A 55,766-nucleotide genomic window follows, 5' to 3' on the forward strand; every position below is an offset into this window, starting at 1 on the left:
GACGAGTTGCGCCACCTTATCGACCTGTTCCCCCGGGAGGTACCGTGCCCGTTCATCCGCGTCGTCCAAGGCATCGCTGAGCGCCTTCACCTGCTCCTCGAAGGCCGGGAGCCCCTGGTTTCTGTCCCCATCGAAGCCCATCAGCTGATAGACCCGCTCCGGATCCTCGACAGCGGCGTCCAGCACGGCTCTCGCCGCTATGTCGCGCTTCGACGCGGGCACGCCGTCGAGGTTCGCGAACAGATATTGGGTCGCCAGCGGCAACCCGGAGATGTAGTCGTCGGTCTGCGGCAGCTGCGCATAAGCCTCCGCCACCTCCGCCGGCGTGAGGCCCGGCTGCAGCAGCTTCGTGAGCGCGGGCGAGGCGGACGTGACCGCCACCGAGTCGAGGCTGAGGTCCGGAAGCGAACCGCCCCCCGCCTCCTCGAACGCCGCCGCGATTCCGTCGAGCCACGTCGAGTCCGCCGCGTTCTCGGTCATCAGCACGTCAAGACTCGATATCGCCGTCGACGAGTCGATCGGCACCCACGAACACGCTGATGTGAAGCCGGCCCAAGCGTTCTTCATCTGGATCACGTGCTGCGCCGAGCTCAGGTCCGACGCTCGGCCCGCGGCAGCGAAAGTCCGAAGGAGATCGGGATCGGCCGACGACGTCCCGCCCGAGGAACCGCCACTCGTCCGGTTGCGCACTCGAGCACTGAACGACGCCGCGATCGGCTTCGGTTTGACCGCCGCATCGCTGGGGCGAGGGTCCGTCAGGGAGGTGGCGAAAGCCGACGCCCCCTGCAGGAGGTCCCCCGAAGCGCGCTGCTCTTCACGCGCGGCCTCCCGCGTGGCCCAGCTGGCGACGTCGCGCAAGCGCTGGCGCTCCCTCTCGGCCTCCTGCTTGGCCGTCCCCACGGCACCGCTCAGATCCGACATCACACCGGCGAGTTTCTGCGTGTCTTCGGATCGCACGGTGCTGGCCTCAGTGAACAGCGTCGCGTAGGCGCCCGCGAAGTCGAGCACCACCGACTCGACCTGCACCCTGTTGGCCATCGCCTGCGTGCGCAGGTCGCTCGACGCCCCGTCCGCCGCAGCGATCAACGCATCGGCCGCGCCATCGTCGAACTCGATCGTCGTCATGCCCACCACACCCCCGTGTGAACCCACTTGTCTGTGCCCCTGAAGGTACACCCCGTCCGCCCGCGTCCCCCGCGCCTCCTGCGACACCCCGTTTTCGGCGCCACACCCCCATCTATCGGGGTGCAGCGCCGAAAACGGGGTGCAGTGCGAGCCGAGGAGGCGCGGCGCGGCTCAGCGGGCGGCGAGCGCCTCGACCGGGGTCACCGAGGTCGCCCGGCGAGCCGGCACGAGCGCCGCCACCCCGGCCAGCACCGCTGCCGTCAGCGCCAGCCCGACGAGCAGCGGCACGGGCAGCGTCGGCGCGATGAGCATCCCCTGGTTGGCGGCCCCGAGCAGCGACTGCGCCCCGGCCCAGCCGTAGACGGTGCCGAGCACGACCCCGACGACGATCGCCGTGACGGCCATCTGCGCCGCCTCGAGCAGGATCATCCCGCGGATCTGGCCCACCGTCGACCCGACGGCGCGCAGCAGCCCCAGCTCGCGCCGCCGCTGCAGCACGCTGAGCGACATGTCGTTCACCATGCCGACCGCGGCGATCACGGCCGAGAAGCCGACGAGGCCCGCCATGACGAGCAGCGTCGTCGTGAACATGGTGTCGAGCTCGGCCGCGTAGGCAGGGTCCTGCTCGATGCTGCCGATGAAGCTGCGGAGCGTCTCGAGCGCCACCGACATCGTCGTCACCAGGGTCACGCCGATCACGATGCCGATCGTCGCCCGGGTGCTGCGCTCGGGCTGACGCACGGCGTTCTCGGCGGCCAGGCGCGCCACCTGACCCGAGCCGAACAGGCGGCCGACCGCGGCGAGCCCGGCGGGCATCACCGTGTGGGCGCCGACGACGACACCCGAGAAGGAGAGGACCCCGCCGGCGAAGGCGACGAGCACGCCGGCCTCGTTCGCGAGCCCCATGAGCACCCCGGCGAGCAGCAGCACGCCGCCCCCGACGACGAGCAGCGCCGCCAGCACCGTGCGGAGCACCCGGCGGGGGCGCGAGCCGACCGGCTCCTCCTGCACGACGCCCGTGGCCTGCAGCGGAGTGACCTGCAGCACGCGACGCGAGCCGATCCAGGCGGCGGCGACCGTGGTCGCGACGACGGCGACGGCCGGCACGAGCCCGCCGATCGAGACGTACGAGTAGTCGAGGTCGGGCAGGGTGCCGCGGGCCACCAGCACGCCGACGGCGACGACGACCAGCAGGGTGCCGACGACGACGCCGATCAGCGCACCGGCGACGCCGACGACGAGCCCCTCGCGGGCGACGACCCGACGCTGGTCTCGGGCCGACGAGCCGAGCAGGCGCATCAGGGCGATCGTCGGCGTGCGACCGGCGACCACCGTGGTGAAGGTGTTGGCCGTCACGATCGCGCCGACGTAGAGGGCCAGCCCGACGAAGACCGACGCGACGAGGTCGAGCATCGTCGACACGGTGCCGCTGGCCGCGACCGCCGGGTCGGACGCGATCAGCTGCTCGAAGACGTGCGACACCGAGAGCAGCGCGACGCCGAACGTGGTGCCGAGCGCGGCGACGAGCACGCTGGGGCGGTGCTCGAGCAGCTGGTCGCGGAGGGCGGAGCGGGCTCCGGTACGGGCTCCGGTGGGCGCAGAGCCGCGGGCACCGGCGCGGTCGACCGTCGCGGCGCTCACGCGGCACGCTCCAGCTCGAGCATGACCTGCGAGATCTCGGCCGGCGTGCTGGCGCCGACCTCGTGCACGATGCGTCCGTCGGCGAGGAACACCACGCGGTCGGCGTAGCTCGCCGCGACGGGGTCGTGGGTGACCATGGCGATGCTCTGGCCGTGGTCGCGCGAGGCGGTGCGCAGCACCTCGAGCACGTCGCGGCCGGCCTTCGAGTCGAGGTTGCCCGTGGGCTCGTCGGCGAAGATCAGGTCGGGCCGGGTGGCGAGCGCGCGGGCGATCGCGACGCGCTGCTGCTGTCCGCCCGAGAGCTGGTGCGGTCGGTGCGTCAGACGCGAGTCGAGGCCGAGGGTGCCGACGAGCCAGTCGATCCAGGCGCGCTCCTCGACGGAGGCGCGGCGGCCGTCGAGCCGGAACGGCAGCTCGATGTTGGCCGACACGTCGAGCGTGGGCACGAGGTTGAACGCCTGGAAGACGAAGCCGATCCGGCGGCGGCGCAGCAGCGTCAGCTGGGTGTCGTCGAGGCGCGTGATGTCGGTGTCGCCGAGCATCACCCGGCCCGAGGTCGCCTGGTCGAGCCCGGCGGTGATGTGCATGAGCGTCGACTTGCCCGATCCGCTCGGGCCCATCACGGCGGTGAACTGCCCGGCGCGGAGGTCGAGCGACACGTCTCGCACAGCGTCGACGCGGCCGTCGCCGAGGCCGAACGACTTCGTGACGTTCTCGACGCGGGCGACGGGCGCCGCGCCTCCTCGGCTCGTGGGGGTGGCGGGGTGGGCTGCGGGGTGGGTCATGAGGGGGGTCCTGTCGGAGAGAGGGGTCGAGGAGGCGCGGGTCGGCACCGGCGCGGAGGCGCGGGTCGGCGGCGCGGAGGCGCGGGTCAGCGACGCAGCGTGCTGCCGCCGTCGTCGCCGGGCACGGCCTCGGCGGTGGTCCAGCTGGCCCAGCGGTCGTCGACGGAGGCGGTCACGCGACCGTCGCCGCACGACACGAGACCGGTCGTCGGGAGGGGCTGCGGCAGCGTCTCGGTCGGCATGGCCGGTCCGCCGAGATCGCCGTCGACGGGCTCGCAGGCGTCGAGGTCGACACCCTCCGCCGAGGTGAACGACAGCTCGTAACCGGGCTGCTCGGTGTCGAGGCGCACGTCGATGTCGCGGGCGTCGGCGGGCACCCAGTCGGGCATGAACCAGGCGACGTCGTCGGAGGTGCGCGAGCTCGGAGCGTCGGCGTAGGCGTCGTAGTGGCGCTGCTGCACCTGCTCGCTGCCGAGGGCCTCCTCGGCGGCGCTGACCATCGACGAGCAGCCGGTCAGGGCGGCGATGCCGGCGACCCCGAGGGCGGCGAGCGCCCCGGCGCGCAGACGGCGGCGGGTGGTGGTGGGCGTGGTGGTGGCGGCGTGATCTTCCATGCCTACGATCCTCGCGACGCGTGCCGCGCGGCCCTATGACGCCCGCACCCAGACCCGCGCGGGGGTTATCCCCCTGGCTGCTCGCGGCGCGGCCGCCGCCGCTGTACCGAAGAACCGCGTTCGCGAAGATGAACTGCGATACATCGCGGTTCATCTTCGCGAACGCGGTTCATGGCGCGGCGAGGAGCAGCAGGAGGTCAGGCCAGGGGCGCGACCTCGACCCCGACGAGGCGGGGGTCGGTCAGGGCGACCGGGTGCACGTCGCCGGTGAGCAGGAGGCGCGCCTCCGTCTCGCGGGCGTCGCACGACGGGCCCACCCACAGCTCGACGTCGCCGGGCTCGACGACCCGTCGGCCGTGCCGGTCGGTGAACGCCAGACGGGTGGTGGGCACGTCGAACTCGACCCGCGCCTCCTGATTCGGTTCGAGCGTCACCCGGGCGTATCCGAGCAGCTGCGCGACCGGCCTCGTGACCGAGCCGATCACGTCGCGGGCGTAGAGCTGCACGAGGTCGGTGCCGCGCCGGTCGCCCGTGTTGGCGACGCGCACCGAGGCGGTGAACGAGCCTCCGGCGGCCACTTCCACGGCCGAGCCGGCCGAACCCGACGAACCGGCCGAGCCGGCCGAACCCGCCGAGCCGGCCGAGCCGACCACCAGGTCGGTCCGCTCCCACGTCGTGTACGACAGCCCGTGGCCGAACGGCAGCACCGGGGTGCTGTCGGCGCTCGTCACCTCGGAGGGGCCGCCGAGCACGGGGTGCAGGTACGAGAACGGCTGGGCTCCGGCCGAACGGGGCAGCGACACGGGCAGGTGACCCGAGGGCTCCACGCTCCCGGTGAGGACGCCCGCGACGGCGGCGCCGCCCTCCTCCCCCGGGAAGAACGCCTGCACGACGGCCGCCGGCGCCCCCGCGCCTCCGACCGCCCACCCGATCGCATAGGGCCGCCCCGACAGCACGACCATCACCACGGGCGTGCCGGTGGCGACGACCGCCTCCACCAGGTCACGCTGCACCCCCGGCAGCTCGAGGCTCTCGACGTCGTTGCCCTCGCCGACGGTGCCGCGACCGAACAGGCCGGCGCGGTCGCCGACCACCACGATCGCCACCTCGGCGTCGCGGGCGGCGGCCACGGCCTCGTCGATGCGCGACCGGTCGTCGCCCTCGACGTCGCAGCCCGCCACGACCGTGACGTCGGCGCCCGGCAGCTCGAGCCGCAGCGCGTCGGCTACGGTCGGCAGCTCGATGCCGAGCGGCACACCGGGGTGGTGCGCCAGCACGTGGTTGACGAACGAGTAGCAGCCCATCAGGGCCTCGGCGCTGTCGCCGTTCGGCCCGAGCACCGCGACCGAGGCCGGGCCAGCCCCAGCACCAGCACACGCACCCGCACCAGCACCCGCACCCACCAGCGGCAGCACCCCGTCGTTCGTCAGCACCACGACCGACTCGTCCGCCAGTCGCCGTGCGACGACGCGGTGCTCGCCCGAGTCGAGGTCGAACGCGGTGGGCGGCGGCGTCTCGAAGGTCTCGTCGAGCAGGCCGAGCTCCTCCTTCTGCGCGAGCACGCGCAGCACGGCACGATCGACCAGCGCCTCGTCGACCAGCCCGGCGCGCACCCGCTCGGCCAGCGGCTCGAGGTACGCGTCGCCGGTCGGCAGCTCGACGTCGATGCCGGCCTCGAGGGCCAGCGCGGCGGCCTCGCCCCGGTCGGCGGCGACCGCGTGCATCACCTGGAGGAACGCCACCGAGAAGTAGTCCGACACGACGACGCCGTCGAACCCCCACCGGCGGCGCAGCAGATCGGTCAGATACGACGGGGTCCCGGCGACGGGCACCCCGTCGATCTCCGCGTACGAGTTCATCACCGAGCGGACCCCGCCGTCGAGCACGGCCATCTCGAACGGCGGCAGCAGGACGTCCTCGACGAACCTCGGCCCGATCTGCGCCGGTGCGTGGTTGCGCCCCGCCGCCGACGCCGAGTACCCGACGAAGTGCTTCAGCGTCGCATGCACCCCCGCGTTCTGCAGTCCCCTCACATACGCGGTGCCGATGGTGCCCACCACGTACGGGTCCTCGGCGATGCACTCGTCCACCCGCCCCCAGCGCGGGTCGCGGATCACGTCGAGCACGGGTGCGAGCCCCTGGTGCACGCCGAGCTCGCGCATCGACCCGCCGATCAGCTCGGCCATCCGCTCGACCAGCTCGGGGTCGAACGAGGCGCCCCAGGCGAGCGGCGTCGGGAAGGTCGCGGCCTGCCAGGCGGCGAGCCCGGTCAGGCACTCCTCGTGCACGAGGGCCGGGATGCCGAGACGGGTCTCGTCGCGCAGGCGACGCTGTTCGCGCCACAACCAGGAGGCGCGCTCGACGGGGTCGACCGGTCGCGTCCCGTAGACCCGCGTCAGGTGCCCGAGCCCGTGCCGGGTGGCCGCCTCGTAGTCGCCCGAGGTGGCCATCTCGCCCTGCATCGGCGCCACGTTCTCGGCCCCCTGGTCGACCCACCAGCCGACCAGCTGCGCGAGCTTCTCGTCGAGGGTCATGTCGGCGAGCAGAGCGGAGACCCGGCCGGAGGCACGGGGTTCGCCCCGCAGGAGGGTCGCCTCGGCCGTATCGGTCGCGATGGACTGCGGTCGCTGGGCGGTGTCGGTCATGTCGGCTCGCGCCTCCTGGTCTGAGGGGTTCTGCACCGTCTCGGTGACGGTGTCGGCGGCGGTCATCCCTTGACCGCCCCGGTGAGTCCGCCGACGATGCGGCGCTCGAAGAGGCTGAAGAAGATCAGCGCGGGCAGCATCGACAGCGCCGTGAAGGCGAGCACCCGGGCGGTGTCGACCGAGTACTGCGACGAGAACGCCTGCACGCCGAGCGGCAGGGTGAACGTCGACGGGTCGTTGAGGATGAACAGCGGCAGCAGATACGAGTTCCACGCTCCGATGAACGCCAGGATGCCCACGGTGATCACGCCGGGCAGCGACAGGCGCACGACCATGCGGAAGAAGAAGCCGAGGCGGCTGCAGCCGTCGATGAACGCGGCCTCCTCGATCTCGTCGGGGATCGCGCGGAGGAACGGCACGAGGATGATGATCGTCGTCGGCAGGGCGAAAGCGATCTGCGGCAGGATGACGCCGGCCAGCGAGTTCGTCAGCCCCAGGTCGCGGATGACGAGGTACAGCGGCGTGATCGCGACGGTCATCGGGAACATCAGCCCGGCGGCGAACATCGCGTAGAGCACACCGCGACCGGCGAAGCGGTAGCGGGCGAGCACGTAGCTCGCGGCGAGACCGAGCGCGACGGTGCCGATGGTGGTCGCCCCGGCCGAGATCAGCGAGTTGCCGACCTGCCGCCAGAACGTGCCCTCGGTCAGCACGTCGAGGTAGTTGCCGATCTGCCACGGGCTCGGGAACCCCGACGGGTCGGTCGTGATCTGCGCGTTCGTGCGGAACCCGCCGAGCACGATGAACGCGACGGGCGCGAGCATCGCCACGATGACGACCAGGGCGACCACGTACGCGACGCCGCGTCCGGGATCGGCGATCCCGCGCCTCCTGCGCTTCGGCGGTCGGTCGTCGGTGGAGGCGGACCCGCGGCCCCGAGGAGGCGCGGTGAGGGTCGAGGCGGTCATCGTTCTTCTCCTGCGGTGGTGGCGGAGGTCGTCACGGCGCCGGCCGTGTCGCGACGCAGCACGTAGCGCTGGTAGACGAGGGCGACGACGAGCGAGATGAGGAACAGCACGACCGCGACGGCGTTGCCGTAGCCGTAGCTGCCCGAGGTGCGGCCGTTCGCGACCATGTAGGTGGCCATCGTCGAGGTGCCGGCGGTGGCCGCGATGTACTGACCCCAGATGATGTAGACGAGGTCGAACAGCTGCAGCGAGCCGATGATCGACAGGAACGCCCAGATGCGCAGCGTCGGTCCGAGCAGCGGCAGCGTGATGCGGCGCTGGATCTGCCACCAGCTCGCGCCGTCGATGGCCGCGGCCTCGCTGAGCTCCTCGGGGACGCCCTGCAGACCGGCGAGGAACAGGATGACGGCGAAGCCGACGTACTTCCAGGTGATGATGACGAGCAGGGTCCAGATGGCGATGCTCGGGTCGGCGAGCCAGTCCTGCGCGAGCGAGCCGAGGCCGATCTTCGTCAGCATGTCGTTGACGGCGCCGCTGCCCTGGAGCATGAGGCTCCAGCCGGTGCCGACGACGACCTCGCTGATGACGTAGGGCACGAAGATCAGCACGCGGATCAGCGACTGACCGCGCAGCTTCCGGTTCAGCAGCAGCGCCAGACCGATCGCGACCGGGCCCTGCAGCACGAGCGAGAGCACCACGATGGTCGCGTTGTGGCGGAGGGCGTCGAGGAACGCGACGTCCTGGAAGATCGTCAGGTAGTTGCGGAACCCGACGAAGTCGGTCGGCGCCCCGAAGCCCGACCAGCTGAAGAAGCCGTAGTAGGCGGCCATGACGATCGGGAACACCACGAACGCCAGGAACACCACGAGGGCGGGTCCGACGAGCAGGGCGATCTCGAGACCCCGGGCGCCACGCCCCTTCCGGGACACGGCCCGGGAGGCCGCCGGGGGCGATGCGAGCGCATCGCCCCCGGCGGTGGCGTGAGCCCGCGAGGGTGCGGCGGGCCGCACGGAGGGTTCGCGGAGACTCACGATGCGACCCCTACGCCTTCTTGGCGGCGGCGTCGACGGCCTCGACGAACTGCTCGGGCGTGCCGTCGCCCGAGAGCAGGTCGACCACGGCGACGTTCATCGCGTTGCCGACGTTCAGGCCGTAGACGGTGTCGAGCCACTGCGACACGAACGGGGCGTCGTTGTAGGCGGCCAGGACGTCCTGCAGGTAGGGCTCGGTGACCGACTCCTGAGCGACCGTGTTGACCGGAGGCGCGTTGAAGGCCTTGTAGTAGGCCGTCTGCACGTCGGGGGTCGCCAGGTAGTTGAGGAAGTCGACGCACGAGTCGGGAGCATCGGTCGAGCACGAGTACCCGTCGACGCCGCCCATGATGGCGCCGGTCTCGCCGTCGCCGCCCTCGACCTCGGGGAACGGGAACCAGCCCAGGTCGGGCAGCGGCTTCTCGTCGGGGGTCAACGAGGCGATGACGCCGGGGTTCCAGGCGCCCATCAGCTCCATGCCGGCCTGCTTGTTGGCGATGAGGCCGGCCGAGCTGCCGGCGCCCTGCTGGGCGGCCGTGGTGAGGAAGCCCTCGTTGAACGGCTCGGTGTCACGGAAGTCGGCGAGATCCTGGGCGGCGTCGACCCAGCACTGGTCGCTGAAGTCGCGGTCGGTCGCGGCCTGCTCGAGCACGTCGCTGCTGCAGGCGCGCAGGGCGAAGAAGAAGTACCAGTGCGCGGCGGGCCAGGCGTCCTTGCCGCCGAGCGCGACGGGCTGCACGTCGGCGTCCTTCAGCTTCGAGACCGCGTCGTCGAGCTCGTCGATCGTGGTCGGCGCCGCGTCGATGCCGGCCTCGGAGAAGAGATCCTGGCTGTACCAGAAGCCCCCGGGCAGCACGGCGACGGGCATCGAGTAGACCTTGCCGTCGACCGAGCCGGCGCCGAAGGTGCCCTCGCTGATGTCGGCCCGGGCGTCGTCCGAGATGCTGTCGCTGATGTCCTTCACCTGGCCGGCCTCGACCATCGCCGAGAGCTTGCCGCCGCCGCGCTGGAGGAACACGTCGGGCGCGTCGCCCGAGTTCAGGGCGGTCTGCAGCTTGCTGTCGAAGTCCTCGTTCTGCACGGTCTGGACATCGATCGTCACGTCGGGGTTGGCCTCCTCGAAGTCGGCCGCGGCCTTCACCCAGAAGTCCTGCCCGGGGCCGGTGGTCGAGTTCTGCCAGAGGGTGAGCGAGCCGTCGTCGTCTCCCCCGCCTCCTCCGGTGCTGCAGCCGGTCAGCAGTCCCGCTCCGATCAGCAGGGCCGCAGACCCGGCCAGGAGCCGTCGAGATGTGGTCATGGTTCCACCTTTTCCTCTTCGTTGAGCGGCCGTGGTCGGCCGAGCGCGCCGTGCTCCGATGCGCGGCGTCGCCTCAGTGTCGAAAACGGCTGCGCAGGTGTCAAACGTTTTCGAAAACCATTTCGACGTGACTAGGATTCGGCTCGTGATGACGAGTCGGGTGACCATCCACGACGTGGCGAAGGCCGCCGGCGTCTCGACGGCGACCGTGTCGAAGGCCGTCAACGGGCGGTACGGGGTCTCGCCCCAGGCGATCGAGCGCGTCATGGCCGCGGTCGACGAGCTCGGCTACGAGTCGAGCCTCGTCGCGAGCAGCATGCGCGCCCGGCGCACCGGGGTGATCGGCGTGCTCGTCGCCGACTTCGAGCCGTTCAGCTCGGAGGTGCTCAAGGGCGTCGGCGCGGCCGTCCGCTCGCGCGGCTCGGAGTACGACCTGCTCGCCTACAGCGGCGCCCACCACGGCGAGAACAGCGGGTGGGAGCGCCGGTCGCTCAGCCGGTTGAGCGGCACGCTGATCGACGGGGCCATCCTCGTGACGCCGTCGGTGCTGACCACGACCGTGAGCATCCCGGTCGTGGCCGTCGACCCGCACACCGGTCGCACCGACCTGCCCTCCGTCGAGGCCGACAGCCGAGGCGGGGCCCTGCTCGCCGTCGAGCACCTGCTGGCGCTCGGACACAGCCGCATCGGGTTCCTGTCGGGGCGCCCCGACCTGCGCTCGGCGTCGCTGCGCGAGGCCGGCTACGTGCAGGCGCTGCGGGCGGCGGGCATCACTCGCGACCCCTGCCTGACCCGGCACGGCGACTTCGAGCTGACGACGGCGCGGCAGGCCGCCCGCTCGCTGCTGACCCAGGCCGACCGGCCGACCGCCGTGTTCGCGACGAACGACCTGTCGGCGATCGCGCTGCTGCGCACGGCGCTCGAGCTCGGACTGCGCGTGCCCGACGACCTCAGCATCGTCGGCTTCGACGACATCCCCGAGGCGTCGCGCGAGTCCCCGCCGCTGACCACCGTGCAGCAGCCGATGCAGCGGCTCGGGAGCGCCGCGGCGGGCATGCTCTTCACGATGCTCGAGGGTGGTGCGCCGACGACGCCCGAGGTGCAGCTGCCGACGCGCCTGGTCGTGCGCGGCACGACCGCCCCGCCGGCCGCTGCGCGCGGCGCCTGACGCCGCACCGGCCACGCGCCGCACCGGCCACGCGCAGCGCCTCCCGCGCGCAGCGCCTGCTGCCGGCGAACCATGAACCGCGTTCGCGAAGATGAACCGCGTTCTATCGCGGTTCATCTTCGCGAACGCGGTTCATCGCTGGGCGGGACGTCGGCGGGAGGCGCGGGCGAGAGGCGGGAGGCGCGCCAGGCGGGAGGCCGGCGCGGGCCGGGGGCACGCGGGCAGGAGGCACCGGCAGGAGGCGCGGTGCCGGCCTCGCGGGCCGCACCGGCTACGATCCACGAAGGGCACCCGGGTGCCCGGACGACGTCGTCCTCTCCTTCGAGCGACGCGTGAGGCGTGACGAGGCGAGGTGCAGGCCGTGGCGGCGACGAGAGACGATGTGGCGCGGCTCGCCGGGGTGTCGGCCAGCACCGTCTCGTACGCGATCAGCGGCCGCCGCACGATCTCGGCCAGCACGCGCCAGCGGGTCGAGCAGGCCATGGCCGACCTCAGCTACACGCCAAACGCGTTCGCCCGCGGGCTCGCCGGGTCGCGCGGCGGGATCCTCGCGCTGCACTACCCGTACAGCCGTCGGGGCGTGACGTCGTCGGAGTTCGAGTACGTCGCCGCGGCCACCGATCGGGCGCGCGAACGCGGCTACCACCTCCTCCTCTGGTCGCATCCGATCAACGACGTCGACGGGCTCGGCAGCCTCGTCAGCGAGGGGCTCGTCGACGGGGTCATCCTGATGGAGCTGACGGCGAGCGACGCGCGGGTCGCGGTGCTGACCGACTCGGGCGTGCCGTTCAGCAACATCGGCCGACCCGACGACGCCGACGGGCTGTGGTTCGTCGACGCCGACTACGAGTCGCTCGGGCGGATGGCCGTCGACCATCTGGCCGATCTCGGGCACGAGCGGGTGTTCTTCCTCAGTCAGATCATCGCGTCGCCCGAGCGGGGCTCGGGTCCGCTCGACCGCGCGACCAGCGCCCTGCAGCGACCCGCCGCCGAGCGCGGGCTGCGACTCGAGACGCATCTCGCCGAGAACTCCGTGCCCGGCGGTCGCGCGGCGTTCGAGGTGTTCGACGGGCTGCCGAGTCGACCGACGGCCGTGCTCGCGTTCAACGAGACGGCCCTCGCCGGCTTCGTGCAGTCGGCCGCCGCGGCCGGGCGGTCGATCCCCCGCGACATCAGCGTCGTCGCCCTCAGCATCGGCGACCTCGCGGCGGAGATGACGTCGCCCCCGCTGACGACGGTCAGCCCGCCCGGCATCCGGATCGCGGCGGCCGCCGTCGACGACCTCGTCGACCGCATCGAGGGGCGTCGGCACGATGCGCCACACGTGTTGATCGCGCCCCGCCTGACGGTGCGAGGCAGCTCCGCACCCGTTACGAGCCCGTGACCTGAGCGACCCTCGATGCGGTTGCGCGCCTCCTGAGGCTGTGTGAAGATCGTCGTCGACGCGCGTCGACGACGACGTGTCGCGGAGACCGGCTGACAGCACGACCGGTCGCCTGTCTTGCACTCAATGAGGAGAAACCAATGCGAGCATCCCTGCACCGTCGGATCACAGGCCCTCTGGCCATCCTGGCGGCATCCAGCTTCCTGATGGTCGGCTGCTCCGGCACCGCCGACCCCAACGACCCGAACGCGGGCGGCGGCGGTGGCGCCGAGGTCGGCACGGCCGACGGCGTCGTCAACATCTACGGCACCATCAACGGCGACGAGGCGACCCTGCTCGAAGAGAGCTGGGCCGACTGGGAGGCCGAGAACGACATCGAGATCAAGTACACGGGCGACAAGGAGTTCGAGAAGCAGATCGGCATCAAGGTCCAGGGCGGCGACACCCCCGACCTCGCGATCTTCCCGCAGCCCGGTCTGCTCGCCGACACCGTCTCGTCCGGCAAGGTGCAGGAGCTCCCTGAAGAGGCTCTCGCCAACGTCAAGGACGGCTGGTCCGAAGACTGGCAGAAGTACGGTCAGGTCGACGGCACCCAGTACGGCGCCCCCCTGATGGCCAGCGTCAAGGGCTACGTCTGGTACTCGCCCGCCAAGTTCGAGGAGTGGGGCGTCGAGGTCCCCAAGACCTACGACGAGCTCGTCGAGGTCTCGAAGACCATCCAGGAGAAGAGCGGCGAGGCGCCCTGGTGCGCCGGCTTCAACTCGGGTGAGGCGTCCGGCTGGCCGGGCACCGACTGGATCGAGGACCTCGTGCTGCGCGAGGCCGGCCCCGACGCCTACGACTCGTGGGTCTCGGGCGACACCGAGTTCACCGACCCCGACATCAAGGCCGCGTTCGACTCGGTCGGCACCATCCTGCAAGACCCGTCGATGGTCAACGCCGGCTACGGCGACGTCAAGTCGATCAACTCGACCGCGTTCGGCGACGTCGCGACCAACGTCGCGAACGGCAGCTGCGCGCTGACCCACCAGGCCTCGTTCTTCGAGGGCTTCCTGACCGCGGCGAACAACGCCGACGGCCAGCCCGCCACGGTCGCTGAAGACGGCGACGTGTGGGCGTTCCTCACCCCGCCGATGGAAGAGGGCGACCCCGCCGCCGTCACCGGTGGTGGCGAGTTCGTCGCCGCGTTCTCGAACGACGACGACACCGCCAAGGTGCAGGCGTACCTCGCCAGCGCCGACTGGGCCAACAGCCGGGTCTCCCTCGGTGGAGTCATCTCGGCCAACCAGGGCCTCGACCCCGAGAACGCCGGCAGCGACCTGCTGAAGAGCGCCGTCGAGATCCTGCAGGGCACCGACACCACCTTCCGCTTCGACGGCTCCGACCTGATGCCCAAGTCGGTCGGCTCGGACTCGTTCTGGAAGGGCATGGTCGACTGGATCGACGGCTCGGACACCGAGACGGTGCTCGAAGAGATCCAGGCCGGCTACACCTCCTAGTCGCCCGACAGTCAGGGGTCGCCGCTCGTCGGCGGCCCCTGACCCGTACCCTCACCCGTACCCGAAAGGACAGCGATGTCCAGTTTCTTCCAGTGGCTGGCGGGGATCCCGCCGCTCGCTCAGATCCCCCTGATCCTGCTCGCCTTCACGGCCCTGGTCGGCATCGTGCTGGTCTTCGTCGAATTCGCGCCCCGTCGCGGCCGGCTGTACACGATCCTCCGCCTCGCCGTCTGCGTGCTCGTACCCGTCGGGGTGCTGTTCGCCTTCGGCCTCTACAACTCGGTCATGTGGGTCGCCGTCATCGCCGCCGTCCTCGGCGGCGGGCTGTTCCTGCTCGACTACCGCTCGAAGCGCGGCGCCGGCTACTCGCTGCAGCTCATCGGGTTCATGGCCCCCGCGGTCTTCTTCCTGATCATCGGTCTGATCTACCCGACCATCACGACCGCCGGTCAGGCGTTCATGAAGAACGACGGGTCGGGCTTCGCCGGCATCGACAACTTCATCTGGGTCTTCACCAGCCCCGACGGTCTGACCGCCTTCGGCAACACGCTGATCTGGGTGCTGCTGGCCCCGATCACCGCGACCGCGATCGGTCTCGCCTACGCCGTCTTCATCGACAAGAGCCGCGGCGAGAAGTTCCTCAAGCTGCTGGTCTTCATGCCGATGGCGATCTCGTTCGTCGGCGCGTCGATCATCTTCAAGTTCTTCTACGACATCCGTCAGGGCGAGCAGATCGGTCTGCTGAACGGCATCCTCGTCGCGTTCGGCGGGCAGCCGGTCGACTGGCTCGGATTCGAGCCGTGGAACACCCTGCTGCTCGTGATCGTGCTCATCTGGACCCAGGCCGGCTTCGCCATGACGGTGCTCTCGGCCGCGATCAAGGGCGTGCCCGCCGAGCAGCTCGAGGCCGCGTCGCTCGACGGGACCAACGGGTTCCAGGCCTTCCGCCACATCACCGTCCCGGGCATCCGGACGACGATCATCGTCGTGCTCACGACGATCTCGATCGCGTCGCTGAAGGTCTACGACATCGTCTCGGCCATGACCGGCGGTCGCAACGACACGACCATCCTCGCGTTCGAGATGGTGCGGCAGTTCCAGCTCGGCAGCCGCACCGGTTACAGCTCGGCACTCGCCGTGATCCTGTTCATCCTCGTGCTGCCGATCGTCATCTACAACGCCCGTCAGATCCAGAAGCAGAGGGAGATCCGATGACCGCCACCCCCACCCCGGTCGGTGTCGCCGTCACCCCGGGCACCGAGAGTCAGCTGAAGCGCGGCGTCGCGAAGATCGAGAGCTCGAGCGGCAAGCTGAAGAAGGGCACGACCAGCCGGGGCGCCACCATCGCCGCGCTGATCATCGCCGTGATCTGGACCCTGCCCACCGCCGGTCTGTTCATCTCGTCGTTCCGCCCCGCGAACGACATCAAGACCACCGGCTGGTGGACGGTCTTCGCGAACCCCGGCTTCACGCTCGACAACTACGTCAACGCGCTGAACTCGGGCGACAGCCTCACCCTCGGCAAGGCGTTCCTCAACTCGCTGGTCATCACGCTGCCCGCGGCGCTGATCCCGATCACGATCGCGAGCCTCGCGGCCTACGCCTTCGCCTGGATCGACTTCAAGGGTCGCAACACGATGTTCGTCCTGGTCTTCGCCCTGCAGATCGTGCCGATCCAGATGGCGCTCGTGCCGCTGCTGCGTCTGTTCTCGGATGGTCTGCAGATCGGCGGGCTGTACATCCTGCCGGGGCTCGGGGTGAACGGGCTCGACGGCTCGTTCGCCAAGGTGTGGATCGCGCACACGATCTTCGCCCTGCCGCTGGCGATCTTCATGCTGCACAACTTCATCAGCGAGATCCCGGCCGAGGTCATCGAGGCCGCGCGCATGGACGGCGCGGGGCACGGGCAGGTGTTCTTCCGCATCGTGCTGCCGCTGTCGATGCCGGCCATCGCCTCCTTCGGCATCTTCCAGTTCCTGTGGGTGTGGAACGACCTGCTCGTGGCGACGGTGTTCACCTCGGGGCAGGGGTTGCCGATCACGAAGGCGCTGCAAGACCTCTCGGGGTCGTACGGCCAGTCGTGGGAGCTGCTGACCGCCGGCGCGTTCATCTCGATCATCGTGCCGCTGATCGTGTTCTTCGCGCTGCAGCGCTTCTTCGTGCGCGGGCTGCTGGCCGGGGCGACGAAGGGCTGACCGGCTGCGGGAGCCGAGGAGGCGCGGGTCGGCCGACCCGCGCCTCCTGCGTTCCAGGGGCGCGCACCATGAACCGCGTTCGCGAAGATGAGCTGCGATATGTCGCGGTTCATCTTCGCGAACGCGGTTCTTCGCGTGGGGAGGGTGCGGGGGCGCGGCGGGTGCGGGGGGGCGGGGCGGGGCGGGGCGGGGGAGCCTAGGAGGCGCGGGGCGCGGGAGCAGGCGCACTCGAGCCCGCGACGTGCAACACGCAGGGCAGCAGCACCTGCGTCAGCTCGGCACCAGCACCGGCACCGGCACCGGCACCGGCACCGGCAGCACCTGCACCGGCACCGGCACCGGCACCGGCACCGAGCCGCGCGACGAGCGCCTCGACCGCCAGCCGCGCCATCTCGGCTCCCGGCGCGTCGAGCGTCGTCATCGTGGGCTCGGTCGCGGCGCCGGCCGCCCGTGACGACGCCAGCAGCACCACCGAGACGTCGCGCGGCACCTCGCGCCCGGTCGCCGCGAGGCCGCTCTGCAGCCCGCCGGTCGCGTCGTCCTTCAGCATCAGCACCCCGGTGACGTCCGGCAGCGCCTCGACGAGATCGTGGGCGGCCTGCCGACCGCCGGCGGCCGACTGCCCGCTCGTGACGATCGCCGAGCGGAGTCCGCGGCGGGCCGTCGATGCTCGGAACGCGTCCTCCGTGCGGGCGGTGGGTCCGTACCCGACGATCGGGGTCCCCGCGAAGTCCTCGACCACGAGGCCGATGCTGCGGTGCCCGAGCGACTGGAGATGATCGAGGGCCTGTTCCACCGCCTCCTCGAAGTCCATGTCGACGTAGGGCACCCGGTCGTTCTGCGACGTGCGCCCCATCGAGACGAACGGCAGATCGAGCTCGAGCAGCGCCTCGACGCGCGAGTCGTGCAGCTGCACCTCCATCACGAGGACGCCGTCGAACAGCCGCCCCGACACGAGCTCGCGCACGTCGTCGTCGGTCGTGCCGGTGGGCCAGAGCACGAGGTGGTAGCCGAGCTCGGAGGCGCGGGTGGCGGCGCTCATGAACATGTGGAGGGCGATCCCGCCGAGACGCTGCTCGAGCGCCGGGAACAGCAGGGCGATGATGCGCGTCCGCTTGCTGGCCAGGGCCCGCGCGACGACGTTGTTCGTGTAGCCGAGCTCGCCCATGGCCTCGGTGACCCGTCGGTGCACCCCCGCCGACACGTTGCGCGACCCGTTCACGACGAACGACACCGTCGCGATCGACACCCCCGCCCGTGCGGCCACCTCTCGCATGGTCGCCACGACTCTCCTTCGCTCGACACCAGGCTAGTGCGGCGGACCCGCAGCGCAGACATCGGACGAATCCGTGTTAACCGCTTTACACGTAAAGCGGTTAACTGCTAGCTTCCCTGCAACGGAGCAGCGACGTCGCACTCCGCCTCTCGGGTCGACCCCCGCGTGGCCGACGTCGCCGGCCGCCCACCAGTCACCGAGAGAGAGCTGAGCAATGAAGCCCGCATCGATCCGCACCAGAACCCTCACCGCGACGGCCCTCGTCGCCGTCGTCCCCCTCGTCCTCGCCGGGTGCACCGGAGGCGGAGGCGCGTCCTCCGGAGGGTCGGTCGACAAGATCACCGTCGTCGACTACTACGGCGAGAACGACGAGAAGGTCATCACGACGTTCCTCGACCAGTGCGGCACCGAGAACGGCGTCGAGATCGAGCGCACCATGGTGCCCGGCGGGTCGCTCATCCAGCGGGTGCTGCAGCAGGCGTCGTCGCGCACCCTGCCCGACGTGCTGATGCTCGACAACCCCGACCTCGCGCAGATCGCCGAGACGGGCGCCCTCACCCCGCTGTCGCAGTTCGGGCTCGACGCCGACGGCTACGCCGAGGGCGTCGTGCAGTCGGGCACCTACGACGGCGAGCTCTACGGCCTCGCGCCGACCGTCAACACGATCGCGCTGTTCTACAACAAGAAGGCCCTGGCCGACGCCGGGGTCGAGCCGCCCACCACGTGGGACGAGCTCGAGACCGCCGCCGCGACCCTCACCTCGGGCGACCGGTACGGCATGGCCGTCGACGCCAACGCGACCTACGAGGGCACCTGGCAGTTCCTGCCCTTCATGTGGTCGAACGGCGGCGACGAGAAGGACATCGCGACGCCCGAGACCGCCGAGGCGCTCCAGCTCTGGACGGACCTCGTCGCCGACGGCTCCATGTCGAAGAGCGTCGTCAACTGGACCCAGGCCGACGTGAACGACCAGTTCATGGCCGGCAAGACGGCGATGATGGTGAACGGCCCGTGGCAGCTGCCCGCCCTGAACGCCCAGACCGCGGTCGAGTACGGCGTGACGACGATCCCGGTGAGAGACCCCTCCGACACCGCGGTCGCCCCGCTCGGCGGCGAGGTGTGGACGGTGCCGCAGACCGGTGACGAGGCCCGTCAGGCCGTCGCCGCGAAGGTCGTCGAGTGCATGAACTCCGACGAGAACCAGCTCGCCATGGCCGAGCAGCGCAACACGATCCCCTCGAAGACGAGCGTCGCGGACACCTACGCCGAGCAGCAGCCCGAGCAGGAGGCGTTCGTCACCCTGGTCGCGGGCGCCCGGTCGCGCACGGCGGAGCTCGGTGCCGACTGGCCCGCCGCCGCCACGGCCATCTACACCGCCGTGCAGGCCGCGCTGACCGGCCAGGCCTCACCCGCCGAGGCCCTCGACGACGCGCAGCCGAGCGAGTGACATGACCACCGCCTCCTCGATCGGCACCCGCCCGGTCGCCGGCGACGAGACCCCGGTCTCGCGTCGGCGGCCCGGCCGCGGCGATCCCGGCCCCTCGGGCCGCCGCACGACCCGCCGCAGCACGGCCCGCCGCTGGGAGCGCGTCTCTCAGCTGCTGTTCGTGCTGCCGGCCGCGCTGTTCATCGTCCTGTTCTTCGGCTACCCCGTGGTCAAGAACCTGATCATGAGCTTCCAGGCGTACACGACCACCACGTTCTACACGGGCGAGGCGCCCTGGGTCGGCTTCGCCAACTACGCCCAGGTGCTCGGCTCGCAGCTGTTCGGCACGGCACTGCTCAACACGGCCCTCTTCACGATCGGCTCGATCGTCGGGCAGTTCGTGATCGGTCTGCTGTTCGCCCTGTTCTTCCGCCGGGCGTTCCCGCTGAACGGCGTGCTGCGGTCGCTGCTGCTGCTGCCGTGGCTGCTGCCGCTGATCGTCTCGAGCGCGATCTGGAAGTGGATCCTCGACCAGGACTCGGGCGTGCTGAACCAGTTCCTCGGGACGTTCGGCATCCCGGCCGTGCCGTGGCTGACCAGCCCGAGCGTGGCCCTGCTGACCGTGGTGCTCGTCAACATCTGGATCGGCATCCCGTTCAACACGACCATCCTCTACGGCGGTCTGCAGGACATCCCCACCGAGCTCTACGAGGCGGCGTCGCTCGACGGCGCCACCGGCTTCAAGGGCTTCCGGCACGTCACCTGGCCGCTGCTCCGACCGGTGGTCAGCGTGGTGCTCGTGCTCGGGGTCGTCTACACGATCAAGGTGCTCGACATCATCCTCGGGCTGACGAACGGCGGGCCGGCGAACGCGACGCAGACCATCGCGACGCAGTCGTACAGCCTCTCGTTCCAGCAGTTCGACTTCGGGTCGGGGGCGGCGCTCAGCAACGTGCTGATCGTCATCTCGGCCGTGTTCGCCGTCGTGTACCTGCGACTCAACCGGAAGGCCGTCGATGAGTGAGACAGCCCTGCGAGTCCCGAGCACCGGGGCCGTCGATCGTCGCGGCGCCGCACGCCGCCGACCGCTCTCGCGCCCCGAGGGGCCGAAGAAGTACCTGCTCAGCGCGATCGGCGTGCTGCTGCTCGCCGGGATGCTGTTCCCCGTCTACTGGATGGTCAACATCTCGCTGCAACCCGCCGGGTCGGCCATCGAGGCCTCCTGGTTCCCGTTCGAGGCGCAGTTCGGCGGGTACGCCCAGGCGCTGGCCGACCAGGGCGGCAACCTGGTCACGAGCCTCGTGATCGCGCTCGGCAGCGTCGTGCTCAGCCTCGCGATCGCGACCCCCGCCTCCTACGCTCTGGCGCAGTTCAAGGTCAGAGGGGTCAACGCGGTGCTGTTCGCCATCCTGATCTCGCAGATGATCCCGGGCATCGTCGTCGCGAACGCGCTCTACGCCGCGTACAACGACGTCGGGCTGCTGAACACGATCCCGGGGCTGATCCTGGCCGACTCGACGGCGGGGGTGCCGTTCGCGATCCTGATCATGCGGGCGTTCATGCTGAACATCCCGCCGTCGGTCATCGAGGCGGCGAAGGTCGACGGGGCCGGCGACTTCAGGGCGTTCCGCAGCATCGTGCTGCCGATCAGCCGCAACGCGATGATCACCGCCGGTCTCTTCACGTTCCTGTTCACCTGGAGCGACTTCCTGATGGCGCTGACCCTCACGACGACCACCGACATCCGGCCGATCACGCTCGGCATCTACCAGTACATCGGCACCTACACGGCCGACTGGTCGACCGTGATGGCCGCCGCCGTGCTCGCGTCGCTGCCCGCCATCGTGCTGCTGCTCGCCGCGCAGAAGTTCATCGCCGCCGGTGCCACCGGCGGGGCCGTCAAGTGACGACGGCGCACACCAGAGAGAGAGGCAACACCATGACCACGAACGCCACCGCACCCCTGCGGGTCACCGTCTGGGGCGAGAACGTCCATGAGAAGGTCGAGCAGCACGTCGCCGACCGCTACCCCGACGGGATGCACGGGGCGATCGCCGCCGGCGTCGGCGAGAACCTGCCCGACGCCGTCGTCCGCATCGCGACGATGGATCAGCCCGAGCACGGCCTCACCGAGGAGCTGCTGGCCGACACCGACGTGCTCACCTGGTGGGGTCACGCGGCGCACGGCGACGTCGACGACGAGATCGTCGAGCGGGTGCACCGCCACGTGCTCGCCGGCATGGGGCTGATCGTGCTGCACTCCGGCCACTGGTCGAAGATCTTCACGAAGCTGATGGGCACGACCTGCACGCTGCGCTGGCGCAGCGAGCACGACCAGGAGCTCGTCTGGACGGTCAACCCGCAGCACCCGATCACCCGCGGCGTGCCGAACCCGATCGTGATCCCCGAACAGGAGATGTACGGCGAGTACTTCGACGTGCCGACGCCCGACGAGCTGATCTTCATCTCGGGCTTCACCGGCGGCGAGGTGTTCCGCAGCGGCATGACCTACCGCCGCGGCTTCGGCAAGATCTTCTTCTTCTCGCCCGGCGACCAGGACTTCCCGGTGTACTTCCACCCCGACGTCCGCCGCGTCATCTCGAACGCCGCCGAGTGGGCCCGCCCCGAGCGCGAACGCGCCACGCCGACGCTGCTCCGCTACGACCTCGGCGAGTACTTCGACGGCAAGGACTACTCGGGCCCGATCGAGGAGCCGGCCGACGCATGAGCGCCCCGATCCCCGAGGACGAGACCACCGCCTCCGGCGCCCCCGCATCCCCCGCACCCGGGACCGCACCCGCACCCGCACCCGGCGGCTTCCGCCGCGTCGACCGCCGAGGAGGCGCGCTGCGGGTCGTGCAGGTCGGCGCCGGCGAGATGGGGCGGGCCTGGCTCCGCACCGTCGCCGACTCCCCCGACGTCGAGCTGGTCGGCATCGTCGACCTCGATCTCGACGCCGCCCGCGCCGGAGCCCAGCACGCCGGTCTGCCCGATCTGCCGGTCGACCGCGACCTCGCCGCCCTCGTGGCCCGGGTCTCGCCCGACGCCGTGCTCGACGTGACCGTGCCGGTGGCGCACCACCCGGTGACGATGCAGGCGCTCCGCCTCGGTCTGCCGGTGCTCGGCGAGAAGCCGGCCGCGCAGAGCGTCGCCGAGGCGCTGTCGCTGACGGCCGCCGCCGAGGTGACGGGCGAGCTGTTCATGGTGTCGCAGTCGCGCCGTTACAACGACCAGCTGGTGGCGCTCAAGGCGCACGCCGAGCTGCTCGGCGACGTGGGCATGGTGTCGACGTCGTTCGCGAAGGCGCCGCACTTCGGCGGGTTCCGCGAGCAGATGGACGACGTGCTGCTGCTCGACATGGCGATCCACGCGTTCGACTCGGCGCGCTACCTGATCGGTCGCGACCCGGTGTCGGTGTGGTGCGACTCGTGGAACCCCTCGTGGTCGTGGTACCGCGGAGACGCGGCGGCGAGCGCCGTGATCGGCTTCGAGGGCGGTGTCCGCTACAGCTACGACGGCTCGTGGTGCAGCCCCGGCGTCGAGACCTCGTGGAACGGCGCCTGGCGCGTCTCGGGCTCGGGCGGCACGGCGCTCTGGTCGGGCGACGACGAGCCGGTCAGCGAGATCGACGGCGCCCCCGGGGCCCCCGAGGCGCGACCGACCGTGGGCGTCGAGATCGCGGGCTCGCTCGCGGCGTTCGCCCGGGCCCTCCGCACCGGCGAGCGCCCCGACGGCGAGGTGCACGGCAACGTGATGAGCCTCGTGATGGTCGAGGCGGCGATCCGGTCGACGCGCACGGGTGAGCGCGTGCTGGTCGACGACGTGCTCGAGCAGGCGCACCGCGAGGCGGTCTCGGTCGAGCGCGACCCCGAGGTGAAGGCGCGTCTCGAGTCGTGGGCGTCGGTGCGCGCGGCCCTGCAGGGCGGGGCGGGCGGGGTCGACGCGACCCGCGCCTCCTCGGCTCCGGAGCGGGAACGGCAGGAGGCACGGTGACCGCGCAGGGCCGCCTCCGCTTCGCCCTCGTGGGTCACGGGTTCATGGGTGCGGCGCATTCGCAGGCCCTCCGTGTCGCGCCCGCCTTCTTCGATCTGCCGCTGGCGCCCGTGATGGCGACCCTGGTCGGTCGCGACGTCGCGGCCACCCGCGCGGCGGCCGAGCGGTGGGGGTGGGGGTCGACGGCGTCCGACTGGCGCGACGCGGTCGACGACCCCGACATCGACGTGATCGACATCTGCTCGCCGGGCTCGACGCACGTCGACATCGCGGTGGCCGCGCTCGAGGCGGGCAAGCACGTGCTCTGCGAGAAGCCGCTGGCCAACACGGTCGCCGAGGCCGAGCGCATGGCGTCGGCCGCGGCCGCCGCCGCCGAGCGCGGGGTGTTCGCGATGGTCGGGTTCTCGTACCGGCGGGTGCCGGCCGTGACCCTGGCGCACGACATCGTGGCGGCGGGGCGCATCGGCGACGTGCGTCAGGTGCGGGCGCAGTACCTGCAGGACTGGCTGATCGACGGGCGCGACCCGATGACCTGGCGGCTCGACAAGGCGGTCGCGGGCTCGGGCGCCCTCGGCGACATCGGGGCCCACGCGGTCGACGCGGCGCAGTTCGTGACCGGTCGGCGTCTCACCGACGTGTCGGGCACGCTGCACACCTTCGTGACCGAGCGGCCGCTGGTCGACGAGACCGTGACGACGTCGGGCCTCGGCGGCGTCGCGGGGTCGGAGCGCGGTCGGGTGACCGTCGACGACGCCGCATGGTTCACGGCCCGACTCGAAGGAGGCGCGATCGCCTCGGTCGAGGCCTCCCGGTTCGCGACGGGTCGCAAGAACGCCTTCCGGCTCGAGGTCTCGGGCTCGCGGGGCGCCGTGGCGTTCGACCTCGAGCGTCCGAACGAGCTCGAGGTGCTCGAGGTCGACGGGCCCGAGTCGGGGTTCCGCCGCGTGCTCGTGACCGAGCCGCAGCACCCGTACGTCGACGCGTGGTGGCCGGCCGGGCACGGGCTCGGGTGGGAGCACGCGTTCACGCACCAGCTGCGCGATCTCGTGGTGGCGCTGGCCGGCGGCACGCAGCCGTCACCGTCGTTCGCCGACGGCCTGCAGGTGCAGCGCGTGCTGGCCGCGGTCGAGGCGTCGGACGCCGCGGACTCCGTCTGGCTGCCCGTCTAGCGCGACCCGCGCCTCCTGCGCTCTCGGGGCGGGTGCGCCATGAACCGCGTTCGCGAAGATGAACTGCGTTATATCGCGGTTCATCTTCGCGAACGCGGTTCTTCGCATGGGCAGGAGGCGCGGGGCAGGAGGCGCGGAGCCCGCCCCGCCGTCCGCCGCTACCCCTTCACCCCGCCGGCGCTCAACCCCGACTGCCAGAACCGCTGCAGGAACAGGAACGCCACCACGAGCGGCAGGATCGACACGAACGACCCGGTCAGCACCGTCGAGAACAGCACCTGCGCCCCGCCTCCGCCGGTCGCCGCCTGCTGCCACTGCGCCAGGCCGACCGTCGCCGGGAACAGGCTCGGGTCGTTCAGCATGATCAGCGGCAGGAAGTAGTTGTTCCAGGTCGAGACCAGCGCGAACAGCAGCACCGTGACGATGCCCGGGGCGAGCAGTCGCGACGAGATCGTCAGGAAGATCCGCAGCTCGCCGGCCCCGTCGATGCGGGCGGCCTCGAGCAGGCTGTCGTCGACGGCCTCGCTCGCGTAGACGCGCATCAGGTAGACGCCGAACGGGCTGACGAGCGACGGCAGGATGATCGCCCACGGGGTGTCGACCAGGTTCGCCGCGCTGAACAGCAGGTACGTCGGGATCGCCAGCGCCGTCAACGGCACCATGACCGCCCCGAGGATCAGCCCGAAGACGAACGACCGACCCCTGAAGACGTACTTCGCCAGCGAGTACCCGCACATGGTGGCGAGCAGAGCCGCGCCCACCGAGCTGACCACGGCGTAGAGCACCGTGTTGCCCATCCACTGCAGGAAGATGCCGTCCTGGAAGGTGAACAGCTGCGCCACGTTGTCGCCGAGCGCGAAGCTGCGGCCGAAGGCCAGACCGAACGTGCTGAAGATGTCGCCGTTCGTCTTCGTCGCCTGGATCGCGAGCCAGACCAGCGGCAGCAGGAAGTACGCCAGCGTGATCCACAGGATCACGGTCAGGATCGGCGTCTTGCGCTGGGAGCGCTCGACGCGACGTCGGGGGCGTCGCCGACCCGCGCCTCCTGCGCTCTGCAGTCGGCGGGCCGGTCGGTCGACGGCCGTGGCTCCGGCGGTGTCGACGGGTGCGGGTGCGATCGTCACGACAGTCGCTCCTTGCGTGAGGTGGCGAGCTGCACCACGTAGCTGATGATCATGATGAGGAACCCGAGCAGGAACGCGATGGCCGCCGCGTAGTTGACGTCCTGATTGCGGAACGCGACGTTGTACGCGTAGAGGTTCGGGGTGAAGTCCGAGCCGATCGCGTTCGGGGCGATGCTGTAGAGCAGGTTCGGCTCGTTGAAGAGCTGGAACGACCCGATCACGGAGAAGATCACCGTCAGCAGGATCGCCGAGCGGATCGCGGGGATCTTGATGCTCCACGCCACCCGCCAGGGACCGGCGCCGTCGATCTCGGCGGCCTCGTACATCTCGGTCGGCACGCTGCGGAGGGCCGCGTACAGCACGATCATGTTGTAGCCGATGAACTCCCAGCTGACGATGTTCATCGTGCTGCCGAGCACGTTCTGCGGCGACAGCAGGTCGGGGGCGGGCAGGCCGACGCCGGTCAGCACCTGGGCGATCAGCCCCGACTCGCGACCGTAGAGGTAGCCCCACATGAGCGTCGCGACGACGCCGGGCACGGCGTACGGCACGAAGATCGCGAGACGGACGAACTTGCTGCCCGCGACGCGACCGGTGTCGAGGGCGAGGGCGACGAACAGGGCGATCACGAGCATGATCGGCACCTGCACGAACAGGAACAGCGCGACGCGGCCGAGACCGGCCCAGAAGCTCGGGTCGTTCAGGGCCCGCTCGTAGTTGGCGAGCCCGGAGAAGACCTGCCCGCCGACGAGCTGCGAGGTGAAGGTGCTGAGGTACCCGGCGTAGCCGAGCGGTACGAGGAACATCGCCGCGAAGACGAGCAGGAACGGGATCGCGAGCGCCCAGGCGGCGATCAGCTGGGGTCGGTGCAGCGTGCTGCGACGACGCGGGGTCGGCGTGCGGGCCGAGGAGGCGCGGGTCGAGGAGGCGCGGGTCGCGTCTCGACGAGCACTCGCGGAGGCGGGGGTGGGGGTGACGGAGGTGGACATCGGGGCTCCTTGCCGGGCCGGGGGCACCGCCCGTCGCCGCCGCCCGCCCGGGGGCGGTTCGACGTCGACGGACGGTGCCCGTGAGCACTACTGGACGGTGAAGCCCTGCTGCTTCGCGTAGGCGGTGACGTCGTCCTGCCACGCCGTGAGGGCGGCGGACATGTCGTCGTGGTCGGCGATGGCCTTGCCGAGGGTGTCGTTGAAGCTCGAGTAGACGTAGTCCATGAACGGCAGCCACTGGAAGTCGGTGCTGACCGTGTCCGAGACGCCGGCGAAGAGCTCGTTGACCTTCTGGCCGCCGTAGAAGTCGCTGGCCGTGCCGGTGAACTCGCTGCTCGAGAGGGTGTCGGTCGTCGTCGGGAACAGGAACTGCTCGTTCGCGAAGGCGAGGGTCGACTCGGGGTCGCTGTTGAGGAACTTGCTGAACTCGGCGGCCACGATCGGGTTCTTCGTGCCCGTGATCACGGCGTCGGACGATCCGCCCCAGTTGCCCGAGACGTCCTCGCCGGCCTCCCACTGCGGGATCTTCGCGGCGGTCCACTTGCCGCTCGTGTTCGCGGCCGTGCCCTGCAGGAACACGGGGCCCCAGGCGGCGGTCTGCCAGCTGGCGTACTTGCCGGACGAGAAGCCCTGGTACCAGGAGTCCGTGAAGTCGGCGTCGGTCGAGACGAGGTCCTTGTCGATGAGGTCCTGCCAGAACGTGACGACCTTCTGCGTCTCGGCCGAGTCGAGGTCGATGCCGACGGTCTTGTCGCCGTCGTACGAGAACGGCTTGGCGCCGGCCTGCCAGAAGAGCCCGACGACCTGACCGGGGTCGTTGCCCGGCAGGTTCGACATGTACGAGCCGGTCTCGTCCTTCACGGTCTGCGCCTGCTCGGCGAACTCGTCCCAGGTGGCGGGCGGGGCGGTGATGCCGGCCTGCTCGTAGATGTCCGAGCGGTAGAGGTTGCCGAGCGGCCCGGAGTCCTGCGGCACCGACCAGACGCCGCTGTCGTCGGCGACCTGGTTCCAGACCCACTCGACGTACTTCGACTCCAGCTCCGCGCCTCCGTACGGGGTCAGGTCGACGAGGCTGTCCGTCTGGCGGAACGACGGGATGTACTGGTACTCGATCTGCGCCACGTCGGGGGCGCCCTTGCCGGCCTTCAGAGCCGTGCGCAGCTTGGGGTACTGCACGGTGCCCGTGCCGACGTTGACGACGTCGACGGTGATCTTCGGGTACTTCGCCTCGAAGAGGTCGACCTCCTTCTGGATGTCGGGGACCCAGGTCCAGAAGGTGATGGTCGTCTCGGTGTCCATCGCCGCGTCGATGTCGGCCTGCGAGACGGGGGCGGTGGTCTCGCCGCCGCCACCGCCTCCTCCGCCGCCGGGGGCGCACGCGGTCAGCGCGAACGCCGACACGAGAGCCAGGGACACGAGCGCCTTTGCTGTGTTCTTCCGCTTCATGGTCTTCTCTTTCGGGGTGTGCGGCGTCTCGGGCGAGACGCCGGGTTCAAGGGGTGGAGGTCGTGGCCACGTGCTCGAACACGTGGGCCGATCGGGGGGTGAGGGTCAGGGTGCGACCGGCCTCGAGCACGTCGCCGGTCTCGAGATCACGGACGGCGCGGGGTGCGGTCACGGCGGCCTCGTGGGCCGACCAGTTCGACACGAAGGCCAGGTCGGGACCGTCGGGGCGCGAGCCGGTGGTGACGGTGACGGCGTCCGTCGCCGCCCAGTCGCGGGCCGCCGTCTGCGGCACGAGCCAGCGGGCGATGCTCCGCGACAGCTCGGGGTTCGGCACGGTGGCGACGTAGCTGACGCGACCGGCCCCGGAGGCGCGGGTCGTCATCACCGCGTCGGCCCCGATCTCGGTGGCCGGGAACCGCACCAGCACCTCGGCGTCGTCGACCTTCAGCACGTCGGCCCAGCGGGTGCCGGCCGAGCCGGGCTCGAGGGCGAGACCGTCGGCGGGGCCGGCGGTGAGGACCTCGAGGGGCTCGTCGAGGTTCGTGTACTCCTCGTACCAGACGCCCGCGGGGCCCGAGAGCCGGGCGGGGGCGACGTCGCGCCGCGCCCTCGCGAGCTGGTCGCCGTACGCGGTGCGGACGCCGAGCACGAGGTGGCCCCCGGCCTCGGCGTAGGCGGAGAGCGCGTCGAGCGTCTCGTCGTCGACGACGTAGAGACCGGGCACGACGAGCACGGGGTGCTCGGCCGCCACATCCGCGGGATCGGCGGTCATCGCGGCGACGAACTGCTCGACGTGCTGGATGCGCACCTGGGCGCCGGACTCGGCGAGGCCCCGGTAGTGCGAGTCGAAGAGGTGCAGGTACGAGTCGGGGTCGGGGTCGCCGTTCGGCAGGGCGAGGGGCGGGTAACCCTCGAACGACCACTTCGTGTCGGTGGACCAGAGCATGAGCACGTCGGCTGCCGGCGTGAATCCGTCCACCGCGCCTCCTACCGCCTCGAGGGTCGCGCCGAGGGCCGCGACCTCGCGGTGGATGCGGCCGGGTCGCTGGCTGTGCGGCAGCACGCCGCCCCAGTAGGTCTCGACGCCGAAGTGCAGCGTGTGCCAGTGCCAGTACTCGACCATGCGGGCGCCGCGGGCGACCAGGGCGAGCGCGGCCTGCTTGATCTGCCCGTCGAACGGCGGGTGGTTCTGCCACGGGCCGCCGATGGACTGCGCGTTGGTCTCGGTCACCAGGAACGACGACTGCGCCGACGAGAACGCCCGGTCGCCCCACTGGTGCAGGGCCCAGACGCCGGTGTGCCACCAGCCGGCCTCGCGGGGGATCTCGACGCCGCGCGTCAGGCCGTCCTGCATCTTGTAATAGGGGTTGCCGGCGGTCACGTCGAGGCTCTTCACGAGCCGGTCGTCGGCGACCTGGGGGCGGGCGTACGAGATGCAGGTGGTGACGAACTGATCGTCGCGGGCGTACTCGCGCACGACGTCGGCCTGCCAGGCGATCAGCTCGTCGGCGAGCTCGCCCTGGAACCGGCGCCACTCGAGGTCGTACTGCGGCTGCACGTTGCCGTCGGGCCGCCAGAGTTGAGACCACTCGGTGATGCGGTGCGACCAGTAGACGAGACCCCACTCGTCGTTGAGGCTCTCGACCGTGCCGTAGCGGCGCTGCAGCCAGGCGACGAAGCGCTGGAAGACCTGCTCGTTGCGGGGCAGCTCGTTGCCGGGCTCGTTGTCGACCTGCCAGCCGATCACGGCGGGGTGGTCGGCGTACCGGGCGGCGACGCGGCGGACGACCCGCTCGGCGTAGAAGCGGTAGGCGGGGTGGCTCTGGTCCATCTCCTGGCGGGCGCCCCAGCCGACCCGGACCCCGGAGGTGCGCTCGGCCGCGATCTCGGGGTGCAGCACCTGCAGCCACGGCGGCACGGCGTAGGTGGGCGTGCCGAGCACGACCGAGATGCCGCGGGCGTGGGCGCCGTCGAGCACGGGCTGCAGCCAGTCGAGGTCGAACTCGCCCTCGCGGGGCTCCCACGTCGACCAGACCGACTCGCCCACGCGGATCACGGTGAAGCCGGCCTCGACCATCAGGTCGAGATCGCGGTCGAGGGTGCCCGCCTGCTGGTACTCGGCGTAGTAGGCGGCCCCGAAGAGGACCCCGGAGTGGCGTGGTGCTGACGTCATCGTCGACCTGTCTGCTCGTGCGGATCGGCGTCGATCCGCGGATGCTGGCGTGCTCGTGACGCGGATGTTGTCGATAACATCGGCGTTGATGAGGAAGCTAGTCGAGCCGCCGACGTCGCGCAAGTGGCAATCGAGCGGCGTGACCCGACCGTGATGCGGCGGTGCGCGCAGGGGCCGTCTGCGGCCAGCGGCGAGGCGTCTTCGGCCGGCGCGGGTGCCGGTGCCGAGGCCTCAGGCGCGGGGCGGAGCCGTGGAGGCGCGGGTCACCAACGCCGGCGTCGGCACGTGGATCACGGGGTCGGTCTCGCGCCCCTCGATGCGGTCGATCAGCGAGGTGACGACGAGCACGCCCTCCTGCGCGAAGTCCAGGTCGACCGTCGTGAGCGACGGGACCATGTAGCGCGCCTCCGGGGCGTCGTCGTTGCCGACGACGCTGACGTCGCCGGGCACCGAGACGCCGGCCTCGGCGAGCGCCGCGAGCAGACCCATCGCCATGGTGTCGTTCGCGACCGCGACGGCGGTGGCACCTCCGTCGGGGGCCCGACCCGCGCCTCCTCCGCTCTCGATGGCGCCCTCGTCGAGCAGGCGGCGCGCGGCGGCGAAGCCCGATTCGGCCGACCAGTCCCCCGAAGTGCTCGCGACGACCTCGCCTCCCCCGGCCGTGAAGGCGGCGGTGAAGCCCTCCTGGCGCTCCCGGGCGACGAGCCACTGCTCGGGCCCGGCGACGTAGGCGGCCCGGCGGTGGCCGAGCTCGATCAGATGCTCGGCGGCGACGCGGCCGGCCCGGATGCCGAGCGACTCGCCGGTGCCGTCGACGACGAGACCGAAGTCGCGGCCCACGGGCATCGAGATGTCGCGCTGCGCGATGGCGGTGCGGGCGATCGCGGTCTGGGCCATGAGCACGAGCCCGGCGATCTGCTGACTGAGCACCAGGTCGAGGGCTTCGCGGACGCTGCCCTCGTCGCTGCCGTCCATCGTGACGATGTCGGTGACGTAGCCGAGGTCGCGCGCGGCCTCGGTGGCGCTGGCGATCGTGCGGGCCGGGCCGGACAGGTGCATGTTGTCGGCGAGCAGGGCGATGCGGTTGGTGCGCTTCAGCCGGAGGAACCGCGCGGCGCTGTTCGGCCGGTACTCGAGCTCGGCGAGGGCCGACTCGACCTTGGCGCGGGTCTCGGGCCGGATCCCCTCGAAGCCGCGGAGGAACCGGCTGACCGTCTGATGCGACACCCCCGCACGGGACGCCACGTCGTAGATCGTGGCGTCGGGCATGCCCCGAGATTAGCCTGCGCCGAGACCCCACGATGTCGCTGAGACCCCCGTGCGCGCGAAGGGGTCTCAGCCACTCCCCGGGGTCTCGCGGCCGACGCGATCAGCAGGCGCGAAGACGACCGAGCCGGCCGACCTCGGTCCGGCCCGGCGAGGGACGACCCGCGCCGCGCCTCCTCGTGATGTGCTGGCCTCATGCTCTCCGATCAGACCCTCCCGTGGCTCATCGCCGCCGCACTGCTCGTCGTCGTCATCGCCGTCGTCGTGGTGCTGCTGGTGCTGCGACGCCGCCTCACGCAGGCCCGCAGGGCCGCCGACGAGCAGGCCCGCCAGGCCCGTGCCGAGCAGGACGCCCGCGACGCCCACCACGACACCCGCATGGCGCGCACGACCGCCGAGCACACCCGCGAGAAGGAGGCCCTCGCCACCGAGCTCGGCACCGAGAACAAGCGGCTGGCCGATCAGAAGCAGGCCGCCCTCGACGAGGCCGAGCAGACCCGGGCCCTGCTGTCGACGGGTCTGAAGTACGAGGCGACGTCGCGCGAGCTGATCGCCGCGGCCTGCCGTGCGGCCGGCGCGGACGTCGTGCTGCTGACCAACGTGGTGTTCGTGCCCGCCGCGAGCAGCGCCTCCGGCAGGTTCGTCGCACAGGTCGACCACGTGCTGGTCGGCGAGACCGGGGCGATGGTGGTCGAGAACAAGGGCTGGCGCGGCATCGTGTTCGACGGTCGGCGTCCGAGCAGCGTGTTCCCGGCGTTCGGGGGGCTCTTCGACGAGAGCACGATGTCGCCGCCGTTCGCCCTGCAGGTGGTCGACGACTCGCCCACGGTGCTGACCGTGCGGTCGCACCTCGGCACGAAGTCGCCGGCGTCGCAGGTGCGGCGCCAGGCGAACAGGCTGTCCGACCGGGTGCACGAGTCGATCGACGCGAGGCTGTGGTTCGACACCTGCGTGCTGTACTCGCACCCGCAGGCGACGGTCTTCGCCGTCGATCAGGACCGCAGCGAAGGAGGCGCGGCCACGCAGATCGTGTCGACCCCGACCCAGCTCGAGGCCGTCGTGCGCGAGCTGATCTCGCGTCCGACCAAGAAGCTGTCGCAGGCGCGCGTCGAAGACGTCACGGCGCTGCTCGCCTCGTACGGGGCCGACGTGCTCCGCTTCGGCACGTTCGCCGAGGAGGCGCGCCCCGCGTCTGCCGCGTCGGTCGCGTCGGCCCCGGCCCCGACCCCCGAGCAGGCACCGGCCATGGCCTCGGACCCGGTCTCGGGCACGGCTTCGGACACGGCACCGGCCGCCGACACGGACACGGCCTCCGCTGAGGCCTCCGACCGGACCCAGGCGTAGGCCCGGCGTCTAGCCCAGTTGGACCAGCTGGCTCAGCTAGCTAGTCGAGTTCGGCCAGCGCCGCGGCGGCGACCCGGGCGACGAGCGCGTCGTCGTAGGCGGCGTCGGGGTCGTTCTTCGCCGTCAGGACGGTGAGCACGATGGGGTCGCGACCCGGGGGCGTGACTACGGCGACGTCGTTGCGGATGCCTCCCGCCCCTCCTGATTTGTCGACGACCGTCCAGCCCTCGGGTGCGCCGGCCCGGACGAGGGTGTCGCCCGTGGCGTTGCCGCTCGCCCAGTCGAGCAGGAGGGCGCGGTCGACGGGGTCGAGGTTCTCCGCGCTGGCGAGGGCGGCGAGGTCGGCCGTGAAGGCGCCCGGGGTGGTCGTGTCGTCGGTGCTGCCGGGTTCGATCGAGTTGAGGTCGGGTTCGCGGTTCACGACCTCGGTGGTGCTGTCGCCGAGCTGCTCGAGGGCTTCGTCGAGCCCTGCGGGGCCGCCGATCCGGTTGAGCACGAGATTGAGCGCCGTGTTGTCGCTCTGCCGCACGGCGGCCTCGGCCAACGACGACAGACTCATGCCCACGTCGACATACTGGCTGGTCACGGGTGAGTAGCCGGCGGCCGAGACGTCGGCGGCCGTCCAGGTGACGACCTCGTCGCGTTGATCGGCGGGCACCTGCTGGAGGAACGCCGCGGCCGCAAGCACCTTGATGGTCGACGCGTAGCCGAATCGCTCGTCCGCCCGGTAGTCGAGGGTGGTGCCCGATCCGGTGTCGAGGGCGCTGACGCCGACGCGGGCGTCGAACTCGGTCTCGAGGGCTCCGAGCGCGGCCGAGGCGTCGGCGGTCGGCGCCGTGGTGGCCGGCGCGGGTGTCGCGGGTGTCGCGGGCGTCGCGGATGCCGGAGCCGAGGAGGCGCGGGTCGCCTCCCCCGCATCGCCCTGCGTCGCCCCGGTGGTGCAGCCGGTCACCCCGGCGACGACGATCGCGGCGGAGGCGAGCACGGCGGCGGTCGGGGTCGCTGTTCGGCGTCTCATACCCGCCATCGTGCTACACGCCGCTCCCTCCCCGCAGCACGCCCCACCACCACGCCAGAAGGTGGACACGACGCCACGCCTAAACCCGGCGTCGTGTCCACATCCTGGCGTCGTACCCGCCCACCGCCGCCGCGCCGCACCGCCGCAGTCGCGACACCGCTCAGGCGCCCTCGACCTCGTCGCTGACGAGCGACAGGTGGGTGCGCGAGTGCTCCCGCGCCGCGCCTCCTTCGCCTGCGGCGATCGCCCGTGCCGCGGCGAGGTGGGCGTCGAGCGTGCCGGCTGCCGGGACGGCCGGGGTCAGCCCGAGCTCGTGCCGCCCCTGCAGGATCTCGCGCACGGGGGCGGCGAGCTCGGCGTAGAGCACGTTGCCGCTGGCGACGAGCAGCAGGGTGTGGAACCGGATGTCGGCTGCGAGGTACTCCGCCGAGTCCCCGCGGGCGGCGCTGCCGAGGCGGTGCAGCTCGGTGGCGTGCTCCACCAGGGCGACGCGCTGGGCGTCCGAGGCGTGCACCGCAGCGAGCGCCGCGGCGGCCGGTTCGAGCGCCGCGCGCAGCTCCATCAGCTCGACGAGCTGCTGCCGGTGCAGGGGGCCGGCGAGGGTCCAGCGGATCAGCTGCACGTCGAGCACCCGCCAGTCGGCGCGCGGCAGCACGGTGATGCCGACGCGGCGGCGCGACTGCACCATGCTGAGCGATTCGAGCACCCGGACGGCCTCGCGTGCGGTGGTCCGCGAGACGCCGTAGTCGAGTCCGAGGCGGGCGAGCGTCAGCACCGCGCCGGGCTCCAGGCGGCCGGCCGCGATCGCGCCGCCGAGGGCGTGCAGCAGCTGCGCGTGTGCGCCCTCGCGGGCGGGTGGTGACGTCATCGTGACCATCCTGGCGTGCACCTCCTGAGTCGACGGGGTTGCAAAAGTACTACTTTTGGTGGCAACCTACGGACACCGAGGAGGCGCGCGACAGACCCCTCGGAGACCCACCACCCGCAAGACCCCGAGCTCACACCCCGCAGCCGACAGGCGCACCGGATTCGACGGAGAACCCCACCATGGACGACTGGACCCAGACCCTCGACGCGGGACCTCTTCTCGCCATAGCAGCGGGGTCGATCGCACTGATCCTGATCCTGGTGATCAAGTTCAAGCTGCACGCCTTCCTCACGCTGGTCATCGTGGCCGCCCTCACCGCCCTCGTCACCGGCATCCCCACCGGCGCGATCGCCGATCTGCTCGTCACGAGCTTCGGCACGACGCTCGGCTCGGTCGCACTGCTCGTCGGGCTCGGCGCGATGCTCGGCCGCCTCGTCGAGTCGTCGGGCGGTGCCCGGGTGCTGGCCGACCGCATGGTCGACGTCTTCGGCGAGAAGCGGGCGCCGTTCGCGCTCGGCCTCGCGTCGCTGATCATGGGGTTCCCGATCTTCTTCGACGCGGGCCTGATCGTCATGCTGCCGATCGTGTTCGCCGTCGCCCGCCGCATGGGCGGCAAGTCGATGCTGCTCTACGGCATCAGCGCCGCCGCGGCCTTCTCGGTGATGCACGTGTTCCTGCCGCCGCACCCGGGCCCCGTCTCGGCGACCGAGCTGCTCGGCGCCAACCTCGGCATCGTGCTGCTCGCCGGTCTCGTGATCGTGTTCCCCGTCTGGTACGTCTCGGGCTACCTGTGGGCCAAGGCCGTCAACAAGCGCATCCCGCTGCCCGTGCTGTCGCTCTTCGGCAGCGAGAAGGACGACGTCCAGGCCGCGAACCCGCCCAAGGCCAGCACCGTGATCGCCGTGCTCGCCGTGCCCCTCGTGCTCATCCTGCTCAACACGGGCCTCAGCTCGCTCGGCTCCGTCGGCATCGTCGACCCCGAGGCCGGCTGGGTCCAGGCCCTCGTCCTCGTCGGCACGAGCGGCATCGCGCTGCTCATCTCGGTGCTCGTCGCCGCCATCGTGCTCGGCCGTGCCCGCGGCGTCACCGGCAGCGCGCTCGAGAAGGTGCTCGACAGCGCGCTCGGCCCGATCTGCTCGGTCGTGCTGATCACCGGCGCCGGCGGCATGTTCGGCGGGGTGCTGCGCGCCTCGGGCATCGGCGACGCCCTCGCCGACGTGCTCGGCGACCTCGGTCTGCCGGTCATCGTGGCCGCGTGGGTCATCGCCGCGATCCTGCGACTCGCGCAGGGTTCGGCGACCGTCGCGCTGGTCACCGCCGCCGGCCTGGTGGCGCCCGCCGTCGCTCTCGCCGACCTCAACGCCGTCCAGCTCGCCGCCGTCGTGCTCGCCACCGCGGCCGGTTCGGTCTTCGCCGGTCACGTCAACGACTCGGGCTTCTGGCTCGTCGGTCGCCTGATGGGCATGGACGTCAAGACCACCCTGCGCGTCTGGACCCTGCAGCAGGCCATCGAGTCGGTGCTCGGCTTCGCCGCCGCACTGCTGGTGTTCGCGGTCGGCTCGCTGATCTGACCCGGCCCGTCGGGTCGACCGGGCCCTCCCGGTCGACCCTGCCCGCGCCTCCCGCACCGCGCCTCCTGCCCCTCCCCTCGCACCCTCACGAAGGAGTCTCATGTCATCCCCGCTCTTCGACCTCACCGGGCGCCTGGCGCTCGTGACCGGCTCCTCCCGGGGGCTCGGGCGGTCGCTCGCCGCCGCGCTGGCCGACTCCGGGGCGCGGGTGATCGTGCACGGTCGCGACGAGTCCGCGGTCACGGCGACGCGGGACGCGATCGAGCAGTCGACGGGCACCCGTCCGGCGGCGGCCGTCTTCGACGTGACCGACGCGAAGGCCGTCGAGGAGGCGGTGGCCGGCATCGTCGCGGACCACGGCGTCCCCGACATCCTCGTCAACAACGCCGGCGTGCAGAAGCGCGCGCCGTTCACCGAGTTCGCCGTCGAGGACTGGGACGCCGTCATGGCCACCAACCTGTCGAGCGTCTTCTACGTGTCGCGCTTCGTCGCGCCCGGCATGGTCGAGCGCGGCTCGGGCAAGATCATCAACATCGCGAGCGTCCAGTCGATGCTCGCCCGGCAGACCATCGCGCCGTACTCGGCGAGCAAGGGCGGCGTGGCGCAGCTGAGCCGCGGCATGGCCGCCGACCTCGCGCGGCACAACGTGCAGGTCAACACGCTCTCGCCCGGGTACTTCGCGACCGAGATGAACACGGCGCTCTGGCAGGACGAGACCTTCGACGCCTGGCTGCGCCAGCGGACGCCCGCGCAGCGCTGGGGCCGCATCGAAGAGCTTCAGGGCACGCTCATCTACCTGTCGTCGGCCGCGAGCGACTTCGTCTCGGGGCAGAACATCTTCGTCGACGGCGGCATGACCAGCGTCGTCTGAGCCGGGGCCGGGCTGCGGGCGGTCTCGCGCCGCGCCTCCTCGGCTCCTCCCCTGCTCCGTGCCCCCGCAGACCCCAGAGAGAACCAGCATGAAGACCATCCAGATCGATTCCGCCCATGTCCTGACCGAGCGCGAGGTGGCGACGCCCGAGCCCGCCGAGGGGGAGGTGCGGATCCGGGTCGACTACGTCGGCATCTGCGGGTCCGACCTGCACTACTACTTCGAGGGTGCCAACGGGGCGTTCGTCGTCGAGGAGCCGCTGGCCCCCGGCCACGAGCTCTCGGGCCGGGTCGACGCGGACCCGAGCGGGCGTCTCGTGGTCGGCACCCCGGTGACCGTGCACCCCGCCCGCTTCGGCGCGGACGAGCCCGGTCTCGAGAACGCTCCGCACCTGCGACGCGGGGGATCGTATCTCGGCAGCGCGTCGACGCATCCGCACACGCAGGGCGCGCTGAGCGAGTACCTCGTGGTCGACGCCGGCATGATCCGCGTGCTGCCCGAGGATCTGCCGCTGCAGCGTGCGGCGCTGGCCGAGCCGCTGGCGGTGGGGCTGCACGCTCTGACCCGCGTCGGCGATGTGACGGGCGCGCGGGTGCTCGTCTCGGGTGCCGGCCCGATCGGTCTGCTCGCGGCGGCCGCGGCGAAGGCCCGCGGTGCGGCGAGCGTGACCGTGGTCGACCTGCTGCCGGGGCCGCTGAGCCGGGCGCTGGCGATCGGCGCCGACGAGGCCCTGCGACTCGGGGTCGACGCGGTGCCGGCGGACTCGTTCGACGTGGTGCTCGAGTGCTCGGGTGCGGCGAAGGCGGTCAGCGCGGCGTTCGTCGCCGCACGCCGTCAGGGCACGGTGGCGCAGGTCGGCATGATGCCGAACGAGGAGCGCCCGGTGAACCTCGCGCCGGCCATCTCGAAGGAGCTGTCGGTGCTCGGGGTGTTCCGCTTCGTCGACGAGATCGACGAGGCCGTGCGGATCCTGGCGGCGACGCCCTCGCTCGAGGCGGTCGTGACGCACGTGATCGGCACCGACGCCGCCGAGCACGCGTTCGACGTGGCGAAGGACTCGTCGGTGAGCGGCAAGGTGCTGCTCGCCGCCTGGCCCGAGTAGGGCTGCGGGGCGCGCTCCACTCCCCCACCCCCTCCCCCTCCCCCTCCCGTCCCGTCGAAGAGTCACGACACGCCGCGAGCCCCCTGAGGCGCGCGGCGTGTCGTGACTCATCGAGCCGCGGCGCCGCCTAGGCGTCCCGCAGCAGGCGCGAGTGCAGCTCCTCGACGCGGCCGCGGATGTCGTCGCGCACCAGCCGCATGCGCTCCATCCCCTCGATGCCGCGGAGCGACGGCTCGTCGGTGATCCACGTCTCGACGGGGGTGCCGGCGGGGTCCTCGACCCGCGCCTCCTCGCCGAGGACGACGATCAGGTCGGCGTCGCGCACCATCTCGTCGGTGATCGCCTTGGGCTGTTCGCCGTCGAGCGAGATGCCGAGCTCGCCGAGCGACTCGACCGACTGGGCGTTGAGTGCGCTGCCGGGTGCGGTGCCGGCCGACGCGACGTGCACGGCGTCGCCGGCGACGTGCCGCATGAGGCCCGCGGCCATCTGCGACTTCCCGCCGTTCTTCCGGCAGACGAACAGGACCGAGGGAGCCGTCGAAGTCATGCGCTCACAGTAGGCCGTCGCCCCCCGAGGAGGCGCGCCCCGCCTCCCCCAGGGCCCGCCCCGTCCACGAGTCAAGACACGCCGCGCCTCCCCCGCTCCCCGCGGCGTGTTGCGACTCCTCGACCCCGGTCCCCCAGGAGACGCGGGCCGCCTCCCCCAGGACCCGCACCTCCACGAGTCAAGACACGCCGCGCCTCCCCTGCTCCCCGCGGCGAGTCGTGACTCATCGACGCTCAGAGCGCAGCGCGCCCGCTCGCGGCGAGCGCGGCGGCCTCGACCCGGTCGTGGTGGCTGCGCCACCCGGCTCCGTCGCGCTCCGGCACGTTCGGGTCGCCCGCGCCGTTGCCGAGGCGCCCGTCGACGAGCTCGCGGAGGAGGTCGGCGTGCCCGGCGTGACGCGCGGTCTCGACGCAGAGGTGCACGAGGATCGAGTGCAGCGTGACGTCGCGTCGACCCTCCGACCACCACGGCACCATGCCGGGCGAGTCGAGGTCGAGGGCGGCCACGGTCGCGTCGGCGTGGGTGGCGGAGTAGTGGGCGAACTCGACCACCGCCTCCTTCGTCTCGTCGGCGGTGGCCCACAGGTCGGCTTCGGGTTCGCTCGTGTCGGAGAGCCAGGGGACGTCGCGGTCGGCGGGGCGCCCCATGACCTCGCCGAGGTAGCCGAGCTGGACGCTGGCGACGTGCTTGACGAGGCCGAGGAGGTTGGTACCGCTGGGTACGAGCGGGCGGCGGATGTCGTACTCGCCGAGTCCGTCGAGCTTGCCGAGCAGGTCGGCGCGCTGCTTCGAGAGGTAGCGCTGCAGGGTCTCTTTCTCGTCCATGCGCCCAGAGTGGCCCCATCCGGGCCCGCGCACCAGCGCCGCCGCGCCTCCTTCACGACGCCTCGTGGTCGACTACGTGGCCGCGGCGCCCGGCCTGACCCCGACCCCCGTGCCGCCGACGCCCGGCCCCGAGCCGACGCCGGCACCGGCAGCGGCGATGCCGCCCCGAGCGGTGCCCTCGCCTGGACGGGTGCCGACGCGGCGGTGTCGGTCGCCGTCGTGCTCGGTGGGATCCTGGCGAAGTTCGCCGGACTGGCCCTCGTCACGGTGGGCCGCCGCCGCCGCTCCGCTTGAGCCCTCGCACCGAGACCCCAGAAAGCCGCTGAGACCCCAGCACGCGCGCCGGGGTCTCAGCGACTTCCTGGGGTCTGGCCCCGCCGCAGGAGGCGCGGGTCACCCCGGCGGGCGGCCTCCCCTCCCCGAGGCCCGTCAGCCGCGGATGGCGCTGGCAGGGTTCGCCCGAGCGGCCACCAGAGCCGGGTAGGTCGCCGACAGCACGCCGGTGACGCACCCCGCCACGAGTCCGACGACGACGATCCGGATGTCGAGCGTCGGCGTCCACCGCTGTGCCGCGCAGACGATCAGGACGCCGCAGAGTCCCGTCACACCTCCCGCGACGCCACCGGCCGCCCCGATGATGAGGCCCTCGAGGGTGAACATGCGCCAGATCGACGACCGGCTCGCCCCGAGCGCCCGTCGCAGGGCGATCTCCGGTGCCCTCGCCTGCACGGACAGGTACATCGCGGTCGCGGCGCTGAGCGACGCCAAGGCGAGGAGCACCCACGAGACGAGGGCGATGAGCGTCCCCAGGTCCGACGCGACCCCCTTCTGGAGCGACCGGAGATCCGCCACGGTCTCGATCTGCACGGAGGAGGGGTCCGCGGGCGCGACGGCGAGCGGAATGGCGTCCGCCAGCGGCGCCGGATACCCGGGGACGGTCCTCACGACGAGGTGAGGGTCGTCTAGGCGGGTCGATCGGGCGGCGTCACGGGAGAGGATCACCGCGCCGGAGAGGAGAGGATCCCTGCCCGTGTCGACTATCGACCCGACCACGTCGATCGGGGTGCCGTGCATCCAGATCACGCTGCCGGGGCCGGGGGCGGTCAGCCCGAGCGACTCGGCCGCGCCTTCCCCGACGACGGCCACCGCGCCTCCCCAGGTGTTGTCCAGCAGCGTCGCCGCCGAGCGGGGGGCGGTGGAGGCGCCCTGCGCCTCGAGGTACGCGCTGTCGGCCACCCGGACCTCACCACTGAAGACCGCCTGCCGCCCGGCGAGGGCGGGCAGCAGCGTGAGGCCCGCCTCACCGGCAGGGATCCGCGCGACGGAACCCACCAGGTCGACCCCCTCGAGAGCCTCGATCTCGGAGATCGCCTCGGTCGCGCTCGATCGGTCGGAGAAGCCCTCGTCGGCGGCCTCGGCGCTCGAAATGCGGACGATCACCTCGTCGAGGCTCGCCGCGGTCAGTCTCGCGGACACCTGGGTCGAGGCGCTCTGACTGATGCCGAGAGAGCAGACGAGCCCGCCGGTTCCCAGGAGGAACGCGAGGAGGAGCAAGGCCGTCCGCCCCGGACGCCCACTGTGGCTGGACACCGCGTCGAGGACCTCGTCGACGATGCGTCTCCACGCGACAGCGAGGCGGGGCCCCCGCCTCCTCGATCCATGTGGCCGGGGAACGGGGGCGGGCGACGGACTCGCCGGTGCGGGCCGGTCGTCGGCGAGCACGCCGTCGACGAGACGCAGCCGTCGACCCGCCGCGTCCGCGACCGACTCATCATGCGTGATGACCAGGATCGTCACCCCGGTTGCGTTGAGGGCGGTGAGGTGCTCGATCACCTTCTGCGAGTTGACGGAGTCGAGCGCGCCGGTGGGTTCGTCCGCCAGCAGGAGCCTGGGCCGGGTGGCCATGGCCCGGGCCAGGGCCACGCGCTGACGCTCACCGCCGGAGAGGGACGTGGCGACCTCGCCCGCTCGATGTCGCAGACCCAGCTCGTCGAGGGTGGTGGTGACCGCCGAGCGCCTCTCGACCATCGGGACCCCCTGGATCTCGAGGCCGAGGGCGGCGTTGCCGGCGGCCGTCTCATCGAGGAGGACGTGGGAGTCCTGGAACACGAAGCCGATGGTCTCGGAGCGGAGCGCGTTCCGTTCTCGCTCCGTCAGGGTGCGGACGTCGACGCCGTCGAGGAGGTGCGTGCCGGTGGTCGCCACGTCGAGCAGACCCAGGATGTTCAGGAGGGTCGACTTACCGGCGCCCGACGGGCCGACGATCGCGACGAACTCGCCCGGCTGGATCGTGAGCGACACCGACCGGAGGGCGTGGGTGACGCCGGCCCCCGAGCCGAACGACCTTCCGACGGCGTCGAGCTGGAGGACGGGGACGGTGTCGGTGCTGTCGTCGACGTCCGGCCGGCTCACGGTTCGACCAGCAGACGCTGTCCGAGCGGCAACCGCTCGGTCGTGGCGATGGCCGCCCAGCCGTCGGCCTGGGCCAGGACGTCGACGTCGACCTCGATGGGCGGCGCCGGGCTGCTGCTCGGCTGCGTGACGCCCTCGGGCGCGGCACCCTGCGCAGCGTCGGCGTCATCATCGTCGCCCTGCGCGGAGTCGGCCGGGGTGGCCAGGACGACGTAGGTACGCGTGCCCTCCTGACGGAGGGCGACGAGCGGGACGGCGAGGCCCGCCGACGGCTGCCCGGCGGGCGTCACCTGGATGATCGAGCCGGGGTCGGCGTCGAGGCCCTCGGGGACGGCGAGGGTGATGGGGTAGCCCGGCGCCGACGAGTCGGCTTCGGCGGAGAAGGCGCCCACCGTGAGCACGGTCGTCGGGAGGGGGCCGGAGGTGGCGTTCGAGACGGTGACGGTCGTGCCGACGGTCACCGCGTCGTGCTCCGCGGCCGTGATCTGCGCCGTCAGCACCGGTGGTGACGTCTGCAACCGGACGAGGGCTGTTTCGCCGGACAGCGTCTTGCCGACGCCGGCGACGCTGAGGACGGTCGCATCGCTCGTCGGGACGCCCGCGAACTCGTGGATGGCGAGACCGCGGACCCCGGGGGCGACGAACGGCAGCCGATATCCCGCGGCCCGGTAGAGGCGAGCGAGAGCGTCGACCGTCCCGGCGTCGAGTACGGCCGTGAGGGCGACGCCCCGGTAGTCGAGATCGATCAGCGTCTGCTGGACGGCACGGACGTCGTTGCCCGACATGCCGGGCAGGAGGTCTCGATAGAGGGGCACGGAGGTCGACATCGCGAAGAGGGGACGTCCGGACACCTCAGCCAGCAGGCGCCCCGGACCCACGGTGTCGCCGGCGGCCACGGACGTACCCGTCACGACGACGCGCTGCGACGTGCTGTCCGGGGTGGACGGATCAGTCGAGGTCATGGAGCTGCTCGCCGACGGTTCGTCGGCACCCTCGACGGGGCGCGCAGTCTCCGATGATTCGACGGACGCCTCCTCGATGATCACGTCGAAGGCGGTGCCGTCGGTGAGGGCCGCGGGGAGTGCGTAGCCGGGCGAGACGACGCGTTCCTCGACGGCCGCCGTCACGGGGACGCTGACGCTGGCCCCCCGCAGGGCGACGTCCGTGGGCGACGTGACGTAGCGACCGGTGATGAACGCGCCGACCATCAGGAGCACGACCGCCGCCACGAAGGCAGCGATGCGTCGGGGATGCCGCAGTCGGACGATGCGGATCTCATCGTCGGGCTCGAGCCCGTCTCCCGCCTCGGGCACGAGGGTCATCGGCCGGCGATCACGTCGTCGAAGAATCTCTCGACCTTCCGGCGCTCGTCGGAGAACGCCTGGATCTGGGCTGCCTGGTCGTCCATGTAGGCGGCTTCGTACTTGGCCTGCAGGTCGTAGAGCACCTGGACCGCACCGGTCGTCTGTGCGCACCGGGCCTCGGTGACGGCGGCGCCGATCTCCGATTCCTTGCCCTGGGCGGAGTACTGCTCCGACGGTCGGCCGTCGTCGGGGTCGAGCACGAGGCCGGCGTCCTCCATGCAGGTCTGCCAATCGGCCTGGGCCGCCTCGCCCGCGTCGCTGGCCGACGCCCTGGATTGCGCTTCCGTCCTGATCCGCCAATCGATGTCGGGGCCCTGTGCGAACGTGAGCTCGTCGGTCATCGACGACTTCGCCTCCTCCATGCAGACGGGGTAGGCCTTGTTGAACTCGATGCCCAGGGGCAGGGTGTCGAGCGTGCGGGGGCCGGTGTCGGCGGCCAGGTCGAAGCCGGATCTGCTGGCGTAGGGGATGCTCCACAGTCCGTAGGTCCTGTCCTCCTCGAGAAGGTACGGCGACCAGTCGATGCGGTCGGCGACGGCCTCGTAGCCCTGGTCGGTCATGCAGGAGTCCGCAGCGACCGCGAGGGCGTGCAAGACCTTCGAGACGAAGATCGGCGACGACAGGCTGAGATCGTCGAGGGGCAGCGTCGGGATCGCGTGATCGAAGTCGAGTCGGGCGGAGGTGTCGTCGAAGGCGGCGATGTCGACAGCCGGGAGATCGTCGGACGTCGCAGGGGGGCCGTCGGTGACGGCGTCGGCGGAGCACGCGGTCAGCCCGATCACGGCGCCGATCGAGACCAGACAAGCGACGGTGCGTGACGTGTTCATGGGGGACTCCTACGGGAACGGGCGAATCGGACGGAGGGGGCTGCCAGCTGCACTGGCAGCCCCGGCCCGGCCTAGCCGATGCTGCTGGTCATGTTGTCGAAGCCCCAGTCGGACAGGTCGTCCGCGCCGATGTAGAACTTGCCGGTCTTGGCGCCGCGGTAGTCGCGGTGCTGGTACAGAACCGCGTAGTTGGCCGGGGACCTCACCTTGAGCGACGAGGTGAGGTTGTCGAAGGCGCTCCCGACGTATGACGTACCTGTGCCGAAACTGGACAGATACGTCTTGTAATTCTTGTACCGCCACGTCTCGATTCCGGCTGCCTGCGCCGGAGCGGCTGCCAGCAGGGCTCCACTTGCGATGACGGCCGTCGCGGCGGCCGTGGCTACGATCTTCTTGAGCATGTCTCTCCCACCTGTTCACTGAGCGCACCAGCGTCTGCTCGTGCGCGACCACGCGTCCTCGGAACAGACCAGAATTCCGATGACGATTGCAATAACATACTGACCGCTTTGCAGACGCGCAAGGGTCGCTTTTTCTCTCTGCAGACCATCCGTAGCGAGCACCAGCGACTCGCTCTCGCGCGCCTCCTGACCCAGCGGCCCGCGATGGTCGTCGCCGACGAGCCCACGTCCGCCCTCGACACGGCCGGCACCGTCCGGGTGCTCGATGCACTCGACACGCTCGGCGGATCGGGCTCGATCGTGGTGGTCGCCACGCACGATCCGGCCGTCGTCCACTGGTCGACGCGCCGAGTCGAGCTCGGGGTGGCGACGCGCTCAGGCGTCGGTGGCTGACGAGCACCGAGCCGCCACCCCTCCCGCCACCGCGCCAGAAGATGGACACGACGCCAGCCTTAAACCCGGCGTCGTGTCCACAACCTGGCGCCGTGGCCCGCCCCGCGTGCCAGGATCGACCAGACGTCGCCGTCGGCGGCGTCGCCGACGTGAGGATGCGCGCATGACCGTGACGGACGAGCTGGTGCACGTGGTCCTGGTCGAGTGGGCCGACGGAGCGCCGACCGATGTGGCCGAGCAGGCGACGCGCCTCTCGCGCGAGCACCTCCCCCGCATCGACGGCGTCCTCTCCGTGTCGAGCGGCGAGAGCGTCGGCGGCGAGCGCCTCGAGGCCGGGTTCGACTGGATGCTCGTCGTGCGGTTCCGCGATCGGACGGCGCTCGACGGCTATCTGCCGCACCCGTCGCATCAGCCGGTGTCGGCGTACCTGCGCGACGCGTCGGAGCGGGTGGTCGTGTTCGACATCGCGGCCTAGCGTCGTCGACCCGCGGTGCCCCAGCCCAGGAGGCGCAGGTCGCGCCTCCCCCACGGGTGCATGACCCCGCGCGCCGCCTCGCCGGCCTGACAGGATGGGAGGGGTGCGGCGTCCACCGCCGCCCGCTCCGGGGGACCACGAATGCCAGACCTGACGCGAGAGGAACTCGTCGCGCTGCGCGACGCCGAGAAGCTGCGCCTGAAGATCTTCGAGAATCACGACAACGTGATGGACACGGTCGTCGTGACCGGCGACGACTACGTCGGCTACCGCGTCTGGGCGACCGACGAGCGAGCCGCGGTCTGGGGTGGGACGAGTCTCTACGCGTTCGAGTCCGCCGCCCTGAAGGACGCGCTCACGCGAGCACGAGCGGGCCGATGGCTCGACTTCTGGCGGCTCAGACGCGGGGTCGACCGACGAGCCGAGTCGTTCGCCGAGCGAGGCGGTGCACTCGAGGCGGGTCTCCGCGGGACCCTGCTCCGCCCGAGCGCCGACTGGCTCGAGAACGACGACGGCCCGACGTTCTACGACGTGTTCACCTCGCCCGCCACCGACGAGCACGGCTTCCTCACCGACCACATCGGCGTCCTCCTGTGCTCGCGCGTCGGGGACTGGACGGCCACCACACCCCGTGAGGTCGACTACGGCCGCTTCCCCACGCGAGACGAGGCCCTCACCGCCCTGCTCGACGCCGCCGGCGGGTCTCCCCCTCGAGGAGTCGACACACGCCGCGTGCCCGACCACCCCCGCGGCGTGTCGTGACCCCTCGACGCACCGACGCCAGGGTGGGGCGATCGTGACCGAGCCCGCGAGCGCCGCTCTCGACGCGCGGCTCGATCAGCAGCGGGACCCCGCGCGCGGGCGGGCGCGTCGTCTGGTCGCCGGGTTGATCGGGAGCCTGCTGACGGGAGACGGGGCCGCTGCGACCGGGGGCATCGACCTGGTCGTGACGCGTCGAGACACGGGTCGCGAGGTCCTCCGCACCGGAGCGGGCACGCTCGAGGAGGCCGACCGGCTTCTGGCCACCGTGCGGAACGACCTCGAGACCAAGACCGTCGCCGAATTCGCCCGCGAGTGGCGCCTCCTCGAGTCCTGAGCCTCAGGGTCCCTCGCCCTCGACCCCAGCCGAGGAGGCGCGGGTCACCCCCCGAGGCGATCGAAGTGCCCCAAAACGCGCCCCCAACCCACCTCACCCCCCGCGATGAGTCACCTCGATGACTCATCCTCCCCCACGGCACGGACGGCCTCGCTGATGGTGCTCCCCGGATGGGCCCGGCGATACGCCCGGACGGCGGCGGAGTCGACGGCGGAGTCGACCTGGCCTGAGGTGCGCGTGACCGGGCGCCCGAGGATGCTCGTGCCCGTCAGGAACGCCGACCCCAGTGCGGCGACGATCAGGAGCATCCCGATGGTGCGGTCACCCGTGAAGAAGACGACGAGGGCGATCGCCGTCAGCGCGACGGGAGCGAGCGCGCGCAGCCACGTCGTCACGAGAGCCGCCCCCGATCGATGAGGCGGTCGGTCCGGGTAGAAGTCATCGGTTTGCATCCTCCGCGGTCGGTCTCCTCGGGCGAGCGGCTGACGCCCCTCACCGTCCTCGAGCCTCGGGCGACGGTATCGCTGACAGGGGCGCGCAGTAGATGAGGGCGTCCCAGTCGTTCTCGAGGGTGCACTCGATGGGGACGTCTCGGCCGTCGACGGTGAGGGCCTCGTCTTGGAAGCCGCCGCCGGTATGTCCGCCCGGGTCTCGGAAGGTGAAGACATGGGATTCGTCGGCCGAGGTGCATTGGAAGGGCCTCTGATTGCGCCACCCGTCGATCCGCACGCATTCGCCGAGAGGGTGCGTCTCGAGGTTCTCGTCGAGGTACTCCCACGATCCCGGGCGGCCGTCGTCGGTCTCGAAGACGCTGTGGGGTGTCGATTCGGCGATCTCCTGGGGGAAGTCGGGTTCGTTCCAGATCAGCATCGCCACGAAGAAGAGGCCCATGCCTCCGACCATCACGAGCAGGAAGATCCCCATCGTCTTGAGGTCGCGTTTCTGCCGAACAGTGAGCGGCTCGATCGGCTTCGGCGACCGCTTGGGCTTCGACACGTTCCTCCTCCATCGCGGTGACGGCGCAGTCGACACCTCTGCGGCTCGCGCGCCGGCGGCCCAGTCCCCCAGACCCCGACACCCCGCCAGGAGTCTCCGCTGCACCCCACCCACATCATCGCAGCGAACGCCGGCTCACGCTCACGCTAGCGAGTGCGCCAGACCGCGCCACGCCGCCCGCTCACCCCACCACAGCCGAAACCTCCACCTCCACCCGCACCCCCGGCTCGAACAGGATCTCCACCCCGATCAGCGACGCCGGAGGCATCGGCGACGGGATCCCCAACTCCCCCGCCACGGCGAGCACCCCGGCCATGAACGAGTCCATCTGATCCACCGACCACTCGGTGACGAAGAACCGCAGCCGTGTCACGTCGGCGAACGACGCGCCGGCCCCGGCCAGCCCCACCGCGGTGTTTCGCAGGGCCGAGGCCACTTGCCCTGCAAGATCCGCCGGAACCCCGTCCGCCCCATGAGCCACCTGCCCCGCGACCTCGACGAACCGGGACCCGCTGGCGACCGAGACGTGGTGGTACGGAGCGGGGGCGAGCATCCCCGCGGGGCTGCTGAGCTGAACGGTCATGTCATCCTCTCGAGGCCGCCGCGTTGGAGGCCGTCGCAGGACTGTCTACGGGACGACCTCAAGGCACTTCAACGAAACTAGGTGGCATGCACGACACCGATGCGGCAGTGATCACGCCCGAGCACCGTGAGCTGTTGGGCGAGCTGCTCGACCGTTGGTCGCTGCACATCATCGACGAGCTCTGCGAGGGTCCGCGTCGATTCAACGACCTGAGGCGTGCCGTGCCCGACGTCTCCCCCAAGTCGCTGACGACGACCCTCCGCCGTCTCGAGCGCAACGGAATGGTCGAACGAGCCGTCCTCACCACCCACCCCGTGGCCGTCGAGTACCGCCTCACCCCCCTGGCCCACTCCGTCCAGACCCTCATCGACGCCCTCTACCGCTGGACCACCACCAGCCTCCCCGCAGTAACCGCCGCCCGAACCACCTTCGACGCCCACGAAGACGTCTAGCCCAGGAGGCGCGGGTCGGCGTGAGCAGTCAGGACACCGAACGTGACGGCGGGTTCTCTGAGGCCGAGCTGCCCGATGAAGAAGTCCAGACCGCCGCGTTTCGAGAATGGGTGCGATGCCTGTCGTGCCAGCCTCTTCGCCAGGCTGTCAAATTATGGAAGGTTCGAAGGCTTACCCAGCGAAGCCCCAGCACCGATGAAAAACACGAGCTCGCCGCGTTCGTGGGCCTCGAGGATCGCGTCGGGCAGCTCGACGTCGCGGGTAATCCACATCAGGCCACACCCCCGGCGTCACAGTTTTGCAGGTTCATCACCACGCCCTGACTGCAACCATTAGGTCTCGATCTTCCAATCGCTCGTCCTTGCCTTTGCCGAAGTTCGGTTACTTCGTTATCTTTAGCGCAGCGGTGTTGACGGCTGCGGCGAAGCTGTGGGCTAGTTCGCTGTCCTTAGGACTCATTTTGACCGACCAGACCCGTTCGGCTCCGGTGATGACGAGGTAGAGCTCGCGATCGTCAGTCTTCTTTTCTCTCGCCCCGATCACCGCTCCGACGGGGCCAAGAAGCGCAGCGCCGGTGATCGTGTTTCCCCAGTCGAACCGTCGAGAGATCTGCCCTGAGGTGAGCACCTCCACGTGGGTACCAGTCACCGGCTGGCTCGCTCCCGCGTAGGTGATTCGTGTGCCGGAGAAGGTGACCCCACCTAGCGTGTGCATTCCGTCAACACCGCGAGCACCTGCCTCCTTCTTCGCCTTTGCGTAGAAGTAGATGCCAAAACCAATGGCTCCGATGATGCCACCGATTAGCGCGTAGGTGAGCCCGCCGGCCAAGGCACCAATGCCTGCGCTCATGAGTCCGCCGCTTATGGCTCCGAGCCAACCCTCGGCCTGGCCGGGTATCCGTTTTTCTACCTTTCGTCTCTTTCTTGGCTCACTTAGCGTTGCCGGCGGCGCCGGAATCTTTTCGACGGCAAGCCGTTCCGCCATTACGAGCGCCTCGCGAATGCGTAGCCATTCCTGTTTGCTTGTCGTGGAGGTCCGGACGAAAGCGGTTTGAGACGTAGCGGATATTTTTTCGAGCGGCGGTCGGCCAACACGGTCGAAGTCGATGACATTGTTCATGTCGTTCACCCTGACGCCGCTGACGGTGCTCATGGGCAACTCAAGGTGCGGTTTGCTCGTGGCCAGCTTCCGAAAGAGCAGCACTCCCCGTGCATCAAGTTCAATAAGGTTTCCCACGACTTGTGTCGGGGCAAATGTCGCGACGTTTGACGCCTGTGCGTCCGCCCATTCGGCGCTAAAATTGCCACTTTCTGCGGGTGTAGCAGGCACGGTTGCAGAGGGGGCGCTCTTCGAAGACGACGGTGCGGCTGCAACGATGACCTCGTCACTCTTCGGGGCGGGTTCCGACTGCTGTAACTCGCTCGTAGCTGACCGGTGCTCGGTCCATTGGTTTCCGTCCCACCACCGCGCGTGACCCGCTTGCCCAGCATCCGGGTACCAACCTGCCGGAACCTGCTCAGTCATAGGCACTCCCTCATCCTGCCCGGATCCTCGCACAAGGATGGAGGATACAAAGCCGCCGCCGCGCACATACGTTACTTTATGTGGCTTAGGAACGTCTCGTCTCACCGCGAGACGGGCCCGCTCATGGGCTCCCACGCACGCAAGTCCAATTTGCGAGCACGCATCGTCGAGGCGTGCTTCAGGCATTGCCGAAGAACCGATCGTGACAGGTAGCCAACAGACAGCTCGGGTGTTCAGCACTGACCAGGGAACGGAACAGACTTGTGCCGCCCCTCGGGTCATGAGGCAACGTTGGCGAAAGGCTTGCGTCCAAACGTTTCCGCGAACCGAGCTATCCACCGCTGCTCTACCGTCCGGCCGAGTTCTTCGCCGGTGGGCGCCCAGCCCACAAGAAGCTCGTGAGCGTCCGCTAGCTGCCAGATGGCGCGTCCGCCGGTGTGGCTACTTCCTCGGCGTGCGTATTGCTTGACGCGACTGTGAATGCCGCCCTTCGCCGGGTCGGCTTTACCGATGTAAAGGATCGGGCTGTCCTCTACCCACCGGCCCACTAAGATTTCAACCTCGTAGGGCCTACCTGTCGCCAAGCTTGTGCTCGTGAACGCCCGCTTGGTGGAACCTGGGCGCACGACGGCGTAGATACCGCGCGTCTTCGGCAGCTCGAGGTGCCGAGGAATCCGCACATCGTCGAACGTAACAAAACCGCGAAAACCCACAGATTCAAGGCCCGCTCGGTCCCAGCTTGGAGGATATGGAAACTCGCTCATAAGTCACTCTGCGTGTCGTCGTCTGTCAAAAGATCGTCGATCCGCCGCTGGACGCGTGCGGCCTCTGCATGCCGGTCACACGTCCAGATGCCACTGATTGCCACTGCCGCGTCGTCGCCGCACTGGGAACCGAGAGCGCCACCTCGCTCACACCGGTGCTTAATTACTGGCAGCAAATGCGCGGGAGCAAGATCACTGTTCCGCCACCACCGACCAGTCCACTGGCTCAAATGTTCAGAGCAGTACCACCATCCGATACCACCGGACTTAGTCCAATGCCTGATCACCGTCACGTCCTCAACCGGGTACCAGGGATCGCCTTCCCTGGTTCCGCAGTATGAGCACTGGCTCATGTTCTCGCTGCCGACATAAAGGCTGCGGTCTTCGACCTCCAAAAGTGGTGTCGGTGTCTCGACCTTCATCTCACCTAGCTTCATGGTCAAGCTCCGTTCTGCGTTGTGCGGTTCAGGACCGCGAGCCATCGTTTGGCCTGCTCTTCGGTGATGCCAACGTGCAGCTCGTGCCTCAGCTTGAGCTGCCGGCCGGACATGGTCACAAGAGGCCTCTCGGTCGAGCCTTCGTAGGAGCCGGGCCCCGACAATGGAGCGTCATTGTAGTGCTTCCTCAGGTGCGGAGTGATGTGGCGGCACGCAGTTCGCCATTCTTCGATCGTGAGCTCCGTGCGCTCGGAGATGTCTGTCGTCGAAAACAGCGTCCCGGGATTCTCGGCACAGAGAGTCATGACGATGGACCACCGACGGGTGGTCTCGGTGGTGGCTGCCGCGAGCCGCTCCAGCGCAGATTCAGGCCATGGAATGAACGCGCCGAACGTCGTGCGACCAAGCATCTCGCTAGCAAGCTCGTCATCGCTCAGTTCACCAGCTGAAGCTATTAGCCCAAGTACTTTCAGCCAGACCCTTGACCCGGTGTTTAATGCGAACGCGCCGGATTTGCTTTCCGACGATTGCTTCCCCATGTCCTGTTTTTGGTGATCGCTGCGTCTCCATCCATGAGCTGGTAGCAGCAGATGGGAAGTGAAGAAGACGGTCGCAAACCTTATGACGTGAATTTACCTCATTTGCTTGTCGAGAAGGATATGCTCGTGTTCGTCCCCTGATGAGCGCTGCGCCCTCTCGGGCCTTCGAGACGCCGGGTCCGGTCTCGAACGCGTGGCCCGCAACCGCTTCGCCGACCGCCCCTTTTAGAGATCGGTTCTCAAGTAACGACTCAACTCGTGCCGTAGCGCTGCCTGAGTTCTTCGAGGACGGCCTCCTCGAGCTTGTTGACCTCACCGTTGATCCCGGCGGTTTTCTGAGCGACATCTATGAGGTCGAACAGGTCACCGTCCTCGGCATCGAGGCGGCGCCAGATGTCTGCTTTGTCGATGTCGATGACTTGTGCAAGGTCTTCCTCTGTGAGGCCGTGTTTTTCGTTGGCGAGCTTCGTGAGCTGCTTCATGAGGAGGGCTTCGTCGTCAGTGATCTTGCCGTCGGCCATGATCAGCATCCAGGCCACCCAGAGCATGGACTGAGGGTGCTCAGTACGGGTTGAAATTCGGTCGGCGGCTTCCGTGATGCGGGCATCGTTTCGGAAGACGGCACGTGCGTGCTTGCCCGCAAGGAGGGTGGTGTAGAAGTTGATCCCCACAGAGAGGGGCACCCCCACAAGGGGAATGCCTATCTTGACCACGTTGCGCTGTAATAGGTGCTTGCCCACGACAGGAAGAGCCTTGCCTGCCTTGATTGCGTCGCCCCTATAGAAGGCCTTGACGAGCGGTTTCACGATCGCAGGTACGGACTTCAAGAGCCCTTCCCCTGCTACCTGTGCACTCTGGATGGTGAAGGCAACCCGGATCAGTTTCCATAGGTCGTCCGGGTCATCGAGGTCCAGCGGAACTCGGTAGAGGACGGCGATGTCGTAGGCGAGGTGGATCTGAAGGCGTGCCGTGTAGGCGACGTCGACGAGGACGCTGGCTGCGGCGGCGGGAAGGGTGACCGGGGCAAGGACAGCGGCCATTGCCGCGGCGCTGTACGCGCCAGCAGACAGGCCTCCTTCAATCGCTGCATACCGAGCGGCCATCTTGATTCGCTGATCGACGATCGCGTCAGCCGGAACGCCGGGGTACTTCGCCTTGAACCACTCCGCATCAACCTTGTCCGTGTAGGAATCCAGCGCATGCGCGAGCAGCTTGGTGAACCAGTTCCCTGAAGCAATGTCTTTCGGGTCGAGGGACTTGATGAATTCGCGGAGCTCGGCTCGGTCCTGCTCCACTTCTTCTCGTTCGCTGTCGGTTGCGTCGATGGGTTTCGGGTTCATCTGTGGGGCCTCGTCCTCGTCGTCGGGTCAACCTGCTGATAGTGGCATGAGCACGTGGGTGCCCCCAAGACGGGTCACGTTCTTAGACTGAAGTAGACAACTTCTAGAAGTTCACGACGTAGTCGAGACCGAGATGACCATCACCGCCCCCACCACCCTCGACCGCGCCGGCCATGACAAGTGGCTCATCTACTGCCCCGACATCGCCCCGGGCACGCTCCTCCACCTCAACATCCAGGGCACGAGCTACGCCCTCCGCGACTTCACCGGCGCGCTCACCGGGGCCCCGTACAACAGCGGCGACGGACAGCCCTTCAAGGCGCTAGATGAACACGGGGCGCCGATCACTCTGACGACCGAGTTCCGGCGGGCGATCTCATTCGAGTGGCGCATCGACGTCCTCGACCTCGGCGTGACCCTTGCGAACACGCGTCAATGGCGGGAGATCATCACGCGCCAGAACGACCGTCTCGGCATCGGCCAGGGCACGATCGCTTCGGATGTTGCCGGGCCGGCTCGGCGCCTGACGGCAGGGCGCCCTGCGCCCAGGTCCTGCCCAACCTGCTTCCTCGAGCTCGCGGGCGACGGCTCGTGCGGCTGCAGATGACGGAACTGTTCGCATGAGAGGTGAGTGCCGCTGGTGGCAACCGACTCCTAGTCGAGTCAGAGGTGGGCTGATGTGACCCAAATGTTTAAGCGGGCTTGAAGCGCCCTTGACTTGATTTGAGCGATGCGTCATGCTCAAAAAGAGCAACCTAGCTTGAACCCCGCTTAGGAGCACAAGATGATCAACGTATCCGTTCCAGTCCCCGACGACCGCGTCGGCGAGTTCTACACGCGATTTGCAGACTTTTTGACTGACAACGCTTCCCGTAGGCGCGCTACCAGCGCAGTCCCGACGGAACTTCACACCACCGGCCGAGGCCCGGACTGGCTTGCCGATCCTGACGCCAAGGAACGAGCAGCTCGGCTGTGGCACGACCTGACCGGGCCGGGCCGCGAACTCTTGCGCGCACTGATCGCAGGCGTCGAGGGCAAAACCACCCGCACCTATTCACCTCATGACCTCGTTGAAGCCACGGGCGCGAAGAGCACCCAGTCGCTTGCGGGAACCTTCGGCGGCATTGGACAGGTCATCTCAACCCAGCAGCTCCCTATGTACGAGTACGCATCGGGACGCACTTGGCACTTCATTTGGGACTGGGATCCCAAGAAGCGCCTGTACTCGATCTCACCGGAAATGGCGGCCATGCTCCAGAGTGTCGGAGCCTAACCACAAGTGTTATGTCCCGAGAGGGGATCTTGGGTTCAGCTGGTCTGCATACTTGTGGAGTGTCAGGAATTTGGAGCAACGTAACCGCCGACGATCTCCGACCTCGTGTGGAGGAGACGCAGCACGACCTTGAACGCCTCGTTTGGGAGCGCCGGCGCATGAGGCGCGACGTCCCAGAGAGGAATGCGATTTCCTACGGTTACGACCTGACTATCTACGCCGCTAATGCTCGTGTCGAGACCATCGCCCTTCTGCTCGCTCGAATTGAACTGCCGGCGGCGAAGCATGTCTGGGACAGGCACTTGGTGGTCTATCTCCATGCCGCCATCGAGGCGTACCCGAAGATGATTGGCAAGCTCGTCCGTGAATGCAAGCACCTCGCATCTGCGGGTCCGACCGTCGTCGACGCCGAAGCTGTGACCCGCGCGCAAAAGATCTACCGACGGGAAATGGCTCAGCTTCCAAAGGAGTTTGTTGAGACACTTCATCGAGTAAGAAACACGGTTGGCGCCCATCACCTCACAAGCCCAAATTTGACTGCTGCCGCAGATTTGGGGATTGGTGGCTTGATTGAGTCAGTTGAAACCCAGATGAAGCCAGGGGCGGAGGAGTTTGAAACCCTGTCCCGAAATGCACTGATCTGGTCCATGCGTGCCATGAAATGCGGTCAAGAAGCGTTTAGAGCACTGAACGTCCTGAGCTTGCCGGCGGCTTACGAGGGGGACGACTACACGCGTCGCGTCGAGCAGCTAGATGCTGAGTCTCAGCAAGACCGGAAGCGACAGTGACGGAGGTGCCGAGACATAACTGTGAGCACAAAGTAGACGGCCGTACGAAAGCCTGCCTCCGTTGCAATCTCGGTCTAGGGCAACCCGTAGTCGAGACAAATTGCTGGAACAGCCCTGCCGAGCCCGCGCCGCTCGCGAGGTACGCGACGCGCTAGAACTCCTCCAGTGATACGTATGCATCCAGTGCTTGCTCTCTCTGCATCATGACAGACCGCATAGTTTCCTCGATTGAGCGCCAGTCCGGGGTGCCAGCATCGGTGATCGGCAGCAGGAGAGAACTCGCTCGCATGTCCTCTATCTTCCATTTGTCGATATACGCATAGCTCGACCCAAGGTGCTTGATGATCGGAACCACGAACAAAGCAACTTCGACGGAAATTTCGAACCTGGGATACAGGACGTTCACGTCGTCTGATGCCCAGAAGGCGTCCGGCTGGTAAAACGTGGTGCCAACTGGTCCGTTGTAGCAAACCGTCAACGTCCCGGCTCGATGCAGATGGTCATCGTTCGAGACGAACTCCGTGATGCCGTTGTTGAGCGAGCTGGCGCCGACGTAGGGGACCTGGCCCGGCGTCCGCTCCAGAGACGTCAAGCGAGATCCCTTCACGACTTCAAACAGTTGGTCAATCGTGAATGCACCCCAGGCGTCCGTGTCAATCTTGCGGGCGCGTGCAGAAATCAGGTCTGCCAGCGCGTCAAGTGCGCGTTCGCGCGCCAGGCTCACCTCCGTCATTGTCGACTCC

54 protein-coding genes and 1 pseudogene (2 of these 55 only partly in view) are annotated in these 55,766 nt (G+C 69.9%); 25 read left to right on the top strand and 30 right to left on the bottom strand.

The genetic code is table 11. The features are described from left to right. From ACZZY9_RS08415 to ACZZY9_RS08450, 8 genes are all read right to left on the bottom strand, one after another. Positions 1 to 1,125, bottom strand: the 5' portion of a protein-coding gene (locus ACZZY9_RS08415; protein WP_463463758.1) for an alpha/beta hydrolase. The gene continues 720 nt to the left of window position 1, outside the view; only the first 1,125 of its 1,845 coding nucleotides appear in the window; its start codon is at positions 1,123 to 1,125; its stop codon lies beyond the left edge, outside the window. Between the two features lie 171 nt (positions 1,126 to 1,296). After that, a complete protein-coding gene (locus ACZZY9_RS08420; protein ID WP_463463759.1) occupies positions 1,297 to 2,766 on the bottom strand; it encodes an ABC transporter permease in 1,470 nt (489 codons plus the stop codon). After that, the gene (locus tag ACZZY9_RS08425) at positions 2,763 to 3,551 is read right to left on the bottom strand and encodes an ABC transporter ATP-binding protein (protein ID WP_463463760.1); all 789 of its coding nucleotides are present in this window, start codon (positions 3,549 to 3,551) and stop codon (positions 2,763 to 2,765) included. Before ACZZY9_RS08425 ends, ACZZY9_RS08420 begins: the two co-directional genes overlap by 4 nt. Positions 3,552 to 3,637: 86 nt before the next feature. Continuing rightward, complete coding sequence (locus tag ACZZY9_RS08430; RefSeq protein ID WP_463463761.1) at positions 3,638 to 4,165, bottom strand: hypothetical protein; 528 nt, start codon at positions 4,163 to 4,165, stop codon at positions 3,638 to 3,640. Between the two features lie 197 nt (positions 4,166 to 4,362). Next, a complete protein-coding gene (locus ACZZY9_RS08435) occupies positions 4,363 to 6,876 on the bottom strand; it encodes a beta-xylosidase/alpha-l-arabinosidase (RefSeq protein WP_463463762.1) in 2,514 nt (837 codons plus the stop codon). Next, a complete protein-coding gene (locus ACZZY9_RS08440) occupies positions 6,873 to 7,778 on the bottom strand; it encodes a carbohydrate ABC transporter permease (RefSeq protein ID WP_463463763.1) in 906 nt (301 codons plus the stop codon). The genes ACZZY9_RS08435 and ACZZY9_RS08440 overlap by 4 nt, the downstream gene beginning before the upstream one ends. After that, positions 7,775 to 8,809: a carbohydrate ABC transporter permease gene (locus ACZZY9_RS08445; RefSeq protein ID WP_192061258.1), complete on the bottom strand. Its 1,035-nt coding sequence runs from the start codon at positions 8,807 to 8,809 to the stop codon at positions 7,775 to 7,777. The genes ACZZY9_RS08440 and ACZZY9_RS08445 overlap by 4 nt, the downstream gene beginning before the upstream one ends. Positions 8,810 to 8,819: 10 nt before the next feature. Then, complete coding sequence (locus ACZZY9_RS08450) at positions 8,820 to 10,106, bottom strand: ABC transporter substrate-binding protein (protein WP_463463764.1); 1,287 nt, start codon at positions 10,104 to 10,106, stop codon at positions 8,820 to 8,822. A 148-nt stretch (positions 10,107 to 10,254) separates the two neighbouring features. Between ACZZY9_RS08450 and ACZZY9_RS08455 the strand changes: the two genes are divergently transcribed. The 5 genes from ACZZY9_RS08455 to ACZZY9_RS08475 all read left to right on the top strand — a co-directional run bounded on the left by ACZZY9_RS08455 (position 10,255) and on the right by ACZZY9_RS08475 (position 16,352). Beyond that, positions 10,255 to 11,274 (top strand): LacI family DNA-binding transcriptional regulator, encoded by a 1,020-nt coding sequence (locus tag ACZZY9_RS08455; protein ID WP_463464658.1) that lies wholly within the window; start codon positions 10,255 to 10,257, stop codon positions 11,272 to 11,274. 361 nt (positions 11,275 to 11,635) lie between these two features. Continuing rightward, positions 11,636 to 12,658, top strand: a complete 1,023-nt coding sequence (locus ACZZY9_RS08460) for a LacI family DNA-binding transcriptional regulator (protein ID WP_463463765.1) — start codon at positions 11,636 to 11,638, stop codon at positions 12,656 to 12,658. Between the two features lie 140 nt (positions 12,659 to 12,798). Next, on the top strand, positions 12,799 to 14,157 hold the full coding sequence (locus tag ACZZY9_RS08465; RefSeq protein ID WP_463463766.1) for an ABC transporter substrate-binding protein: 1,359 nt from the start codon (positions 12,799 to 12,801) through the stop codon (positions 14,155 to 14,157). 75 nt (positions 14,158 to 14,232) lie between these two features. Further along, complete coding sequence (locus ACZZY9_RS08470) at positions 14,233 to 15,372, top strand: carbohydrate ABC transporter permease (RefSeq protein WP_192061254.1); 1,140 nt, start codon at positions 14,233 to 14,235, stop codon at positions 15,370 to 15,372. Continuing rightward, positions 15,369 to 16,352, top strand: coding sequence for a carbohydrate ABC transporter permease (locus tag ACZZY9_RS08475; protein WP_463463767.1), 984 nt, complete (start codon positions 15,369 to 15,371; stop codon positions 16,350 to 16,352). The genes ACZZY9_RS08470 and ACZZY9_RS08475 overlap by 4 nt, the downstream gene beginning before the upstream one ends. A 196-nt stretch (positions 16,353 to 16,548) precedes the next feature. Here the strand turns inward: ACZZY9_RS08475 and ACZZY9_RS08480 are convergent, their stop codons facing one another. Further along, positions 16,549 to 17,628, bottom strand: coding sequence for a LacI family DNA-binding transcriptional regulator (locus tag ACZZY9_RS08480; protein ID WP_463464659.1), 1,080 nt, complete (start codon positions 17,626 to 17,628; stop codon positions 16,549 to 16,551). A 214-nt stretch (positions 17,629 to 17,842) separates the two neighbouring features. On the opposite strand from ACZZY9_RS08480, the gene ACZZY9_RS08485 reads away from it, so the two are divergent. The 6 genes from ACZZY9_RS08485 (at position 17,843) to ACZZY9_RS08510 (ending at position 24,216) form a co-directional block, all read left to right on the top strand. After that, positions 17,843 to 19,075: a sugar ABC transporter substrate-binding protein gene (locus ACZZY9_RS08485; protein ID WP_463463768.1), complete on the top strand. Its 1,233-nt coding sequence runs from the start codon at positions 17,843 to 17,845 to the stop codon at positions 19,073 to 19,075. 1 nt (position 19,076) lies between these two features. Then, a complete protein-coding gene (locus ACZZY9_RS08490; protein WP_320477598.1) occupies positions 19,077 to 20,078 on the top strand; it encodes a carbohydrate ABC transporter permease in 1,002 nt (333 codons plus the stop codon). Between the two features lie 130 nt (positions 20,079 to 20,208). Beyond that, positions 20,209 to 20,961, top strand: coding sequence for a carbohydrate ABC transporter permease (locus ACZZY9_RS08495; RefSeq protein ID WP_371740777.1), 753 nt, complete (start codon positions 20,209 to 20,211; stop codon positions 20,959 to 20,961). Positions 20,962 to 20,993: 32 nt separating this feature from the next. Continuing rightward, positions 20,994 to 21,782 (top strand): ThuA domain-containing protein, encoded by a 789-nt coding sequence (locus ACZZY9_RS08500; protein ID WP_463463769.1) that lies wholly within the window; start codon positions 20,994 to 20,996, stop codon positions 21,780 to 21,782. After that, positions 21,779 to 23,047: a Gfo/Idh/MocA family protein gene (locus ACZZY9_RS08505; protein ID WP_463463770.1), complete on the top strand. Its 1,269-nt coding sequence runs from the start codon at positions 21,779 to 21,781 to the stop codon at positions 23,045 to 23,047. Before ACZZY9_RS08500 ends, ACZZY9_RS08505 begins: the two co-directional genes overlap by 4 nt. Continuing rightward, the gene (locus ACZZY9_RS08510; protein WP_463463771.1) at positions 23,044 to 24,216 is read left to right on the top strand and encodes a Gfo/Idh/MocA family protein; all 1,173 of its coding nucleotides are present in this window, start codon (positions 23,044 to 23,046) and stop codon (positions 24,214 to 24,216) included. Before ACZZY9_RS08505 ends, ACZZY9_RS08510 begins: the two co-directional genes overlap by 4 nt. A 158-nt stretch (positions 24,217 to 24,374) precedes the next feature. Here the strand turns inward: ACZZY9_RS08510 and ACZZY9_RS08515 are convergent, their stop codons facing one another. The 5 genes from ACZZY9_RS08515 to ACZZY9_RS08535 form a co-directional block, all read right to left on the bottom strand. After that, positions 24,375 to 25,340 carry a carbohydrate ABC transporter permease gene (locus ACZZY9_RS08515; RefSeq protein WP_374231407.1) on the bottom strand — a complete coding sequence of 322 codons (966 nt, stop codon included), beginning with the start codon at positions 25,338 to 25,340 and terminating at the stop codon, positions 24,375 to 24,377. Continuing rightward, entirely contained in the window at positions 25,337 to 26,329 is a 993-nt protein-coding gene (locus ACZZY9_RS08520) for a carbohydrate ABC transporter permease (protein WP_463463772.1), read from the bottom strand. Before ACZZY9_RS08520 ends, ACZZY9_RS08515 begins: the two co-directional genes overlap by 4 nt. A gap of 87 nt (positions 26,330 to 26,416) precedes the next feature. Further along, positions 26,417 to 27,775, bottom strand: coding sequence for an ABC transporter substrate-binding protein (locus ACZZY9_RS08525; protein WP_320479226.1), 1,359 nt, complete (start codon positions 27,773 to 27,775; stop codon positions 26,417 to 26,419). Between the two features lie 46 nt (positions 27,776 to 27,821). Beyond that, positions 27,822 to 29,948, bottom strand: coding sequence for a beta-galactosidase (locus tag ACZZY9_RS08530; RefSeq protein WP_463463773.1), 2,127 nt, complete (start codon positions 29,946 to 29,948; stop codon positions 27,822 to 27,824). A gap of 231 nt (positions 29,949 to 30,179) precedes the next feature. Further along, positions 30,180 to 31,217, bottom strand: coding sequence for a LacI family DNA-binding transcriptional regulator (locus ACZZY9_RS08535; protein ID WP_463463774.1), 1,038 nt, complete (start codon positions 31,215 to 31,217; stop codon positions 30,180 to 30,182). A 192-nt stretch (positions 31,218 to 31,409) separates the two neighbouring features. On the opposite strand from ACZZY9_RS08535, the gene ACZZY9_RS08540 reads away from it, so the two are divergent. Next, complete coding sequence (locus ACZZY9_RS08540; RefSeq protein WP_463463775.1) at positions 31,410 to 32,558, top strand: NERD domain-containing protein; 1,149 nt, start codon at positions 31,410 to 31,412, stop codon at positions 32,556 to 32,558. 40 nt (positions 32,559 to 32,598) lie between these two features. Here the strand turns inward: ACZZY9_RS08540 and bla are convergent, their stop codons facing one another. Continuing rightward, positions 32,599 to 33,576, bottom strand: a complete 978-nt coding sequence (bla, locus tag ACZZY9_RS08545; protein WP_463463776.1) for a class A beta-lactamase — start codon at positions 33,574 to 33,576, stop codon at positions 32,599 to 32,601. A gap of 160 nt (positions 33,577 to 33,736) precedes the next feature. Then, a complete protein-coding gene (locus ACZZY9_RS08550; protein WP_463463777.1) occupies positions 33,737 to 34,444 on the bottom strand; it encodes a FadR/GntR family transcriptional regulator in 708 nt (235 codons plus the stop codon). Between the two features lie 179 nt (positions 34,445 to 34,623). Between ACZZY9_RS08550 and ACZZY9_RS08555 the strand changes: the two genes are divergently transcribed. The 3 genes from ACZZY9_RS08555 (at position 34,624) to ACZZY9_RS08565 (ending at position 37,988) form a co-directional block, all read left to right on the top strand. After that, entirely contained in the window at positions 34,624 to 36,015 is a 1,392-nt protein-coding gene (locus tag ACZZY9_RS08555) for a GntP family permease (protein WP_192061240.1), read from the top strand. A 100-nt stretch (positions 36,016 to 36,115) separates the two neighbouring features. After that, the gene (locus tag ACZZY9_RS08560) at positions 36,116 to 36,886 is read left to right on the top strand and encodes an SDR family oxidoreductase (RefSeq protein WP_463463778.1); all 771 of its coding nucleotides are present in this window, start codon (positions 36,116 to 36,118) and stop codon (positions 36,884 to 36,886) included. An 88-nt stretch (positions 36,887 to 36,974) separates the two neighbouring features. After that, entirely contained in the window at positions 36,975 to 37,988 is a 1,014-nt protein-coding gene (locus ACZZY9_RS08565) for a zinc-binding dehydrogenase (protein WP_463463779.1), read from the top strand. 127 nt (positions 37,989 to 38,115) lie between these two features. On the opposite strand, the gene ACZZY9_RS08570 is transcribed toward ACZZY9_RS08565, so the two are convergent. Continuing rightward, positions 38,116 to 38,535 carry an arsenate-mycothiol transferase ArsC gene (locus ACZZY9_RS08570; protein ID WP_463463780.1) on the bottom strand — a complete coding sequence of 140 codons (420 nt, stop codon included), beginning with the start codon at positions 38,533 to 38,535 and terminating at the stop codon, positions 38,116 to 38,118. A gap of 233 nt (positions 38,536 to 38,768) precedes the next feature. Beyond that, positions 38,769 to 39,359, bottom strand: a complete 591-nt coding sequence (locus tag ACZZY9_RS08575; protein ID WP_463463781.1) for a DinB family protein — start codon at positions 39,357 to 39,359, stop codon at positions 38,769 to 38,771. A gap of 9 nt (positions 39,360 to 39,368) precedes the next feature. On the opposite strand from ACZZY9_RS08575, the gene ACZZY9_RS08580 reads away from it, so the two are divergent. Then, positions 39,369 to 39,653 (top strand): hypothetical protein, encoded by a 285-nt coding sequence (locus tag ACZZY9_RS08580; RefSeq protein WP_463463782.1) that lies wholly within the window; start codon positions 39,369 to 39,371, stop codon positions 39,651 to 39,653. 135 nt (positions 39,654 to 39,788) lie between these two features. Here ACZZY9_RS08580 and ACZZY9_RS08585 read toward each other — a convergent pair whose 3' ends face one another. The 4 genes from ACZZY9_RS08585 to ACZZY9_RS08600 all read right to left on the bottom strand — a co-directional run bounded on the left by ACZZY9_RS08585 (position 39,789) and on the right by ACZZY9_RS08600 (position 44,363). Continuing rightward, positions 39,789 to 41,771, bottom strand: a complete 1,983-nt coding sequence (locus tag ACZZY9_RS08585) for an ABC transporter ATP-binding protein/permease (RefSeq protein ID WP_463463783.1) — start codon at positions 41,769 to 41,771, stop codon at positions 39,789 to 39,791. Next, the gene (locus ACZZY9_RS08590) at positions 41,768 to 43,093 is read right to left on the bottom strand and encodes a peptidoglycan-binding domain-containing protein (protein WP_463463784.1); all 1,326 of its coding nucleotides are present in this window, start codon (positions 43,091 to 43,093) and stop codon (positions 41,768 to 41,770) included. Before ACZZY9_RS08590 ends, ACZZY9_RS08585 begins: the two co-directional genes overlap by 4 nt. Then, positions 43,090 to 43,962: a hypothetical protein gene (locus ACZZY9_RS08595; protein WP_463463785.1), complete on the bottom strand. Its 873-nt coding sequence runs from the start codon at positions 43,960 to 43,962 to the stop codon at positions 43,090 to 43,092. The genes ACZZY9_RS08590 and ACZZY9_RS08595 overlap by 4 nt, the downstream gene beginning before the upstream one ends. Positions 43,963 to 44,033: 71 nt before the next feature. Further along, entirely contained in the window at positions 44,034 to 44,363 is a 330-nt protein-coding gene (locus ACZZY9_RS08600; protein WP_463463786.1) for a hypothetical protein, read from the bottom strand. 204 nt (positions 44,364 to 44,567) lie between these two features. Between ACZZY9_RS08600 and ACZZY9_RS08605 the strand changes: the two genes are divergently transcribed. The 4 genes from ACZZY9_RS08605 to ACZZY9_RS08620 all read left to right on the top strand — a co-directional run bounded on the left by ACZZY9_RS08605 (position 44,568) and on the right by ACZZY9_RS08620 (position 46,327). Further along, positions 44,568 to 44,756, top strand: coding sequence for a hypothetical protein (locus ACZZY9_RS08605; protein WP_463463787.1), 189 nt, complete (start codon positions 44,568 to 44,570; stop codon positions 44,754 to 44,756). Between the two features lie 163 nt (positions 44,757 to 44,919). Then, positions 44,920 to 45,231 (top strand): Dabb family protein, encoded by a 312-nt coding sequence (locus ACZZY9_RS08610; protein ID WP_463463788.1) that lies wholly within the window; start codon positions 44,920 to 44,922, stop codon positions 45,229 to 45,231. 141 nt (positions 45,232 to 45,372) lie between these two features. Next, complete coding sequence (locus ACZZY9_RS08615; protein WP_463463789.1) at positions 45,373 to 45,993, top strand: hypothetical protein; 621 nt, start codon at positions 45,373 to 45,375, stop codon at positions 45,991 to 45,993. 34 nt (positions 45,994 to 46,027) lie between these two features. After that, entirely contained in the window at positions 46,028 to 46,327 is a 300-nt protein-coding gene (locus ACZZY9_RS08620; RefSeq protein ID WP_463463790.1) for a hypothetical protein, read from the top strand. 110 nt (positions 46,328 to 46,437) lie between these two features. On the opposite strand, the gene ACZZY9_RS08625 is transcribed toward ACZZY9_RS08620, so the two are convergent. From ACZZY9_RS08625 to ACZZY9_RS08635, 3 genes are all read right to left on the bottom strand, one after another. Further along, on the bottom strand, positions 46,438 to 46,722 hold the full coding sequence (locus ACZZY9_RS08625; protein ID WP_463463791.1) for a hypothetical protein: 285 nt from the start codon (positions 46,720 to 46,722) through the stop codon (positions 46,438 to 46,440). 97 nt (positions 46,723 to 46,819) lie between these two features. Next, positions 46,820 to 47,323 (bottom strand): hypothetical protein, encoded by a 504-nt coding sequence (locus ACZZY9_RS08630; RefSeq protein WP_463463792.1) that lies wholly within the window; start codon positions 47,321 to 47,323, stop codon positions 46,820 to 46,822. A 181-nt stretch (positions 47,324 to 47,504) separates the two neighbouring features. Beyond that, positions 47,505 to 47,906 (bottom strand): RidA family protein, encoded by a 402-nt coding sequence (locus ACZZY9_RS08635; RefSeq protein WP_463463793.1) that lies wholly within the window; start codon positions 47,904 to 47,906, stop codon positions 47,505 to 47,507. 86 nt (positions 47,907 to 47,992) lie between these two features. On the opposite strand from ACZZY9_RS08635, the gene ACZZY9_RS08640 reads away from it, so the two are divergent. Beyond that, positions 47,993 to 48,358 (top strand): winged helix-turn-helix transcriptional regulator, encoded by a 366-nt coding sequence (locus tag ACZZY9_RS08640; RefSeq protein WP_463463794.1) that lies wholly within the window; start codon positions 47,993 to 47,995, stop codon positions 48,356 to 48,358. 20 nt (positions 48,359 to 48,378) lie between these two features. Further along, a complete protein-coding gene (locus tag ACZZY9_RS08645; RefSeq protein ID WP_463463795.1) occupies positions 48,379 to 48,681 on the top strand; it encodes a hypothetical protein in 303 nt (100 codons plus the stop codon). A 58-nt stretch (positions 48,682 to 48,739) separates the two neighbouring features. On the opposite strand, the gene ACZZY9_RS08650 is transcribed toward ACZZY9_RS08645, so the two are convergent. The 4 genes and pseudogenes from ACZZY9_RS08650 to ACZZY9_RS08665 all read right to left on the bottom strand — a co-directional run bounded on the left by ACZZY9_RS08650 (position 48,740) and on the right by ACZZY9_RS08665 (position 52,962). Next, a complete protein-coding gene (locus ACZZY9_RS08650) occupies positions 48,740 to 49,510 on the bottom strand; it encodes a hypothetical protein (protein WP_463464698.1) in 771 nt (256 codons plus the stop codon). A gap of 282 nt (positions 49,511 to 49,792) precedes the next feature. Further along, positions 49,793 to 50,164: pseudogene (locus tag ACZZY9_RS08655) on the bottom strand (DUF2510 domain-containing protein); the annotation flags it as partial. Positions 50,165 to 51,085: 921 nt separating this feature from the next. Further along, on the bottom strand, positions 51,086 to 51,622 hold the full coding sequence (locus tag ACZZY9_RS08660) for a hypothetical protein (protein WP_463463796.1): 537 nt from the start codon (positions 51,620 to 51,622) through the stop codon (positions 51,086 to 51,088). A gap of 251 nt (positions 51,623 to 51,873) precedes the next feature. Further along, positions 51,874 to 52,962 (bottom strand): hypothetical protein, encoded by a 1,089-nt coding sequence (locus ACZZY9_RS08665; RefSeq protein ID WP_463463797.1) that lies wholly within the window; start codon positions 52,960 to 52,962, stop codon positions 51,874 to 51,876. A 133-nt stretch (positions 52,963 to 53,095) separates the two neighbouring features. On the opposite strand from ACZZY9_RS08665, the gene ACZZY9_RS08670 reads away from it, so the two are divergent. From ACZZY9_RS08670 to ACZZY9_RS08680, 3 genes are all read left to right on the top strand, one after another. Further along, positions 53,096 to 53,569, top strand: coding sequence for a hypothetical protein (locus ACZZY9_RS08670; RefSeq protein ID WP_463463798.1), 474 nt, complete (start codon positions 53,096 to 53,098; stop codon positions 53,567 to 53,569). Positions 53,570 to 53,746: 177 nt separating this feature from the next. Beyond that, positions 53,747 to 54,235, top strand: a complete 489-nt coding sequence (locus ACZZY9_RS08675) for a hypothetical protein (RefSeq protein WP_463463799.1) — start codon at positions 53,747 to 53,749, stop codon at positions 54,233 to 54,235. Positions 54,236 to 54,393: 158 nt separating this feature from the next. Beyond that, the gene (locus tag ACZZY9_RS08680; protein ID WP_463463800.1) at positions 54,394 to 55,023 is read left to right on the top strand and encodes a hypothetical protein; all 630 of its coding nucleotides are present in this window, start codon (positions 54,394 to 54,396) and stop codon (positions 55,021 to 55,023) included. Between the two features lie 151 nt (positions 55,024 to 55,174). Here the strand turns inward: ACZZY9_RS08680 and ACZZY9_RS08685 are convergent, their stop codons facing one another. Further along, positions 55,175 to 55,766 carry the 3' portion of a restriction endonuclease subunit S gene (locus ACZZY9_RS08685; protein WP_463463801.1) on the bottom strand. 440 nt of this gene lie beyond the right edge of the window, so 592 of the gene's 1,032 nt are visible here — the last part of the coding sequence; its start codon lies off the right edge, out of view; it ends in the stop codon at positions 55,175 to 55,177.

The sequence above is a fragment of the Frigoribacterium sp. AC394 genome, assembly GCF_979258095.1.

Bases quoted from the DNA above. Each gene is read 5' to 3' on its own strand.
- ACZZY9_RS08540 (WP_463463775.1), top strand. From the start codon at position 31,410: ATGCTCTCCGATCAGACCCTCCCGTGGCTCATCGCCGCCGCACTGCTC.
- ACZZY9_RS08660 (WP_463463796.1), bottom strand. From the start codon at position 51,622: ATGGGGAAGCAATCGTCGGAAAGCAAATCCGGCGCGTTCGCATTAAAC.
- ACZZY9_RS08495 (WP_371740777.1), top strand. From the start codon at position 20,209: ATGCTGTTCCCCGTCTACTGGATGGTCAACATCTCGCTGCAACCCGCC.
- ACZZY9_RS08560 (WP_463463778.1), top strand. From the start codon at position 36,116: ATGTCATCCCCGCTCTTCGACCTCACCGGGCGCCTGGCGCTCGTGACC.
- ACZZY9_RS08605 (WP_463463787.1), top strand. From the start codon at position 44,568: ATGGTCGTCGCCGACGAGCCCACGTCCGCCCTCGACACGGCCGGCACC.
- ACZZY9_RS08665 (WP_463463797.1), bottom strand. From the start codon at position 52,962: ATGAACCCGAAACCCATCGACGCAACCGACAGCGAACGAGAAGAAGTG.
- bla (WP_463463776.1), bottom strand. From the start codon at position 33,576: ATGAGACGCCGAACAGCGACCCCGACCGCCGCCGTGCTCGCCTCCGCC.
- ACZZY9_RS08555 (WP_192061240.1), top strand. From the start codon at position 34,624: ATGGACGACTGGACCCAGACCCTCGACGCGGGACCTCTTCTCGCCATA.
- ACZZY9_RS08475 (WP_463463767.1), top strand. From the start codon at position 15,369: ATGACCGCCACCCCCACCCCGGTCGGTGTCGCCGTCACCCCGGGCACC.
- ACZZY9_RS08470 (WP_192061254.1), top strand. From the start codon at position 14,233: ATGTCCAGTTTCTTCCAGTGGCTGGCGGGGATCCCGCCGCTCGCTCAG.
- ACZZY9_RS08425 (WP_463463760.1), bottom strand. From the start codon at position 3,551: ATGACCCACCCCGCAGCCCACCCCGCCACCCCCACGAGCCGAGGAGGC.
- ACZZY9_RS08465 (WP_463463766.1), top strand. From the start codon at position 12,799: ATGCGAGCATCCCTGCACCGTCGGATCACAGGCCCTCTGGCCATCCTG.
- ACZZY9_RS08450 (WP_463463764.1), bottom strand. From the start codon at position 10,106: ATGACCACATCTCGACGGCTCCTGGCCGGGTCTGCGGCCCTGCTGATC.
- ACZZY9_RS08435 (WP_463463762.1), bottom strand. From the start codon at position 6,876: ATGACCGCCGCCGACACCGTCACCGAGACGGTGCAGAACCCCTCAGAC.
- ACZZY9_RS08590 (WP_463463784.1), bottom strand. From the start codon at position 43,093: ATGACCCTCGTGCCCGAGGCGGGAGACGGGCTCGAGCCCGACGATGAG.
- ACZZY9_RS08485 (WP_463463768.1), top strand. From the start codon at position 17,843: ATGAAGCCCGCATCGATCCGCACCAGAACCCTCACCGCGACGGCCCTC.
- ACZZY9_RS08610 (WP_463463788.1), top strand. From the start codon at position 44,920: ATGACCGTGACGGACGAGCTGGTGCACGTGGTCCTGGTCGAGTGGGCC.
- ACZZY9_RS08575 (WP_463463781.1), bottom strand. From the start codon at position 39,359: ATGGACGAGAAAGAGACCCTGCAGCGCTACCTCTCGAAGCAGCGCGCC.
- ACZZY9_RS08505 (WP_463463770.1), top strand. From the start codon at position 21,779: ATGAGCGCCCCGATCCCCGAGGACGAGACCACCGCCTCCGGCGCCCCC.
- ACZZY9_RS08440 (WP_463463763.1), bottom strand. From the start codon at position 7,778: ATGACCGCCTCGACCCTCACCGCGCCTCCTCGGGGCCGCGGGTCCGCC.
- ACZZY9_RS08430 (WP_463463761.1), bottom strand. From the start codon at position 4,165: ATGGAAGATCACGCCGCCACCACCACGCCCACCACCACCCGCCGCCGT.
- ACZZY9_RS08455 (WP_463464658.1), top strand. From the start codon at position 10,255: ATGACGAGTCGGGTGACCATCCACGACGTGGCGAAGGCCGCCGGCGTC.
- ACZZY9_RS08535 (WP_463463774.1), bottom strand. From the start codon at position 31,217: ATGCCCGACGCCACGATCTACGACGTGGCGTCCCGTGCGGGGGTGTCG.
- ACZZY9_RS08500 (WP_463463769.1), top strand. From the start codon at position 20,994: ATGACCACGAACGCCACCGCACCCCTGCGGGTCACCGTCTGGGGCGAG.
- ACZZY9_RS08675 (WP_463463799.1), top strand. From the start codon at position 53,747: ATGATCAACGTATCCGTTCCAGTCCCCGACGACCGCGTCGGCGAGTTC.
- ACZZY9_RS08550 (WP_463463777.1), bottom strand. From the start codon at position 34,444: ATGACGTCACCACCCGCCCGCGAGGGCGCACACGCGCAGCTGCTGCAC.
- ACZZY9_RS08480 (WP_463464659.1), bottom strand. From the start codon at position 17,628: ATGCGAGAGGTGGCCGCACGGGCGGGGGTGTCGATCGCGACGGTGTCG.
- ACZZY9_RS08520 (WP_463463772.1), bottom strand. From the start codon at position 26,329: ATGTCCACCTCCGTCACCCCCACCCCCGCCTCCGCGAGTGCTCGTCGA.
- ACZZY9_RS08530 (WP_463463773.1), bottom strand. From the start codon at position 29,948: ATGACGTCAGCACCACGCCACTCCGGGGTCCTCTTCGGGGCCGCCTAC.
- ACZZY9_RS08635 (WP_463463793.1), bottom strand. From the start codon at position 47,906: ATGACCGTTCAGCTCAGCAGCCCCGCGGGGATGCTCGCCCCCGCTCCG.
- ACZZY9_RS08570 (WP_463463780.1), bottom strand. From the start codon at position 38,535: ATGACTTCGACGGCTCCCTCGGTCCTGTTCGTCTGCCGGAAGAACGGC.
- ACZZY9_RS08615 (WP_463463789.1), top strand. From the start codon at position 45,373: ATGCCAGACCTGACGCGAGAGGAACTCGTCGCGCTGCGCGACGCCGAG.
- ACZZY9_RS08525 (WP_320479226.1), bottom strand. From the start codon at position 27,775: ATGAAGCGGAAGAACACAGCAAAGGCGCTCGTGTCCCTGGCTCTCGTG.
- ACZZY9_RS08670 (WP_463463798.1), top strand. From the start codon at position 53,096: ATGACCATCACCGCCCCCACCACCCTCGACCGCGCCGGCCATGACAAG.
- ACZZY9_RS08650 (WP_463464698.1), bottom strand. From the start codon at position 49,510: ATGAGCACCGTCAGCGGCGTCAGGGTGAACGACATGAACAATGTCATC.
- ACZZY9_RS08640 (WP_463463794.1), top strand. From the start codon at position 47,993: ATGCACGACACCGATGCGGCAGTGATCACGCCCGAGCACCGTGAGCTG.
- ACZZY9_RS08595 (WP_463463785.1), bottom strand. From the start codon at position 43,962: ATGAACACGTCACGCACCGTCGCTTGTCTGGTCTCGATCGGCGCCGTG.
- ACZZY9_RS08565 (WP_463463779.1), top strand. From the start codon at position 36,975: ATGAAGACCATCCAGATCGATTCCGCCCATGTCCTGACCGAGCGCGAG.
- ACZZY9_RS08680 (WP_463463800.1), top strand. From the start codon at position 54,394: ATGAGGCGCGACGTCCCAGAGAGGAATGCGATTTCCTACGGTTACGAC.
- ACZZY9_RS08600 (WP_463463786.1), bottom strand. From the start codon at position 44,363: ATGCTCAAGAAGATCGTAGCCACGGCCGCCGCGACGGCCGTCATCGCA.
- ACZZY9_RS08490 (WP_320477598.1), top strand. From the start codon at position 19,077: ATGACCACCGCCTCCTCGATCGGCACCCGCCCGGTCGCCGGCGACGAG.